Source organism: Sphingomonas sp. PL20 (assembly GCF_017875905.1).
GTDB lineage: Bacteria > Pseudomonadota > Alphaproteobacteria > Sphingomonadales > Sphingomonadaceae > Sphingomonas > Sphingomonas echinoides.
Genome location: NZ_JAGINH010000002.1, coordinates 574,837 through 631,320 on the forward strand (window position 1 = coordinate 574,837; position 56,484 = coordinate 631,320).

55 protein-coding genes (2 of these 55 cut by a window edge) are annotated in these 56,484 nt (G+C 65.9%); 21 read left to right on the forward strand and 34 right to left on the reverse strand.

What is annotated here, in order from left to right; genetic code table 11:
- Positions 1–639 carry the 3' portion of a DUF2332 domain-containing protein gene (locus H4W01_RS02850; RefSeq protein ID WP_209609823.1) on the forward strand. Its footprint begins 465 nt before the window's first position, so only the last 639 of its 1,104 coding nucleotides appear in the window; the start codon falls outside the window, past its left edge; it ends in the stop codon at positions 637–639.
- A gap of 21 nt (positions 640–660) precedes the next feature.
- Here the strand turns inward: H4W01_RS02850 and H4W01_RS02855 are convergent, their stop codons facing one another.
- The 5 genes from H4W01_RS02855 to H4W01_RS02875 form a co-directional block, all read right to left on the reverse strand.
- Positions 661–1,545 (reverse strand): alpha/beta fold hydrolase, encoded by an 885-nt coding sequence (locus H4W01_RS02855; protein WP_209609824.1) that lies wholly within the window; start codon positions 1,543–1,545, stop codon positions 661–663.
- 130 nt (positions 1,546–1,675) lie between these two features.
- Positions 1,676–2,578: a pirin family protein gene (locus H4W01_RS02860; protein WP_209609825.1), complete on the reverse strand. Its 903-nt coding sequence runs from the start codon at positions 2,576–2,578 to the stop codon at positions 1,676–1,678.
- Positions 2,575–3,018: an NUDIX hydrolase gene (locus H4W01_RS02865; RefSeq protein ID WP_209609826.1), complete on the reverse strand. Its 444-nt coding sequence runs from the start codon at positions 3,016–3,018 to the stop codon at positions 2,575–2,577. The genes H4W01_RS02860 and H4W01_RS02865 overlap by 4 nt, the downstream gene beginning before the upstream one ends.
- A complete protein-coding gene (locus H4W01_RS02870; RefSeq protein ID WP_209609827.1) occupies positions 3,015–3,725 on the reverse strand; it encodes a glutathione S-transferase in 711 nt (236 codons plus the stop codon). Before H4W01_RS02870 ends, H4W01_RS02865 begins: the two co-directional genes overlap by 4 nt.
- A gap of 3 nt (positions 3,726–3,728) precedes the next feature.
- On the reverse strand, positions 3,729–4,019 hold the full coding sequence (locus H4W01_RS02875; RefSeq protein WP_209609828.1) for a BolA family protein: 291 nt from the start codon (positions 4,017–4,019) through the stop codon (positions 3,729–3,731).
- Between the two features lie 39 nt (positions 4,020–4,058).
- On the opposite strand from H4W01_RS02875, the gene H4W01_RS02880 reads away from it, so the two are divergent.
- Positions 4,059–4,679 (forward strand): J domain-containing protein, encoded by a 621-nt coding sequence (locus H4W01_RS02880; protein WP_209609829.1) that lies wholly within the window; start codon positions 4,059–4,061, stop codon positions 4,677–4,679.
- Positions 4,680–4,842: 163 nt separating this feature from the next.
- On the opposite strand, the gene H4W01_RS02885 is transcribed toward H4W01_RS02880, so the two are convergent.
- From H4W01_RS02885 to H4W01_RS02910, 6 genes are read right to left on the reverse strand one after another with little or no spacing between them, the layout of a single operon-like run.
- A complete protein-coding gene (locus H4W01_RS02885) occupies positions 4,843–5,493 on the reverse strand; it encodes a glutathione S-transferase family protein (RefSeq protein ID WP_334685127.1) in 651 nt (216 codons plus the stop codon).
- Positions 5,490–6,152 (reverse strand): dihydrofolate reductase family protein, encoded by a 663-nt coding sequence (locus H4W01_RS02890; RefSeq protein ID WP_209609831.1) that lies wholly within the window; start codon positions 6,150–6,152, stop codon positions 5,490–5,492. Before H4W01_RS02890 ends, H4W01_RS02885 begins: the two co-directional genes overlap by 4 nt.
- Positions 6,145–6,939 carry a VOC family protein gene (locus H4W01_RS02895; RefSeq protein ID WP_209609832.1) on the reverse strand — a complete coding sequence of 265 codons (795 nt, stop codon included), beginning with the start codon at positions 6,937–6,939 and terminating at the stop codon, positions 6,145–6,147. The genes H4W01_RS02890 and H4W01_RS02895 overlap by 8 nt, the downstream gene beginning before the upstream one ends.
- 12 nt (positions 6,940–6,951) lie before the next feature.
- Positions 6,952–7,305, reverse strand: a complete 354-nt coding sequence (locus tag H4W01_RS02900; protein ID WP_209609833.1) for a DUF1428 domain-containing protein — start codon at positions 7,303–7,305, stop codon at positions 6,952–6,954.
- Positions 7,306–7,325: 20 nt separating this feature from the next.
- A complete protein-coding gene (locus H4W01_RS02905; RefSeq protein WP_209609834.1) occupies positions 7,326–7,976 on the reverse strand; it encodes a glutathione S-transferase family protein in 651 nt (216 codons plus the stop codon).
- Positions 7,977–7,993: 17 nt separating this feature from the next.
- Entirely contained in the window at positions 7,994–8,416 is a 423-nt protein-coding gene (locus H4W01_RS02910; protein WP_209609835.1) for a VOC family protein, read from the reverse strand.
- Positions 8,417–8,481: 65 nt separating this feature from the next.
- On the opposite strand from H4W01_RS02910, the gene H4W01_RS02915 reads away from it, so the two are divergent.
- From H4W01_RS02915 to H4W01_RS02980, 14 genes are all read left to right on the forward strand, one after another.
- Positions 8,482–9,174: a winged helix-turn-helix transcriptional regulator gene (locus H4W01_RS02915; RefSeq protein WP_209609836.1), complete on the forward strand. Its 693-nt coding sequence runs from the start codon at positions 8,482–8,484 to the stop codon at positions 9,172–9,174.
- A 70-nt stretch (positions 9,175–9,244) separates the two neighbouring features.
- Entirely contained in the window at positions 9,245–10,246 is a 1,002-nt protein-coding gene (cobS, locus tag H4W01_RS02920) for a cobaltochelatase subunit CobS (RefSeq protein WP_010407303.1), read from the forward strand.
- Positions 10,246–10,788 carry a hypothetical protein gene (locus H4W01_RS02925; protein WP_209609837.1) on the forward strand — a complete coding sequence of 181 codons (543 nt, stop codon included), beginning with the start codon at positions 10,246–10,248 and terminating at the stop codon, positions 10,786–10,788. The genes cobS and H4W01_RS02925 overlap by 1 nt, the downstream gene beginning before the upstream one ends.
- Before the next feature lie 31 nt (positions 10,789–10,819).
- On the forward strand, positions 10,820–11,251 hold the full coding sequence (mce, locus tag H4W01_RS02930) for a methylmalonyl-CoA epimerase (RefSeq protein ID WP_209609838.1): 432 nt from the start codon (positions 10,820–10,822) through the stop codon (positions 11,249–11,251).
- Between the two features lie 126 nt (positions 11,252–11,377).
- On the forward strand, positions 11,378–12,160 hold the full coding sequence (locus tag H4W01_RS02935) for an enoyl-CoA hydratase-related protein (protein ID WP_209609839.1): 783 nt from the start codon (positions 11,378–11,380) through the stop codon (positions 12,158–12,160).
- A 197-nt stretch (positions 12,161–12,357) separates the two neighbouring features.
- Entirely contained in the window at positions 12,358–14,499 is a 2,142-nt protein-coding gene (scpA, locus tag H4W01_RS02940; RefSeq protein ID WP_209609840.1) for a methylmalonyl-CoA mutase, read from the forward strand.
- Positions 14,496–15,605 carry a biotin synthase BioB gene (gene bioB / locus H4W01_RS02945; RefSeq protein WP_334685128.1) on the forward strand — a complete coding sequence of 370 codons (1,110 nt, stop codon included), beginning with the start codon at positions 14,496–14,498 and terminating at the stop codon, positions 15,603–15,605. Before scpA ends, bioB begins: the two co-directional genes overlap by 4 nt.
- Before the next feature lie 114 nt (positions 15,606–15,719).
- Positions 15,720–17,819, forward strand: coding sequence for an ATP-binding protein (locus H4W01_RS02950; RefSeq protein WP_209609841.1), 2,100 nt, complete (start codon positions 15,720–15,722; stop codon positions 17,817–17,819).
- A 77-nt stretch (positions 17,820–17,896) separates the two neighbouring features.
- Positions 17,897–19,366 carry an efflux transporter outer membrane subunit gene (locus H4W01_RS02955; RefSeq protein WP_209609842.1) on the forward strand — a complete coding sequence of 490 codons (1,470 nt, stop codon included), beginning with the start codon at positions 17,897–17,899 and terminating at the stop codon, positions 19,364–19,366.
- The gene (locus H4W01_RS02960) at positions 19,366–20,751 is read left to right on the forward strand and encodes an efflux RND transporter periplasmic adaptor subunit (RefSeq protein WP_209609843.1); all 1,386 of its coding nucleotides are present in this window, start codon (positions 19,366–19,368) and stop codon (positions 20,749–20,751) included. The genes H4W01_RS02955 and H4W01_RS02960 overlap by 1 nt, the downstream gene beginning before the upstream one ends.
- Entirely contained in the window at positions 20,726–21,514 is a 789-nt protein-coding gene (locus H4W01_RS02965) for an ABC transporter ATP-binding protein (RefSeq protein ID WP_010407325.1), read from the forward strand. The genes H4W01_RS02960 and H4W01_RS02965 overlap by 26 nt, the downstream gene beginning before the upstream one ends.
- Entirely contained in the window at positions 21,514–22,722 is a 1,209-nt protein-coding gene (locus H4W01_RS02970) for an ABC transporter permease (protein WP_209609844.1), read from the forward strand. Before H4W01_RS02965 ends, H4W01_RS02970 begins: the two co-directional genes overlap by 1 nt.
- Before the next feature lie 174 nt (positions 22,723–22,896).
- Positions 22,897–23,829: a 50S ribosomal protein L11 methyltransferase gene (locus H4W01_RS02975; RefSeq protein ID WP_209609845.1), complete on the forward strand. Its 933-nt coding sequence runs from the start codon at positions 22,897–22,899 to the stop codon at positions 23,827–23,829.
- An 82-nt stretch (positions 23,830–23,911) separates the two neighbouring features.
- Positions 23,912–24,910: an adenosine kinase gene (locus H4W01_RS02980; RefSeq protein WP_209609846.1), complete on the forward strand. Its 999-nt coding sequence runs from the start codon at positions 23,912–23,914 to the stop codon at positions 24,908–24,910.
- Between the two features lie 208 nt (positions 24,911–25,118).
- Here H4W01_RS02980 and H4W01_RS02985 read toward each other — a convergent pair whose 3' ends face one another.
- The 8 genes from H4W01_RS02985 to hisB all read right to left on the reverse strand — a co-directional run bounded on the left by H4W01_RS02985 (position 25,119) and on the right by hisB (position 30,920).
- On the reverse strand, positions 25,119–26,693 hold the full coding sequence (locus H4W01_RS02985) for an amino acid permease (RefSeq protein WP_334685129.1): 1,575 nt from the start codon (positions 26,691–26,693) through the stop codon (positions 25,119–25,121).
- Between the two features lie 89 nt (positions 26,694–26,782).
- Positions 26,783–27,160 (reverse strand): histidine triad nucleotide-binding protein, encoded by a 378-nt coding sequence (locus H4W01_RS02990; protein WP_209609847.1) that lies wholly within the window; start codon positions 27,158–27,160, stop codon positions 26,783–26,785.
- A 117-nt stretch (positions 27,161–27,277) separates the two neighbouring features.
- Positions 27,278–27,598, reverse strand: coding sequence for a phosphoribosyl-ATP diphosphatase (locus tag H4W01_RS02995; protein WP_209609848.1), 321 nt, complete (start codon positions 27,596–27,598; stop codon positions 27,278–27,280).
- A gap of 31 nt (positions 27,599–27,629) precedes the next feature.
- The gene (locus H4W01_RS03000) at positions 27,630–27,884 is read right to left on the reverse strand and encodes a hypothetical protein (protein ID WP_209613528.1); all 255 of its coding nucleotides are present in this window, start codon (positions 27,882–27,884) and stop codon (positions 27,630–27,632) included.
- Between the two features lie 74 nt (positions 27,885–27,958).
- The gene (gene hisF, locus H4W01_RS03005; RefSeq protein WP_209609849.1) at positions 27,959–28,726 is read right to left on the reverse strand and encodes an imidazole glycerol phosphate synthase subunit HisF; all 768 of its coding nucleotides are present in this window, start codon (positions 28,724–28,726) and stop codon (positions 27,959–27,961) included.
- 145 nt (positions 28,727–28,871) lie between these two features.
- Positions 28,872–29,606 carry a 1-(5-phosphoribosyl)-5-[(5-phosphoribosylamino)methylideneamino]imidazole-4-carboxamide isomerase gene (gene hisA / locus H4W01_RS03010; RefSeq protein WP_209609850.1) on the reverse strand — a complete coding sequence of 245 codons (735 nt, stop codon included), beginning with the start codon at positions 29,604–29,606 and terminating at the stop codon, positions 28,872–28,874.
- Positions 29,603–30,208, reverse strand: coding sequence for an imidazole glycerol phosphate synthase subunit HisH (gene hisH / locus H4W01_RS03015; protein WP_209609851.1), 606 nt, complete (start codon positions 30,206–30,208; stop codon positions 29,603–29,605). Before hisH ends, hisA begins: the two co-directional genes overlap by 4 nt.
- A 124-nt stretch (positions 30,209–30,332) precedes the next feature.
- Complete coding sequence (hisB, locus tag H4W01_RS03020) at positions 30,333–30,920, reverse strand: imidazoleglycerol-phosphate dehydratase HisB (protein WP_010407347.1); 588 nt, start codon at positions 30,918–30,920, stop codon at positions 30,333–30,335.
- A gap of 85 nt (positions 30,921–31,005) precedes the next feature.
- Between hisB and H4W01_RS03025 the strand changes: the two genes are divergently transcribed.
- From H4W01_RS03025 to gmk, 4 genes are all read left to right on the forward strand, one after another.
- Positions 31,006–31,488 carry an SspB family protein gene (locus H4W01_RS03025; RefSeq protein ID WP_209613222.1) on the forward strand — a complete coding sequence of 161 codons (483 nt, stop codon included), beginning with the start codon at positions 31,006–31,008 and terminating at the stop codon, positions 31,486–31,488.
- A gap of 144 nt (positions 31,489–31,632) precedes the next feature.
- Complete coding sequence (fumC, locus tag H4W01_RS03030) at positions 31,633–33,018, forward strand: class II fumarate hydratase (protein ID WP_209609852.1); 1,386 nt, start codon at positions 31,633–31,635, stop codon at positions 33,016–33,018.
- A 215-nt stretch (positions 33,019–33,233) separates the two neighbouring features.
- Positions 33,234–33,455, forward strand: coding sequence for a hypothetical protein (locus H4W01_RS03035; protein WP_010407351.1), 222 nt, complete (start codon positions 33,234–33,236; stop codon positions 33,453–33,455).
- 52 nt (positions 33,456–33,507) lie between these two features.
- Positions 33,508–34,164: a guanylate kinase gene (gene gmk / locus H4W01_RS03040; protein ID WP_209613223.1), complete on the forward strand. Its 657-nt coding sequence runs from the start codon at positions 33,508–33,510 to the stop codon at positions 34,162–34,164.
- Here the strand turns inward: gmk and H4W01_RS03045 are convergent.
- The 7 genes from H4W01_RS03045 to H4W01_RS03075 form a co-directional block, all read right to left on the reverse strand.
- Entirely contained in the window at positions 34,114–34,830 is a 717-nt protein-coding gene (locus H4W01_RS03045; RefSeq protein WP_209609853.1) for an ATP12 family protein, read from the reverse strand. The genes gmk and H4W01_RS03045 overlap by 51 nt on opposite strands.
- A 46-nt stretch (positions 34,831–34,876) precedes the next feature.
- Positions 34,877–35,098, reverse strand: coding sequence for a hypothetical protein (locus H4W01_RS03050; protein ID WP_010407354.1), 222 nt, complete (start codon positions 35,096–35,098; stop codon positions 34,877–34,879).
- Positions 35,095–35,766, reverse strand: coding sequence for an HAD-IA family hydrolase (locus tag H4W01_RS03055; protein ID WP_010407355.1), 672 nt, complete (start codon positions 35,764–35,766; stop codon positions 35,095–35,097). The genes H4W01_RS03050 and H4W01_RS03055 overlap by 4 nt, the downstream gene beginning before the upstream one ends.
- The gene (locus H4W01_RS03060; RefSeq protein WP_209609854.1) at positions 35,763–36,362 is read right to left on the reverse strand and encodes an FMN-binding negative transcriptional regulator; all 600 of its coding nucleotides are present in this window, start codon (positions 36,360–36,362) and stop codon (positions 35,763–35,765) included. Before H4W01_RS03060 ends, H4W01_RS03055 begins: the two co-directional genes overlap by 4 nt.
- 6 nt (positions 36,363–36,368) lie before the next feature.
- Complete coding sequence (locus H4W01_RS03065) at positions 36,369–37,478, reverse strand: RluA family pseudouridine synthase (protein WP_209609855.1); 1,110 nt, start codon at positions 37,476–37,478, stop codon at positions 36,369–36,371.
- The gene (gene crcB / locus H4W01_RS03070; protein ID WP_010407358.1) at positions 37,475–37,849 is read right to left on the reverse strand and encodes a fluoride efflux transporter CrcB; all 375 of its coding nucleotides are present in this window, start codon (positions 37,847–37,849) and stop codon (positions 37,475–37,477) included. The genes H4W01_RS03065 and crcB overlap by 4 nt, the downstream gene beginning before the upstream one ends.
- A 110-nt stretch (positions 37,850–37,959) precedes the next feature.
- On the reverse strand, positions 37,960–38,739 hold the full coding sequence (locus H4W01_RS03075) for a hypothetical protein (protein ID WP_209609856.1): 780 nt from the start codon (positions 38,737–38,739) through the stop codon (positions 37,960–37,962).
- A gap of 122 nt (positions 38,740–38,861) precedes the next feature.
- On the opposite strand from H4W01_RS03075, the gene H4W01_RS03080 reads away from it, so the two are divergent.
- Positions 38,862–39,092, forward strand: coding sequence for a hypothetical protein (locus H4W01_RS03080; RefSeq protein WP_010407361.1), 231 nt, complete (start codon positions 38,862–38,864; stop codon positions 39,090–39,092).
- A gap of 57 nt (positions 39,093–39,149) precedes the next feature.
- Here the strand turns inward: H4W01_RS03080 and H4W01_RS03085 are convergent, their stop codons facing one another.
- The 8 genes from H4W01_RS03085 to thyA all read right to left on the reverse strand — a co-directional run.
- Entirely contained in the window at positions 39,150–39,698 is a 549-nt protein-coding gene (locus H4W01_RS03085; RefSeq protein WP_209609857.1) for a glycine zipper 2TM domain-containing protein, read from the reverse strand.
- 133 nt (positions 39,699–39,831) lie between these two features.
- Entirely contained in the window at positions 39,832–40,260 is a 429-nt protein-coding gene (locus H4W01_RS03090; protein ID WP_010407365.1) for an OsmC family protein, read from the reverse strand.
- Positions 40,261–40,332: 72 nt separating this feature from the next.
- A complete protein-coding gene (locus H4W01_RS03095) occupies positions 40,333–40,650 on the reverse strand; it encodes a glycine zipper 2TM domain-containing protein (protein WP_033963191.1) in 318 nt (105 codons plus the stop codon).
- 667 nt (positions 40,651–41,317) lie between these two features.
- Complete coding sequence (locus H4W01_RS03100) at positions 41,318–42,253, reverse strand: bifunctional riboflavin kinase/FAD synthetase (protein ID WP_209613224.1); 936 nt, start codon at positions 42,251–42,253, stop codon at positions 41,318–41,320.
- 158 nt (positions 42,254–42,411) lie between these two features.
- The gene (locus tag H4W01_RS03105; protein WP_209609858.1) at positions 42,412–43,581 is read right to left on the reverse strand and encodes a dipeptidase; all 1,170 of its coding nucleotides are present in this window, start codon (positions 43,579–43,581) and stop codon (positions 42,412–42,414) included.
- A gap of 127 nt (positions 43,582–43,708) precedes the next feature.
- Positions 43,709–44,179 (reverse strand): dihydrofolate reductase, encoded by a 471-nt coding sequence (locus H4W01_RS03110; protein ID WP_209609859.1) that lies wholly within the window; start codon positions 44,177–44,179, stop codon positions 43,709–43,711.
- 76 nt (positions 44,180–44,255) lie between these two features.
- Positions 44,256–55,229, reverse strand: a complete 10,974-nt coding sequence (locus tag H4W01_RS03115) for an Ig-like domain-containing protein (RefSeq protein WP_209609860.1) — start codon at positions 55,227–55,229, stop codon at positions 44,256–44,258.
- Between the two features lie 1,115 nt (positions 55,230–56,344).
- Positions 56,345–56,484, reverse strand: the 3' end of a protein-coding gene (thyA, locus tag H4W01_RS03120) for a thymidylate synthase (protein ID WP_209613225.1). 757 nt of this gene lie beyond the right edge of the window; 140 of the gene's 897 nt are visible here — the last part of the coding sequence; its start codon lies off the right edge, out of view; the stop codon is at positions 56,345–56,347.

Here is a 56,484-nt window from a genome sequence, read left to right on the forward strand (position 1 = left end):
CTGATCGACCGCTATCGCTTCGATCTGGGCGGGAGTTTTTATGGGCCGGAGCATTCTCCGGTGACGATCACGCCGGTGTGGAGCGGGCCGCCCGCGCCGGTGGTGCCGCTGGAGATGGTGTCGGTGCGCGGGTGCGACGTGCAGCCGCTCGATGCGACGGATCCGGCAGTGGCGGCGCGACTGGCGGCCTATGTCTGGCCCGAGACTCCCGAGCGGCTGGTGCGGGTGCGCGCGGCGATCGCGATGCAGGTCGAACGCGGGGTCGATCTGGTGCGGGCCGATGCCGCCGACTGGGTCGAAGCGCGGCTGGCCGAGCCGCAGGAAGCGGGCGTGACGCGCGTGCTGATGCATTCGGTGGTGTGGCAATATCTCCCCGAGCCGGTGGCCGAGCGCATCCGCGCCGCGATGAAGGCGGCAGGCGCGCGGGCGAGCGCGGAGCGGCCGATCGGCTGGGTGATGATGGAGCCCGATCGGGCGCTGGGGCACCAAGTGGTGCGGGCGCGGTCGTGGCCGGGGGATGGCGCCTGGACCACGGTTGCGACGGCGCACGCGCATGGCACGTGGATCGATACGCGCGGGGAGACGGGCGATGCGTTGCCGTCGGTGGCGCTGCCCGAGGCGGCGCAAGTGCGCGTTTGATCCTCCCCGTGCCGGGGAGGATTAGGGCTCCCAATCCCGGATCGCCGCCACAATCGCGTCGGGGTTTTCCCAGGGGACGAAATGGCCGGCATCGACCTTGACCAGCGTCAGGTCGGGGACGAGCGCGTCGAGACCTTCGAGCTGGCTGGGCAGGAGGGCTGCGTCCTTGAGGCCCCATACCACCAGCGTCGGCTGTTGGATCGGCGGGAAGGGGGCGTCGAGAAACGCCGGGCGCTCGGGGGTTTCGTCGAGGTCGGGGACGAGGATCGGGCTGGCGCGATACCAGTTGAGCATCGCGGTGAGCGCGCCGGGCTGGCCCCATTGCTCGAGATAGACGGGTTTTTCCTCGGCGATCTTCGCCAGATCGGTGTGGCGCGCGAAGCTGCCGTCGAAGAAGGCGGACAGGCCGATGCTGGCAACGTGCTTTTCGAAATCGGGATTGCGGAACGCGCGGATATATTGGCTCGCGGCGCGCTGCGCCAAATCGTCGAACAGCGTGCGCTGGAAGACAAAGGGGTGCGGCGCGTTGACGATCACCAGCCGCGTGATGCGCGCCGGGTTTTGCAGCGCCGCCATCCACGCGATCGCCCCGCCCCAATCATGGCCGACCAGCGTGAAGGTGGTGAGGCCGAAATGATCGGCAAGCGCGAGCAGATCGGCGACCATCTTGTCGGGGGTATAATCGGACACCTGCGCTGGCTTGGACGAACGCGCGAAACCGCGCTGGTCGGGCGCGATGACGAAATGGTCGGTGCTGAGCTGCGGGATGACGTGCCGCCACGTGCGGTGCGATTCGGGGAAGCCGTGGAGCAGGAGGATCGGCGGATGCGCCGGGTCGCCCGCCGTCGCCACGTCGAGCGTGACGCCGGTCGGGAGGGGGATGGTGGTGAGTGAGAAGGTGGGCATCGTCATCTCCGTTTTGCCGCCCCTCCCTGGAAGGGAGGGGTTGGGGGTGGGTCGGTCTGAGGCTGGCGATTCGCCCTATTGCGGGCCGACCCACCCCTCGGTCCCCTCCCTTCCAGGGAGGGGAGGCACGTTACGGATAACTCACCGTCTTGGGCACGCCGGGGATGGGGATCCATTCCTTGTCGTCGCCCGGCACCTTGGGGAATTCGCCTGCGGTCCAGGCGCGCTTGGCTTCCTCGATTCGGTCGCGGTTGGACGAGACGAAATTCCACCAGACATGGCGCGGGGTGGTGAAGGCTTCTCCGCCGCACAGCATCGCGCGCGCACCGGTCGTCGAGCGCAGCGTCGCGGCAACGCCGGGTTTGAGCACATAGAGCGTCATCGGTTCCAGCGTCATGCCGTCGAGCGTCGCCTCACCCAGCGCGATGTAGATGGCGCGCTCGTCTGCCTCTGCGTCGATCGGCACCGCGCCACCCGCATCGAGCACGATGTCGGCGTAGATCGTGCTGGCATAAGTGGTGGTCGGCGCGCTCTGGCCCCACAGGCTGCCCATCACCACGCGCGCGCGAGCGTTAGTGGCATCGACCGTTGGCAGATCGGCCTTTGCGACATGTTCGAACGCCGGATCGCGCTCCTCATCCGCCTCGGGCAAGGCGAGCCAGGTCTGGATGCCCGACAATTCGGGGCCCGTCTCCCGCTCGGCGCTGGGCGAGCGTTCGGAATGGACGATGCCGTGCCCCGCCGTCATCAGATTGACCGCGCCGGGCTCGATCACGACATCGCTGCCGATCGAATCGCGGTGGCCGAGCGCACCCGCGAACAGATAGGTGACGGTGGCGAGATTGATGTGCGGGTGCGGGCGCACGTCGATGCCGGTGCCGACCTCCAGCCGTGCCGGGCCCATCTGGTCGAAGAAGATGAACGGCCCGACCATGGTGCGCGGCCGCGAGGGCAAGGTGCGATGCACCTTGAAACCGCCGAGATCGTGAGTCGAAGGGGTGATCGTCTGCAGGATCAGATCGTCATTGGTCATGGCTGTGCCTCCAGATCAGCGAGAATAGCGAGCAGGTCGCTCGGGAAATAGGGCTCGGTCGCTTCCGTCAGCTCGGCGCGGGTGAACCAGCGCCAGCGTGTCATCACGCGCTGTTCGAGCGCGGTGTGGCCGTGCGTTTCGATCCGGTCATGCGGCGCGCGCACCAGGAAATAGCGCTCGTCGGCGGTGACGGGCACGCCCTCGATCGTCAGAAAATCGACCACGCGGCGCAGGATTTCGGGGCCGGGATCGAGATCGAGCCCGGTTTCCTCGCGCAATTCGCGTCGGGCGGCGGCAGGGTAGCTTTCGCCCGGATCGAGCGCGCCGCCGGGGGTGCACCAGAAAGGCGGGCGGTCGTCGGGATCGAAGCGGAACAGGAGCACGCGCCCGGCCGGATCGAGCAGGACGATGCGGGCGGCGGGGCGGGGGGTGCGGGTCATGCGGCGTCGAGCTCGGGATAATGGCGGAAGATGCCGTTCTGCGAGAAGGGCAGGCGGCGCTCGCTTTTCAAATAGGCGCGGACGCCGGGCAGATCGGCGACGAGATCGTGGATGCGGATCAGGTCGGGATAAGCGGGCTCAAGCGCGGCCATCCGCTTGGGGAACATGTAGCGCAGCCCTTCGACGAGCTGGAACAGCGAGGTGTCGGCATAGGTCCAGTGATGGTCGATCAGCCATTCGCCCGGACCGCTCTTGGCCGCCTCGTCGAAATGCGTGAGGAATTTGGGCATGCGCTCTTCCCGGAACATCCTGGCGACGGCGAGTGCGGTGTCTTTCTGCTCCTCATAGGTCAGCGATCCGGCAACCGGGTGGTGGACGCTGTGGACCTCGGTGACCATGTCGGCGATCGTCAGTTGCAACTGGTTGAGCCATAGCCGATCGGCAATGCGCGACGCGCCGACCTGGTGATGATCGCCAAGGAACAGCAGGATGTTGGCGACCTGCGCAATCACCATGCCGTCGAGTTCGAGATAGGGCGGCGCGAAGGGGCCGCGCTTGGCGGCATGGTGGGCCATGTTGGCGACCAGCATGTCCTCCCCTTCGACGCGGCCGCAATCGACATAAGCGATGCCCGCCGCTTCAAGCGGAAGCCTTATAAATTCGCCACGGCCCTGGATTCCGGGCCAATACCACAGACCGTAGCGCATCGTTTATTCTCCGGGAGCCTGCGCGCGGATCGCGAGGGCGTGGATGCGGTCCCGCAACAGGTCCGCCAGCGCCTGATGGACCAGACGCTGCCGCCCAACGCGCGACAGGCCGACAAAGGCCCCGGATTCGACCGTGACCGTGAAGTGCGATTCGCCAGTGCCGTCGTCGCCCAGATGCCCGGCATGCTGGGCGCTGTCGTTGGAGATAGTGAGCGCCGTGGGGGAGAGCGCGGCTGTGAGGCGATCGCGAATCTCGTCGACGATCGGGCGGGAGGCGGTGGCAGGGTCTGTCATCGCGCCTATATAGACCGCTTTTGCATTTGAGGGAGCCGCGTGGCCCGCGACGACGACAAGAAAGATGCCGCGAGGGAGCGGCCCGCCCCGCGCTTCCACGGGCGCGTGGAGGGGACCGGGCGCGTGTGCGAGGAGCCGGGCTGCGATCAACCGGGCGAATTTCGCGCGCCGGCGGGCGATGGGCCGCGCTTCGGCGGGGACGGTCCGCGCGGTTATCGCTGGTTCTGCCTCGACCATATCCGCGCCTTCAACGCGCGCTACAATTTCTTCAACGGCATGAGCGCGGAGGAAATCCACGCGCAGCAGCGCCCGTTCGCCGGATGGGAGCGCGAGACGCGCGCGTTCGCGCATTCGGGCGGCGACGTGCCGCCGAAATGGTCCGACTTCAGCGACCCGCTCGATGCGATCGGCGCGCGCTTCCGCCGCAAGATGGAGCCCGAGCGCAAGGACGGGCGGCCTTTGTCGGAGGTCGACCGGAGATCGCTCAAGGTGTTGGGGCTCGCCCCCGATGTCGACCGGCGGGCTCTGCGCGAACGCTATGCCGAGCTGGTGCGCAAATATCACCCCGATCGCAATGGCGGCGACCGCAGTTTCGAGAGCAAGCTGCAGGACGTGATCGCCGCCTACACGCAATTGAAGAGCGCGGCGGCGTTCGCCTGAAGCGGTGGGCTGCGCGTCGCGCGATCCGCCGGGCGACCTCCTCCAATTGCGCCGCGACCGTGGCCCAGCCTTATTCGGCGCGCCAGACCGCTTCGCGCGGGGCATCGATCAAGCGGGTGATGCTGAGGTCGTGGGTGCTGTCCCGCATGTGGGGCTCCGGGGATCAATCGCGGTCGGGCGCGCCGAGCGGGAAATAATGGCGATAGGGCCGCGCCTCCTCGACGCAGCGCACCACCGCGGGGCGGGCGAGGGCGCGCGCGCGATAGGCCTTCAGCACCGCGAAGCGATCGTCGATCGGGTGGACCCAGTCGGCGTAGAAGAGCGCAGGCGCGGCGGCGCAATCGGCCAGCGTGAAGACATCGCCTGCGGCCCATGCGCGCCCCGCGAGCCGCGTGTCGAGCCAGCGATAGACTTGGTCGAGCGCGGCGGCGACGGTTGCGGCGATGTCGGGGTCGCGCCGCTCGGGTGGGCGCAGCGCGTCGACCACCGGACGCGTCATCACGTTCATCACGTGATTGTCGAACACGCGGTCGAGCATCCGCACTTCGAGCGCGGCGGCGGGATCGGCGGGAAGGAAGGTGGTCGCGCCCGGGTGGTGGGTCTGGAGATATTCGATGATCGTGCTGGTCTCGATCATGACGGTTTCGCCCTCGCGCAGCACCGGGAATTTGCCGAGCGGCCAGAGCGAGTCGAGCGTCGCCTTGTGCGCGGGGTCCTCGATCATGCGGAAGGTGAAGGGGGTCGCGTTCTCGTACAGCGCGATCAGCACTTTCCAGGTGTAGGACGAGAAGGGATGGCCGAAGATTTCGATCACCAACTGCCCTCCTTCATCCGCCGCTGACGTTCGTCCTCGGCGGCGCTCTCGACATGCCCGAACGCGCCGGTGGCGACTGGCCCGGCGGGCTCGTACGTCGCGATGATGGTGCCCCCCGGGGTGACCTCATGCGCGATCATTTTGAGCGTCAGCGACGAGGTGTCGGCACCGAACCAGCGCTTGCCGGTGCCGAGCACGACCGGGAGCGTGTAGAGCTTGAGCTGGTCGAGTAGCCCGGCGGCGAGCAGGGCGGGGTAGAGCGTGCTCGAGCCCTGGATGAGCAGATCGGGGCCGTCGCCTTGGCGAAGCGCGGCGACCGCATCGAGATCGCCGAGCCGGTGGCTGTTGGCCCATGTCAGCGGCTGCGCGCCGCGGGTGACGACATATTTGTTCGCCGCGGTGAAGGCGTCGCCCATCGCCGCCGCCTCGCCCGCGACATAGGGCCAATAGGCGGCGAAAATGTCATAGGTCCGCCGCCCGAGCAGCAAGTCATAGGGGCCGGCGAAGAAATCGCCGACCGCCGCGCCGACCGCTTCGTCGGAAACCGGGAACATCCAGCCGCCATGCGCGAAACCGTGGGTCGGATCCTCGGTCGGACCTCCCGGTGCCTGGATGACGCCGTCGAGCGACTGGAACAGGCCGCCGATGACCTTACGCATGCGCGGCCTCGCCCCCGCTTTGGCCCGGCCCGACCACGCCGAAGACGACGCCGTGCGGGTCGCTGGCGATGATGATGCGGTCGCCGCCGGGAACCTCCATCGGGCCCATCATCACGCTGCCGCCCGCTTCGGTCACCTTGGCGGCGGCCGCCTCGATATCGGGCGCGCGGAAGTAGAAGCGCCAGCTGGGGGGCGGCCCAGCACCGTCATGGGGTTGCGTCGCGCCGAAGGTCTGGTCGCCGACCGCGATGAAGCGATATTCGCCCCTCGGCCCCATCGACATCACATCGGGATAGTTCCAGCCGAACACGCTGCGGTAGAAGGCGTCGCCTGCGTCCTGATCGGGGGTGATCAGCTCGTTCCAGTTGCACTTGCCCATGCCGGTGCGGTCATACGCGGTGCTCGATGCGTCGCTGTCGCCGCGCATGATGTAGAAAGGGATGCCCTGCGGATCGGCGGCGAGGGCCATGCGGCCGACGCCCGGCATCGTCCATGGGCCCATATGCACCGCGCCGCCCGCGCTTTTGATCGCTTCGGCGGTGGCATCGACATCGCCGACGCCAAGGTAGAACAGCCAGCCGGGCCTGGCCCCGCCCGCCTGCATCTCGGGGGTGAGACGCATCACCCCGCCGACCGCACCGTCACCGGTTTCGATCATGCGGTAATCCATGTCCGGGTTGGGTTCGGCTATGCTCCATCCGATGACGTGATCGTAAAACGCCTTGGACGCGAGCGGATCGGCGCTTTGCAATTCGTACCAGATCGGGGTGCCGTGCGGGTTGGTCATCGCGGTGCTCCTTCAGGCCGTGAGGTCGAGGACGGGGGCGAACCCGCCGAAAATCATGCGCTTGCCATCGAACGGGATCGGCGTGTCCCGCATCCGCAGATCGTCGCGCATCGTGTCGAACGCCGCATCGCGTGTCCCCTTGTCGGGCCATTCGATCCACGAAAAGGCGACGGTCTCGTCCGGCGTCGCGGCAACCGCGCGGGCGAAATCGGTCAGCTTGCCGACGGGGACGTCATCGCCCCAGCACTCGACGATCCGCGTCGCACCGAGTTCAAGGAACATCGCATCGACGATGGTGGCGTGATCGATAAAGGCCTGTTTCTGGTCGGTCGGCACGGGAATGACGAAGCCATCGATATAGGGCATCGATCGTCTCCTTATGGGGGTCAGGCGGGCACGGTTTCCTCGGTGTAGAGCGCGAGCTGGTCGGCGAGCGCCTTGCGGAAGGCGGGGCGCGCGGTGCAGCGCTCGAGATAGGCGGCGAGCGTCGGGAGATCGTCGAGGATGTCCTTGGTCCGCCCGATGCGCAGCACCGAGGCCATCACCAGGTCGCCGACGGTAAAGCGCTCGCCGCCGAGATAGGGCTGGTCGCCCAGCGCCGCCGCCACCCCGCCGAGCCGGTCGCGCACCGCCGCGATCACGCTCGGGCGGCGCTGCGGCGACCAGGGCTTGTCCGCCTCGAACAGATCGCACCGCACCAGATCCATCACGAACGGTTCGACCGAGTTGAGCGCGGCGATCACCCATTGCTCGGCGATCGCTCGCCCGGCCGCGTCATCGGGTAAAAGCCCCGTGCCGCGCCGCGCGATATGCAGCACGATCGCGCCCGATTCGAACAAGGCGACATCCTCGTCGCGATAGCACGGCACCTGGCCGAACGGCTGGAAGCGGCGATGCTCGGGGGTCTTGGCATCGCGGATCAGATCGAGCGCGTACGGCGCGCCGATTTCCTCGAACGCCCAGCGCGCGCGCAGATCGCGAACCTGGCCGCGTGCGAAGGGTGGAACCCAGGCGAAGGTGGTGATGGTCGGGGTCATCGCAGGTCTCCCAAAGGTCAGAGCGCGGCTTCGGCTTCGCTGGGCATGGTATCGGTCGCCATCCAGAACGGCCCGAAGCCGTTGCCATCAGGATCCTCGACCCCGCGCGAATACATGAAGCCTTCGTCCTCGGCGCCGTGCACTTCGCGGCCACCGGCGGCGATCGCAGCGGCGGCGAAGGCGTCGACCGCCTCGCGTGTATCGAGCGCCAGCGCGAACAGGGCGGCGCTGGTTGCCCTGGCGTCGCCGGGCGGCTTGGGGGTGAGGCCGCGATAGACCTCATGGCTGAGCAGATTGAAGGTGACCGCATCGGACCACAGCATCGATGCGGCGGCCGCGTTGGAGAAGCGGGGGTCCCGTGTGCATCCGATCGCTTCGTAAAAAGCGGTCGCGGCGGCAATGTCGGCCACGGGCAGGCTGATGAAGATCCTCTTGGTCACGGCGCAACTCTCCGGTGCGATTCGCGGTTTGCATGGGATGCCGTGATTGGTTACAAAAAACAACTATGAAGGTAGAAAAAATAACTACGAAGGAGGCCCCCCCGGCGAAGCGTTGGTATAACGATGCGTGTGGAACCGCGCTGGCGCTGGAATTCGTCGGGGAGCGCTGGTCCCTGCTGATCATCCGCGAATTGCTGCTGGGGCCGCGGCGCTTCAGCGAAATTCGCGGCGGGCTGCCGGGGCTGAGCGCCAATGTGCTGACGCAGCGGCTGCAGGGGCTCGAGGCGGCGGGCATATTGGCGCGCGAGACGCTGCCGCCGCCTGCCAATGTCCAGGTCTATGCGCTGACGCCCTGGGGCTATGACGCCGAACCCGTGGTGATGGCGCTGGGGCGCTGGGCGCTGCGCTCGCCAGCGCACGACCCGTCGCTGCCCTTTTCGCGCATTGCGCTGATGCTGGCGCTGCGGATGATGTTTCATCCCGAGCGGGCGGGCGGCTTTGCGGGGGCGTTCGGTTTCGTGCTCGGCAAGGAGCATTATGGTGCCCGCATCGCCAATGGCCTGTTGACGGTCAGCCGCGGCGCGCTGGCCGATCCCGATGCGGTGTTCGCAGGCGAGCCCAATGCCTTTTTGCCCTCGCTGTTCGGCACGACGCCGCTGGCGGAGGTCGTGTCGTGGGGGCGGCTGGCGGTGCGCGGTGACGTGGCGCTCGCCGCGCGCTTCTGCACCCTGTTCGAACTGCCGCCCAAGATTGCATGAAACTCGCGTCTCGACTTCGCGCGATGCGAAGGGCTAGGGAGGGGCCAACCACCTTGCAGAGCATTCAGCAATGACCACGATTCCGAACACCCAGCCCGACAGCCGCGAGACCACGATCCTCGACGCGCCCGACCAGATGAAGAAGGTCCGCGACCTGTTCGGGATCGATTCGGACATGGAAGTCCCGGCGTTCAGCGAAGCCGATGAGCGCGTGCCCGATCTCGACCCGACCTATGTGTTCGATAAGGACACCACGCTCGCGATTTGCGCGGGCTTTGCGCACAACCGCCGCGTGATGGTGCAGGGCTATCACGGCACCGGCAAATCCACGCACATCGAGCAAGTCGCCGCGCGGCTGAACTGGCCGTGCATCCGCATCAACCTCGACGCGCATATCAGCCGCATCGACTTGATCGGGCGCGATGCGATCGTGCTGAAGGACGGCCAGCAGGTCACCGAATTCCGCGAGGGGCTGCTGCCCTGGGCGCTGCAGACGCCGACCGCCTTGGTGTTCGACGAATATGATGCGGGCCGCCCCGACGTGATGTTCGTGATCCAGCGCGTGCTGGAAACCGAGGGCAAGTTGACGCTGCTCGACCAGAACCGCGTGATCCGCCCCAACCCCTATTTCCGCTTGTTCGCCACCGCCAATACGGTGGGCCTGGGCGATACGTCGGGCCTGTACCACGGTACGCAGCAGATCAACCAGGGCCAGATGGACCGCTGGAACATCGTGGTGACGCTCAATTATCTGCCAGCGGCGGTCGAGGCGCGGATCGTGCTCGCCAAATCGGGCGAATATGATCACCCCGAGGGCAAGAAGCAGGTCGAGAATATGGTGCGCGTGGCGGACCTCACGCGGCGCGGCTTCATCAATGGCGACATTTCGACGGTGATGAGCCCGCGCACGGTGATCACCTGGGCGCAGAACACGCTGATCTTCGGCGATGTCGGCTTTGCCTTCCGCTTGTCGTTCCTCAACAAATGCGACGAGACCGAGCGCAGCCTGGTGGCGGAATATTATCAGCGGGTGTTCGGCAAGGATCTGCCCGAAAGCGTGGTGGCACAGTGATGCTCGCGCTGCTCCTGCTTCAGGCGGCAGCGCCCGCCCCCGCCGCAGCGCCTGCGCCTGCACCCTGGGCGGTGCAGACCCGCGCCAATGGCGCGAATGTGTCGACATCGAGTTCGGCCTGGTCGACCGACGCCAAGGCGCGCCTGGTCGTGCGTTGTGACGTGACCAACGAAAAGATCGTGTCGATCCAGTTCATCCCCAAGCCGGGCTTTGCAGCGGCGCTGCCGCGCCCGGTGTCGATCAATGTCGACGATGGCGGCTGGCTCGGCACCAACTGGCAATTTCCGGGCAGCGGGGCGTTCATCAGCAACGATGCGGTCGTCAGCAACCTGTCCGTCATGATCGCGCACGGCAAATCGATCCGCGTCCGCGTGATCGACCCCGAGGAAAAGGTGGTGGAGGCGCAGTTCGTCGGCCCGGGCGAAGCGCCGATCCGGCAAGTGCTGTCGGCCTGTGGCTATGAGTTCGGCAAGGCCCCGTCGCGCGGACCCGCCCCTCCTGCGGCCGGGCCAGCCACGCCCGAGGCGAGTGACGATCAATGACGGTGCCTGTGCCGGGAAAGGGGGATTGCCGATGAGCGACTTCACGCTGGGGCGGCTCAACCATGTCGGCATCGCCACGCCGTCGATCGAACGGTCGATCGCTTTGTACCGCGACGTGCTGGGCGCGACCCATATCGGCGAGCCGTTCGATTTGCCCGCGCAGGGCGTGAAAGTGTGCTTCATCGACACGCCCAACACCCAGATCGAACTGATCGAGCCGTATGACGACAGCTCGCCGATTGCGGGCTTCCTGCGCAAGAACCCGGCCGGGGGGCAGCATCATGTCTGTTTCGAAGTGCCCGAAATCCATGCCGCCGTCGCCGCGCTGAAGGCGAAGGGCGTGACGATCCTGGGCGAACCGCGCATCGGCGCGCATGGCACGCCGATCGTGTTCCTCCACCCTAAGGATATGGGGGGCGTGCTGGTCGAAGTGATGGAGACGCCCGCGCTGGCGCACGGCTGACGCGGGTCGCCCCGTGACATAGGCGAGTGGACGCAGGCCATGTTCGCTCTGTAGGGACGGATCGAAACGACGTTGCGTGGGTGCGGCTTTGCCCGGACAGCATGCGCGCGAAGATAGGGAGAGGCCATGACCGACACGATGATCCAGCAGGAACGGCGCGGCGACGTGCTGGTGCTGACGCTCAACCGGCCCGAGCGGCTGAACGCCGCGCCGCCCGAAATGTTCGTGGAATTGCGCGAGGCTTTGGGGGCGCTGGACGGTGCGCGCGCGGTGTTGATCGCGGCGAACGGGCGCGGCTTTTGTTCGGGCGCGGATGTTGGCGGCGGGGCGTTGGGCAGCCATGATCCGGGCAACACCACGTTCAAGGCGCTGACCGAGGCGTATAACCCGACGATCGCGGCGATTGCCGATCTTGGCGTGCCGGTGGTGAGTGCGGTGCGCGGGCCGGCGGCGGGGATCGGCTGCAGCCTGGCGCTGGCCGCCGATTTCTGTGTGGTGAGCGAGACGGCGTATTTCCTGCAGGCGTTCGTCAATATCGGGCTGGTGCCCGATGGCGGCGCAAGCTGGATGCTGCCGCGCCTGATCGGGCGGGCACGCGCGACCGAGATGATGCTGCTGGGCGAGCGCGTCGCGGCGGCCAAGGCGCTCGACTGGGGCATGATCCACAAGGTCGTCGCCGACGATGCGCTTGATGCCGAGGCGTTCGCTTTGGCCGAACGGCTGGCGGCGGGGCCGACGCTCGCGATTGGGCTGATGCGGCGGCAAATCCGCCATGCCTATGAAGTCGATTATGCCGCCGCGATGCTGCAAGAGGCCGAGAACCAGCGCACCGTGCGCGGCAGTGCGGATTCGATGGAGGGCGGCATCGCCTTCCTGCAAAAGCGCAAGCCGGTGTTCAAGGGGGCGTAAATTCCCCTCCCGCTTGCGAGTTGTGCAAATGGTGCAGGTAAATCGTGCCCCCGGCACGATTTAGGAATTGCTGGGAGCAATTCCGACCTGCACCAGTTGCACAACTGGGTTAGGGGAGGGCATGGACGACGCCCTATCCTGACATGCCCTCCCCCAGCCCCTCCCGCAGGCGGGAGGGGAGTGCTAGAGGCCCGCATATGACAGACAAACCCACCCTTGAAGACTGGCAGGCCCTCGCCGCGAAAGAGGTGAAGGGGCGTGATCTGACCTGGGCGACGCCCGAGGGGATCGACGTCAAGCCGCTCTACACCGCCGCCGATGTGGCAGGGATCGACCCCGGTCTGCCCGGCTTCGCGCCGTTCACGCGCGGGGTGCGCGCGAGCATGTATGCGGGGCGGCCGTGGACGATCCGGCAATATGCGGGGTTCTCGACCGCGGAAGCCTCCAACGCTTTCTACCGGCGCAATCTGGCGGCGGGGCAGAAGGGGCTGTCGGTCGCGTTCGATCTCGCGACGCATCGCGGCTATGATAGCGACCATCCGCGCGTGACCGGCGATGTCGGCAAAGCGGGCGTGGCGATCGACACGATCGACGACATGAAGATCCTGTTCGACGGCATCCCGCTCGACAAAATGTCGGTCTCGATGACGATGAACGGCGCGGTGATCCCGATCCTCGCTTTCTTCATCGTCGCGGGCGAGGAGCAGGGGGTGTCACAGGATCAGCTCGACGGCACGATCCAGAACGACATCCTCAAGGAGTTCATGGTCCGCAACACCTATATCTATCCGCCCGCCCCCAGCATGCGGATCATCTCGGACATCATCGCCTACACCTCGGCCAACATGCCCAAGTTCAATTCGATTTCGATTTCCGGCTATCACATGCAGGAAGCGGGCGCGACGCAGTTGCAGGAGCTGGCCTTCACCATCGCCGACGGGCGCGAATATGCCAAGGCGGCGATGGCGAGCGGGCTTGACCTTGATGCTTTTGCGGGGCGGCTGAGCTTCTTCTTCGCGATCGGCATGAACTTCTTCATGGAAGTCGCCAAATTGCGCGCCGCGCGCAAGCTGTGGCACCGCGTGATGACCGATCTTGGTGCCAAGGACGAACGCTCCAAGATGCTGCGCACGCATTGCCAGACGAGCGGCGTATCGCTGACCGAGCAGGACCCGTATAACAATGTGATCCGCACCACTGTGGAGGCGATGGCGGCGATGCTGGGGGGGACGCAGAGCCTCCACACCAATGCGCTGGACGAAGCGATCGCGCTGCCGACCGATTTCTCGGCGCGGATCGCGCGCAACACGCAGATCGTGCTGCAGGAAGAGACGGGGATGACCAAGGTCGTCGATCCCCTGGGCGGCAGCTATTATATCGAGAGCCTGACCGAGGAACTGGTCGACAAAGCGTGGGAGATTATCGAGCGCGTCGAGGCCGAGGGCGGCATGGCGCAAGCCGTCGCCAATGGCTGGCCCAAGGCGATGATCGAGGAAGCGTCGGCTGCGCGCGCGGCGCGGGTCGACAAGGGCGAGGACGTCATTGTCGGCGTCAACAAATATAAGCTGGCCGAGCAGGACCCGATCGACATTCTCGATGTCGACAACGTCGCGGTGCGCGAGGCGCAGATCGCGCGGATTGCACGGTCGAAGGCTGGGCGCGATGAGGCGAAGTGTCAGGTGGCGCTGGCGGCGTTGCGCGAGGGTGCGCGCGGTAGCGACAACCTCCTCGCGCTTGCGGTCGAATGCGCGCGGCAGCGGGCGACCTTGGGCGAGATTTCCTCGGCGATGGAGGATGTGTTCGGGCGCTATGACACCGTGCCGACGCCGGTGTCTGGCATTTATGGCGGCGCGCACCAATTTGATGCGGCGTGGCAGGGCTTGAAGGAGGGCGTGGTCTCGCTGGAGACGCGCAATGGCCGCAAGCCGCGGATGCTGGTCGCCAAAATGGGGCAGGACGGGCATGATCGTGGCGCGAACCTCGTGTCGTCGGCGTTCGGCGATCTCGGCTTCGAGGTGGTGCCGGGGCCGCTGTTCCAGACGCCCGCCGAAGCCGCCAAGCTGGCGATCGAGCGCGATGTCGATGTGGTCGGTGCCTCCAGCCTGGCGGCGGGGCACAAGACGCTGATCCCCGAACTGATCGGACATTTGCGGGGGGCCGGGCGCGGGGACATCAAGGTGATCGCGGGCGGGGTGATCCCGGCGCAGGATTACCAGTTCCTGCGCGATGCGGGCGTACAGGGGATTTTCGGGCCCGGCACCAATCTGGTCGAGGCGGCGGGCGAAGTGCTTAGATTGCTGGGGCATAATATGCCCCCGGTTGAGGAAGGTGTGGAATGAGTGACGTGATTGAATCCCCCTCCCGCTTGCGGGAGGGGCTAGGGGAGGGCCTTTCGACGAGCGTTGGTGCCATTGGCACTCCCCTCCCCCAACCCCTCCCTTCCAGGGAGGGGGGTGAGGTCCGGAACGACTGGACCCGCGCGGAAATCGCCGCGCTGTATGATCTGCCGTTCGACGAACTGATGTTCCGCGCGCAGACCGTCCACCGTGCGCATCATGCGGCGGGGCAGGTGCAATTGTGCACGCTGCTGTCGATCAAGACCGGCGGCTGCCCGGAGGATTGCGGCTATTGCAACCAGTCGGCCAGCGCCGATACCGAGCTCAAGGCCAGCAAGCTGATGGACGTGCGCGCGGTGCTGCAATCGGCGGCGCAGGCGCGCGATGCGGGGAGCCAGCGCTTCTGCATGGGGGCGGCGTGGCGCAACCCCAAGGACAAGGACATGCCGGCGATCATCGAGATGGTGCAGGGCGTGCGCCAGATGGGCATGGAAACCTGCATGACGCTGGGCATGTTGACGCCCGCCCAGGCGCAGCAGCTCGCCGAGGCGGGGCTCGATTATTACAACCACAATATCGACACTTCGCCGGAAAAGTATGCGGAGGTGATCACCACGCGCACCTTCCAGGACCGGCTCGACACGCTCGATCATGTCCGCGAAGCCGGCATCAACGTGTGCTGCGGCGGGATCGTCGGCATGGGCGAGACGCGCGGCGACCGGGTCGGCTTCATCCATGCGCTGGCCACCTTGCCGCGCCACCCGGAGAGCGTGCCGGTCAACGCGTTGGTGCCGGTCAAGGGCACCGTGCTCGGCAACATGCTGGCCGACACCCCGCTTGCCAAGATCGACGATATCGAGTTCGTCCGCACGGTGGCGGTGGCGCGCATCACCATGCCGATGAGCATGGTGCGGCTGTCGGCCGGGCGCGAGAGCATGTCCGAAGCGACGCAGGCCTTGTGCTTCATGGCGGGGGCGAACTCGATCTTCACCGGCGACAAATTGCTCACCACGGGCAATGCCGGGGACGACAAGGACGCCGCGCTGCTGGCGAAGCTCGGGCTGGTGCCGATGACGGGTGAAGAGCCGATGCGGGTGGCCGCAGCCTAATTCCCCTCCCGCTTGCGGGAGGGGCTAGGGGAGGGGTGTTCCTCCCCCCACACATCAACCCCTTGCGGACAGGCCCTCCCCCGGCCCCTCCCGCAAGCGGGAGGGGAGAGTAGAATGTTCAAGAAAATCCTGGTCGCCAATCGTGGTGAAATCGCCTGCCGCGTCATGCGCACCGCCAAGAAGATGGGGATCGCGACGGTCGCGGTCTATTCCGATGCCGATGCGCGCAGCCCGCATGTGCTGATGGCGGATGAGGCCGTGCGGCTCGGGCCGCCGCCTGCGGGGGAGAGCTATTTGCTCGCCGATCTGATCCTTGCTGCGGCGAAGCAGACCGGCGCGGACTGCATTCACCCCGGCTACGGCTTCCTGTCCGAGCGCGAGAGTTTCGCCAAGGCGTGTGCCGAGGCGGGGATCGCCTTTGTCGGCCCGCCGCCGAACGCCATTGCGGCGATGGGCGACAAGATCGAGTCGAAGAAGCTCGCGCGCGACGCGGGGGTCAATGTGGTCCCCGGTTTCCTCGGTGAGATCGACAGTACCGATCATGCGGTCGAGATCGCGTCCGGCATCGGCTATCCGGTCATGATGAAGGCAAGCGCGGGCGGCGGCGGCAAGGGGATGCGGCTGGCCTATTCCGAACAGGATGTGCGCGAGGGCTTTGAGGCGACCAAGCGCGAGGGGCTGGCATCGTTCGGCGACGACCGCGTGTTCATCGAGAAGTTCATCGAGTCCCCACGTCACATCGAAATCCAGGTGATGGGCGACCAGCACGGCAACATCGTTTATCTGGGCGAGCGCGAATGCTCGATCCAGCGGCGGCACCAGAAGGTGGTCGAGGAAGCACCGTCGCCCTTCGTGACGCCGAAGATGCGCAAGGCGATGGGCGAGCAAGCGGTCGCGCTGGCGCGCGCGGTTGGCTATTATTCGGCAGGCACGGTCGAGCTGATCGTGTCGGGCGCGGATACGACGGGCGAGGGCTTCTACTTCCTCGAAATGAACACCCGCCTGCAAGTCGAGCATCCCGTGACCGAGGCGGTGACCGGGCTCGATCTGGTCGAGCTGATGATCCGCGTCGCATATGGAGAGCCGCTTGGGTTCGGCCAGGATGACGTGCAGTTGAACGGCTGGGCGGTGGAAAATCGCGTCTATGCCGAGGACCCGTATCGCGGCTTCCTGCCGAGCATCGGGCGGCTGGTGCGGTATAATCCGCCTGAGAGCAAGAGCACGCCATATACATCCCCCTCCCCTTCAGGGGAGGGGCTAGGGGAGGGGCTATCCGCAGGGGCGGCGCTGGAGACTTCCCCTCCCCCAACCCCTCCCCTGAAGGGGAGGGGAGAAGCGTATGTCCGCGTCGATGATGGCGTGCGCGAGGGCGGCGAGGTCAGCATGTTCTATGACCCGATGATCGCCAAATTGATCACCTGGGCACCGACGCGCGAGGAAGCGATCGACGAACAGATCGCGGCGCTCGATGCGTTCGAGATTGAGGGGCCGGGCAACAACCTCGATTTCCTGTCGGCGCTGATGCAGCATCCGCGCTTCCGCAGCGGGACTATCACCACCGGTTTCATCGCCGAGGAATATCCGGACGGCTTCCACGGCGCGCCCGCCTCGCCCGAACTGTCCGAAGCGCTCGCCGCGATCGCGGCCTTTGCCGCCACCGCCGAGGCCGACCGCGCACGTCGCATTGACGGGCAACTCGGCAAAAGGCTGCGGCCGCCATCGGACTGGTCGGTCAAGATCGGCGAGACCGAGCATCTGGTCGCGATTTCGACCAGTGGTATCACGGTCGACGATGCCGATCTCGACATTGCGCTGGAATATACGCCGGGCGACCGCGTGGTCGAGGCGGAGCTGGATGACGCCCCGCTGACCGTGAAGATCGCGCGCACGCGCACCGGCTTCACGCTCACCACACGCGGGGCGAGCCATGTCGCGCGCGTGCTGCCCGCGCATGTCGCGCCGTATGCGCACCATCTGATCGAGAAGATCCCGCCCGATCTGTCCAAATTCCTGCTGTGTCCGATGCCGGGCCTGTTGATGCGGCTCGATGTCGCGGCGGGCGACAAGGTCGAGGTGGGGCAGCCGCTTGCCGTGGTCGAGGCGATGAAGATGGAGAACATCCTGCGCGCCGAAAAGGCGGGCACGGTCAAATCGATCAACGCCAAAACCGGGGACAGTCTTGCCGTCGATGCGGTCATTTTGGAAATGGAATAACGCAAGACGTAGTTTCCGCGACAGATTGTCACGAAATTTCGGTGGACCGCGCGTGGTGTATTAGTCAAATAGGGATCATGCGCTCCCCGATCGTCCTGCTGCTCGCCCTGTCATTGCCGATTGCGGGGTGCTCTGTCGGGCCCGTTTACCACCCGGCGACCCCGGCGGCGCTGGGCGTGCCCGATGGCTATTCGGTCGCCGCCGATACCCGGCCGCTGGCCGATATCAGGGCGTGGTGGACGCAGTTCGACGATCCGTTGCTGGTCAGCATCGTCGAGCGCGCGCGCGTCAACAATCTCGATATCGCGCAGGCCGTCGCGCGGTTGCGGCAGGCGCGCGAAGCGCTGATCCAGTCGCGCGCGCAACTGTTGCCGACGCTCAGCGGATCGGCAGGCTATACCCGCTCGCAAAGCATCGTCGGTGGCACCACCACCTTGCCGGGCGGGGCGACGATCATCACCGGGCGCGGGTCGGGCGATACGCTGTCGGTTGGGTTGAACGCATCGTATCAGGCGGGGCTGTTCGGCGAAATTCGCGGAGCGGTCGACGCCAGCCGGGCGCAATATCAGGCGTCGGGCTTCAATTACGCCACCGTCCTGCTGTCGACCGAGGCGGAAACCGCGCGCAATTACATGCTGGCGCGGCTGTATCAGGCGCAGCTCGCCAATGCGAAGGGCTCGCTGGCGCTGCAGGACGACAATCTGGAGATTGCGGGTTTCCGCGTGCAAGCGGGGCTGGTGTCGTCGCTCGATGCCGAACAGGCGCGCTCGCAGCGCGCCAGCACGGCGGCGACGATCCCGACGCTGGAGCAGAATTATAACGCCGCCGTCTCGCGGCTCGGCGTGCTGACGGGGCAGGCCCCGGGCGCGCTGAAGGCCGAGCTGGAAGCGGTCAAGCCGATCCCCGCCGGGCCGGATTCGGTCGCGGCGGGCATTCCGGTCGATACGCTGCGCCAGCGCCCCGATGTGCGCGCCGCCGAACGCACGCTGGCTGCTGCCACCGCGCAGATCGGCGTGGCCAAGGCGCAGCTCTATCCGGCGCTCGCGATCAGCGGCAGCTTTTCGACCGATGCGTCCAAGATCGGCAATCTGTTCCAGACGATTGCGGGGCAGGCCTTTGCCGGGCTGACCCAGGCGATCTTCAACGGCGGACGGCTGCGTTCGCAAGTGCGCGCCAATGAGGCCGCCGCCGACGGTGCGCTCGCCGCATATAAGGCGACCGTGCTGGCCGGGCTGGAAGATGTCGAAAATGCCGTGGTCGCGCTTGACAGTGCCAAGCGTCGCGCGGCGGAGTTCACGATCGCACTCGATGCCGCCAACAACACCGCGATCCTGTCGCGCAGCCAGTATCGCGCGGGCCTGACCGATTTCACCACGCTCAACACGGCCGAGAATAGCCTGTTGTCGGCGCGCAACGGCTTGTCGCAAGCGCAGTCCGATCGCGCCAACGCGCTGGTTCAGCTGTATCTGGCGCTCGGCGGCGGTTGGGACAGTGCCGCCGATCCGACGACGCTCCCGACTCCTTCTTCTCCCGCGCAGGTGCGATAATGGCCGATCCCGTCCCTTCCAACGCTCGTCCCGACCTGGACGCCTTCCTGGGGGCCAAGCCGGTCCCTGCATGGCGGCGCTGGGCCAAATGGGGGGCGGTCGCGCTTGGCGTGATCCTGCTGCTTTTGGCGCTGAGGAGCTGCTTTGCGGGAAGCGCTAAGCCCGAATACGCCACCGAAACCGTCGCCCGCGGCGCGCTCTCGGTCAGCGTTTCCGCGACGGGCAAGCTGGCCCCGACCAATCAGGTGCAGGTCGGTTCGGAATTGTCGGGGCTGGTCACTAAGGTGGTGGTCGACGTCAATGACCGGGTGACGCAGAACCAGCCGCTGGCGCTGGTCGATCCGTCGCGCTTCCAGGATGCCGTCAACCAGAGCCAGGCCGCGCTTAATGCCGCGCAGGCAACCGTCGCACAGAATCAGGCGACGCTGGCGCAGTCGGTCGCGCAATTGGCGCGGCTGCAGGAAGTCAGCCGCCTGTCGGGGGGGCGCGTGCCGGCCAAGACCGAGCTGGAACAGGGCATCGCCGACCGCGACCGCGCGATCGCCAATGTGAAGGCGGCCGAGGCCAACGTGGTGTCGGCGCGCGCGACGCTGTCGTCCAACGCCACGCAGTTGCTCAAGACCGTGATCCGCTCGCCCGTCAACGGCGTGGTGCTCGCGCGCCAGATCGAGCCGGGTCAGACCGTGGCCGCATCGTTCAGCACGCCGACCTTGTTTGTCATCGCGCAGGATCTGTCGGCGATGAAATTGCAGGTCGCGATCGACGAAGCCGATGTCGGATCGGTCAAGCAGGGCCAGAAGGCGACCTTCACCGTCGATGCATTCCCCGGCAAGACCTTTCCCGCCACGATCACACGCGTCGATCTCGGATCGAATTTGAGCGCGCAGACCACGACCACCACCACGACCACCACCACCGGGCAGGTCGTATCCTATAGCGCGACGCTGAGTGTCGGGAATGCCGACCTGCAATTGCGGCCGGGCATGACGGCGACTGCGGATATTGTCACCACGGCCAAGACCGACGTGTTGCTGGTGCCTAACGCCGCCTTGCGCTTCAAGCCTGCGACGACCGGAGCCAGCGCGAACAGCGGGATTGCCGGGGCGCTGATCCCGCGCGGGCCGCGGCGCGGCGGCGCTGGATCGGCCAAGGGCGAGACGGTCAAGCGCGGCGGATCGCAGACGGTGTATGTCGCCGACGCGACCGGCACGCCGCAACCGGTGCAAATCACCACGGGCGAAAGCAATGGCACGATGACCGAGGTGATCGGCGGCGACCTGAAGGTTGGCGACAAGGTCATCACCGGGCAATTGGCCGCCGGCGCTACCGCCGCCGCAGCAGCGACCAAGCGCAAGGGCAATGGCGGGCAGAGCGGTGGCCAGTAGCGCGCCCGCCGCGATCGAGCGCGGCGCGCGGATCGCGCCTGGCGCGGCGCTGCCGATCATCAGTCTGCGCGGCGTCACCAAGACCTATGGCGAGGGCGCGACCGCGTTCCTGGCGCTGAAGGGCATCGACCTCGATATCACGCAAGGCGATTTCGTCGCGGTGATGGGGGCGAGCGGATCGGGCAAGTCGACGACGATGAACATCCTCGGCTGCCTGGATGTGCCGAGCGCCGGGACGTTTCAGTTCAAGGGCGTGCATGTCGAGACGCTGGATCGTGACCAGCGCGCCTTGCTGCGCCGGAAATATCTCGGTTTCGTGTTTCAGGGCTTCAATCTGCTCGCACGCACCAGCGCGCTGGAGAATGTCGAATTGCCCTTGCTCTATCGCGGGGATGCCAAGAAGGCGCGGCGCGCGGCGGCGATGGCGGCGCTCGACAAGGTCGGGCTGGCGGAGTGGTGGGATCATACCCCGGCTGAGTTGTCCGGCGGGCAGCAGCAGCGCGTCGCCATTGCGCGCGCGATCGTCACCAGCCCGGCGGTGTTGCTGGCCGACGAACCGACCGGCAATCTCGATTCGGAGCGCTCGGTCGAAATCATGCAATTGCTCGCCGGGCTCAACCGCGACAGCGGCATCACCGTGATCATGGTCACGCACGAGCCCGACATGGCGGCGTTCGCGCGCACCATCGTGCATTTCAAGGATGGCCTGGTCGAGCGCGTCGATACGCAGCATTCCCCCGGCCAAGTTCCGGCGATCGACTGATGTTTGGCACCACCCTCATCCTCGCGCTGCGGTCGATCTCGCGGCACAAATTGCGCTCGTTTCTGACGACGCTCGGCATCATCATTGGCGTGGCGGCGGTGGTGACGATGGTGACGCTGGGCAATGCGACCACCGCGGCGGTGCAGAAATCGATCTCGTCGCTCGGCACCAATATCCTGCAAGTGCGTCCGGGCCAGGGCTTTGGCCGTGGCGGCGGCGGCCCGCGCCCGCCCGATTTCAAGCCGCAGGACGCGGTTGCGATCCGGGACCAGATTGCAGGCGTCACCGCAGTCGCGGCGCAAGCGGGTGCGTCGGCGACGGCGATTTATGAAGGGGCCAACTGGTCGACGACCGTCAACGGCACCACCAACGAATATTTCCTGGTGCAACCATGGCCGTTGGTCGATGGGCGCTATTTCTCGCCGATCGAGGAAGCGGCGGGCAAATCGGTGTGCATCATCGGCAATACCGTCAACGACAATCTCTATCGCGGCGGCTCCCCGCTCGGCACGCGGATGCGTATCGGCGGCATTTCGTGCGACGTGATCGGGCTGTTGTCCAAGCGCGGGCAGGCGGGCTTTGGCGGCGATCAGGACGATGTCGTGATCATGCCGCTCAAGACCGTGCAGCGTCGCTTTACCGGATCGACCGACTTGAAGCTGATGCTGGTCGGCGTCGACCAGTCCTATTCGAGTGCGGCGGTACAGGCGTCGATCGAAAATTTGCTGCGCGAACGGCGCAACATCAATGGCGGCAAGGATGATGATTTCAACATCTTCGACACCGCGCAGATTTCGGCGACGCTGACGCAATCGACCACCTTGCTCACCGGCATCGTCACCACGGTGGCGGCGATCAGCCTGATCGTGGGGGGCATCGGCATCATGAACATCATGCTGGTGTCGGTGACCGAGCGCACGCGCGAGATCGGCATCCGCCTCGCGATCGGCGCGGTGGCGAATGAGGTGCTGATGCAGTTCCTGGTCGAAGCGATCGCCTTGTCGATGCTGGGCGGGGTGATCGGGCTGATCGTTGCGCAGCTGGCGGTGCTGGGGCTGTCGGGCGTTATGAAGGTCGATTACCTGTTCGTGCCGCAAATCAACATCATCGCGTTTGGCATTTCGGCGCTGATCGGCGTGGTGTTCGGCTATTTCCCGGCGCGGCGCGCGGCCTCGCTCAACCCGATCGACGCCCTGCGCCACGAATAACGCGCAGCGCAAAAACTCTTCTCCCCTTCGCGCCTTCGCGTCTTCGCGTGAGATCCCGCTTTTCTTTCACGCGAAGACGCGAAGGCGCGAAGAGATGCGGTTCGGCGGCGGTCCTTTTTAATGAACGCATTTGGGCCGCTTGCGCGGGCGGGGCGGTGGGGGCAGGAGGCTGGCATGACCAGTTGGAAATTGAGCCTGCCCTGCACCCGCGCCGAAGCCGAGGCGATCGATGCCGCCGAGGATGTGGCCGAGGGCGTCGTGCTGATGACGACCGAAATCGAGGAAGATGACCGCGAGCATTGGCGGCTCGACGCCTATCTTGAGGCCGAACCCGCGCCGGAGACGATCGCCGCGATCTGCGCGTTGGTGCCGAGTGCCGCCGCCACTGCGCCCGTGATCGAGGTTCTCGCGGATGAGGACTGGGTGACGCTCAGCCAGCAGGGGCTGGAGCCGATCGCCGAGGGGCGCTTCGTCGTCCACACCAGCGCGCATCCGGTCGCGCCGCCGCCGGGCGGGCGGGCTTTCCTGATCGAGGCGGGGCAGGCGTTCGGGACGGGGCATCACGCGACCACCTCGGGGTGCCTGGCGATGCTCGATGGGATGGCGGACTGGGGTTTCGACAATATCATCGACGTCGGGACGGGGACGGGGCTTTTGGCGTTTGCTGCTCGTCATTTGTGGCCTTGGGCGACGATTACCGCGACTGATATCGACCCGCGCGCGATCGTGGTGACGCGCGAGAATGCGGAGCTGAACGCGATTCCTGCGATCGACCTGATCGTCGCCGACGGTGCGCTCGACGACAGCATTACCGCGCGGGCACCCTATGATCTGCTGATCGCCAACATCCTCGCCGGGCCTTTGGTATCGATGGCACCCGAGATCGCCGCCATCGCCGCTCCGCGCGCGACGATCGTGCTGGCGGGACTGCTGGAAACGCAGCGCGGCGATGTCGTCGCGGCGTTTGGCGAGTGCGGCTGTACGCTGGACGCGGTCGACCGGCGCGGGGACTGGTCGATCCTGCGACTGACGGCGGGGGCGGTGCGCTATGTGCCGACCAAGCCGATCGACCCCAAGGGTCGCGACGGCTGGGCGCTCGACCTCTGACCGGCAGGCGGGGAGCGGGGCGGTTGCCTAGTGCGCACGGCCCCGGTACGGCGCGACAACCTTTTTTGACCGGAGACCCTCTGTGACCGAGCCAACCTACGACGTCGTCGCGATCGGCAATGCCATCGTCGACGTGTTGTCGCAGTCCGACGACGCCTTCCTCGCCGAGGCGGCGATGACCAAGGGCTCGATGCAATTGATGTTCTCGCCCGAGGAAGCCGACGCGCTTTACGCCAAGATGGGTCCGGGGATCGAGGCGAGCGGCGGGTCTGCCGCCAACACCGTGGCCGGCATCGCGGCGATGGGCGGAAAATGCGGTTTCATTGGCCAGGTCGCCAACGATGAGCTGGGTGATATCTTCGCGCATGACATTCGCGCGGTCGGCATCGATTTCACCACCGCCGCGCGCGAAGGCGCACCGACCACGGCGCGCTGCCTGATCTTCGTCACGCCCGATGGGCAGCGCACGATGAACACCTTCCTCGGCGCCTCGCAATTCCTGCCCGAGGCCGCGCTCGACCGGGATCTGATCGCCAGCGCCGCGATCCTGTATCTCGAAGGCTATTTGTGGGACCCGGAAGAGCCGCGTCAGGCGATGCGCGCCGCGATCGAGGTTGCGCGCAAGGCGGGGCGCAAGGTCGCCTTCACGCTGAGCGACGTGTTCTGCATCTCGCGCCATGGCGGCGACTTCCGCAAGCTGATGGCCGATGGGCTGATCGACATCATGTTCGCCAATGCAGCCGAGATCACCGCCTTGATGAGCACCGAGGATTTCGACGCGGCGGTGGCGGCGGCTGCTGCCGAAGTGCCGATGCTGGTGGTGACGCGCAGCGAGCATGGCGCGATCGCGGTGTCAGGCGGCAAGACCGTCAGCGTCCCCGCCGAGCCGATCGAGCGCGTGGTCGACACCACCGGTGCGGGTGACCTGTTCGCCGCCGGTTTCCTGCGCGGCCAGGCGCAGGGCAAGAGCATCGAAGCGTCGCTCAAGATGGGCGCGATCTGCGCCGCCGAAATCATCTCGCATTACGGCGCGCGCGCGCAGGTCGATCTGAAGGCGTTGATCGAGTCCAAGCTCGGCTGAACAAGCGCCGCCACCCTCCCCTCCCTGGAAGGGAGGGGATTGAGGGGTGGGTTGGCCGATGGTGAGTGTTACGCCCGACTACGGGCCGACCCACCCCCGGCCCCTCCCTTGTCAGGGAGGGGAGCCGCAAGGGTCAACTTGCAAGAGGCACAAAAAAAGGCCGGGGAGCGCTCCCCGGCCTTCTTTTTGTGCGCCGTGGGCGGCTCTCTCAGGAGGTGTGCACCGGAGCGACATATTCGCCCATGTCCGGTGCCTCTTCTTCGTCGAGCCCCTTGGCCAGGCGGCTGTTGTGCATGCCATAGAGGAAATAGAGGATGATCGCCGCCAGCGTGTACCAGGCGAAAAACACCAGCACGCGCGTTTCGACCGTGAAGATCAGCGCGATGCAGGTCAAGATCCCCAACGCCGGAACGATCGGATAGACCGGCACGCGGAACCCGCGCGGGATCTCGGGGTGAGTCCGCCGCAGCCAAATCACCGACAGGCAGACGATGGCAAAGGCGGCGAGCGTGCCGACCGAGGTCATGTCGCCGAGCGTGTTGATATCGAAGAAGGCTGCCGCCACCCCCGTGATCAGCCCGACCAGCAGCGTGTTGACCCACGGTGTCTTGAACTTGGCGTGCACCGTCGCGAAGACGCGCGGCAACAAGCCATCGCGGGCCATCGTGTAGAAGATGCGGGTCTGGCCATACATCAGAACCAGCACCACCGAGGTCAGGCCGACGATCGCGCCAGCCTTCACCAGCTTGGCGAACCACGCCCATTGCGGTCCAAGCGCGTCGACCGCAACCGCAACGGGATCGGGCACGTCGAGCGTCTTGTAGTTGACGATCAGCGTCATCACGATCGAGACGAGGATGTAGATCGCGGTGCAGACGAACAGCGAACCGAGCAGGCCGATCGGCATGTCCTTCGCTGGGTTCTTGGCTTCCTGGCCCGCGGTCGAGACCGCTTCGAAGCCGATATAGGCAAAGAACACGATCGATGCGGCGCGCAGGATGCCGCCCCAGCCGAACTCACCCTTGTCGCCGCTCGCTGGCGGAATGAAGGGCGACCAATTGGCCTTGAGCGTACCGAAATGCGCGATCACAAAGGCACCGCAAATCACGATGAAGGCGATGATGACGGTCAGCTTGATCGCGACGATGATGTTGTTGACCTTCGCGCTTTCCGACACGCCCACGACCAGCAATGCCGTCATCGCCATACAGATCAGGAAAGCGGGGAGGTTGAAGAGATAGGTGATTGGCGCACCGTTGACGAGCACGGGAACGAGTTCCCCGCCGACGGCATGCTTGATGACATGGCCGGTCGGGCCGGTCAGCTCGACTGGAATGACCAGGCCGAAATCGCCAAGCAGGCTGACGACATAGCCCGCCCAGCCGACCGCGACGACCGACGCGGCAAGCCCATATTCGAGCAGCAGCAGCGCGCCCATGATCCAGGCCGCGAACTCACCAATCGTGGTGTAGCTATAGGTATAGGCCGACCCGGAAACGGGGAGAGTCGAGGACAATTCGGCGTAGCACAGCCCGGCGAGCGCACAGACAAAGCCCGCGATCAGAAACGAGATCAACACGGCCGGGCCGGCATGGAGCGCGGCGGCGTTGCCGGTGCGCACGAAAATGCCAGCCCCGATGATGCAGCCAATGCCTAGGAAAACGAGGTTCCAGGGACCAAGCGTCCGTTTGAGTTGGCTGGTCTGTGTCTCTCGCTGCACCTGCTCCACGGTCTTTCGGAGCAGCATACGGTTCAGGATACCCGTAGTGGGCTGTGTCGCCATTCGAAAAGTCCCCCATCGTCGGATCGTTGCCGACGAGAAAAGTTAGATTGCGGCGAAACCTAACCGCAAAACTGGCGCGCGCAATCCCCTTAGCGTGCGAGCAACGGCCCAAGCGCGCGTCCGGCGAAAATATGGACGTGAAGGTGCGGCACTTCCTGGTGCGAATCGGTGCCGGTATTGGCGAGCAACCGGTATCCGGGCGCGACCAGCCCGGCATCCCGCGCGACCTTGCCGACCGCGCGGACGAAGCCGGTGATTTCGGCATCGGACGCCTTTGCGCTGAAATCGTCCCACGAGACATAGGCACCCTTGGGGATCACCAGAATGTGCGTCGGGGATTGCGGGTTGATGTCGGGAAAGGCGAGCGCGTAGTCGTCCTCGTACAGCCGCGTCGCGGGGATCTCGCCGCGCAGGATCTTGGCGAAGACGTTCTGGTCGTCATAAGGCAAAGTGGCGTCGACGGGCATAGATTCCCCTCCCGCTTGCGGGAGGGGTTAGGGGAGGGGCTGTGTCCTCCCTGGGCTCCCGGCGGTGCTGGAGGTTCATGCCCTCCCCCAACCCCTCCCGCAAGCGGGAGGGGCGCATTAGGCCTTTCGCGCGGCCTTTTCGTCGATCCCCGACACGCCTTCGCGCCGCGCGATTTCGGCGCGGATGTCGTCGAGGGTGACGTCGCACTCGGCCAGCAGCACGAGCAGGTGGAAGACGAGGTCGGTCGCCTCTCCCACCAATGCCGCTTTGTCCTCGACCAGCGCGGCGATGACGGTTTCGACCGCTTCCTCGCCGACCTTCTGCGCGATTTTGCGGCGGCCGCGTGCGAACAGCTTGGCGGTGTAGGAGGTTGCGGGATCGGCACCCTTGCGGGCGTGGATCGTGCGCTCGAGCTGGTCGATCGGGTCTTGGGCCATGCGCCACGGCTGGCGCAAGTGCCGCCGCGCGTCAATCCTTGGGCGGGCGCTTCATAAAGCGTTTGCGCAAAGCGCGGCGCACCACGAACACGCCGATTGCAGCCACCACGAACAAGGCGATATCGGAGAGTTCGGGCCCGGTGCGGACCTTTGGCACACCGCTATGCGGCGCGGCGAGGGCGGGGGTTACGGCTTGAAGACCGAGGATCGCTGTTGAACAGGCCAGTTGAGCCCCAGCACCACCCCGGCGCACGCCGGGGCCCAGTCGCGACACTTCGGAAATCATGGTGCGGTCCCGGCTTGCCGACGCTGGCGCATCTGGGGCCCGGCGTTCGCCGGGGTGGTGGCGAATCGAGAACTTCACGCCACCGGCCGCCGCACCGCGATGCCCGCCGCTGCCAACGCGGCGTGGGCGTCGGCAATGCTCGCTTCGCCGAAATGGAAGATCGAGGCGGCGAGCACTGCGCTTGCGTGTCCCTCGCTGATCCCCGCGACAAGATCGGACAAGCCGCCGACCCCGCCCGAGGCGACCACCGGCACGCGGACCTGATCGGCGATGGTGCGGGTGAGCGCGAGGTCGAAGCCTTGCCGCGTGCCGTCGCGGTCCATCGAGGTGACGAGCAGTTCGCCCGCGCCGAGTTCGGCCAGGCGCAGCGCGTGCGCGACGGCATCGATGCCGGTCGCCCGCCTGCCGCCATGGGTGAACACTTCCCAGCCCCCCTCGACGCGCCGCGCATCGACCGAGGCGACGACGCATTGGCTGCCGAAGCGGTCGGCGAGATCGGCAACGAGTTCTGGACGCGCGACCGCCGCGCTGTTGATCGCGACCTTGTCCGCGCCTGCCAGCAAGAGCGCGCGGGCATCCTCGACCGAGCGCACCCCGCCGCCAACGGTCAGCGGCATGAAGCACACTTCGGCGGTGCGGCGCACGACATCGAGGATCGTGCCGCGCGCTTCGTGGCTGGCGGTGATGTCGAGGAAGCACAGTTCGTCCGCCCCCGCCGCATCGTAAGCGCGGGCTTGCTCGACCGGATCACCCGCGTCGCGCAGTTCGACGAAGTTGACGCCCTTGACGACGCGGCCATTGGCGACGTCGAGACACGGGATAACGCGGGCGCGTACGGTCATGGTCTCCCTCTCCCCGCTTGCGGGGAGAGGGCAAGCGAGCGAAGCGATGCGCGGGAGAGGGGCAGTTCAGCAGCGCCGCGCCCGATACTGCCCCTCTCCCCGACCCTCTCCCCGCAAGCGGGGAGAGGGAGATTTCGCCGCACCCTCACGCCGCCGCCGCCACAGCCAGCGCCGCCGCCAGATCGAGCCGCCCGTCATACAGCGCGCGGCCCGTAATCACGCCTTCCACGCCATCGCGATTATGCAGCGCCAGCACATGAATCTCGGCAATGCCCTTCACCCCGCCGCTGGCGATGACCGGGATGCGCACCGCGCGCGCCAGATCGACCGTGGCCTCGACATTGCAGCCTTTCAGCAGCCCGTCGCGTCCGACATCGGTGAAGAGCAGCGCGGCAACGCCCGCATCCTCGAACCGGCGTGCCATGTCGATCACTTCGACGGTCGAGACATCCGCCCAGCCCTTGGTCGCGACGAAGCCGTCGCGCGCATCGACCGCGACGACGATGCCACCGGGGAAATCGCGCGCCGCCGCCCGGACCAGCTCGGGATTTTCCAGCGCAGCGGTGCCGATCACCACGCGCGATACGCCGAGATCGAACCAGCGTTCGATCCCGGCGCGATCGCGGATGCCGCCGCCCAATTGCACATGGCCGGGGAAGCGCTCGACGATCGCGCGCACTGCTTCGCCATTGATCGATTCGCCTGCGAACGCGCCGTCGAGATCGACGACGTGGAGATGCTCCGCGCCCGCTTCCGCAAACAGCATCGCCTGCGCCGCGGGGTCGTCACCATAGACGGTCGCGCGGTCCATATCGCCTTCGGCAAGGCGGACGACCTGGCCGCCCTTCAGATCGATCGCGGGAAAAACGATAAGGCTCATGGTTTCCAGCTCAAGAATCGCGTGAGAAGATCGAGCCCGTAACGCTGGCTCTTTTCGGGGTGAAATTGCACGCCCAGCATGTTGTCGCGCCCGATCGCGGCGGTGACCGGGCCGGCATGGTTGGTGCCGGCGATCACATCGTCGCCCTCAAAGGCGTAGGAATGCAGGAAATAGGCCTCGCCCGGCACGATCAGCGGATGCGCCACGCTGGGGACGACATCGTTCCAGCCCATATGCGGCACTTTGGCGGACGTGTCGGCGGGGGTCAGATGGCGGACGGTGCCGCGCATCCAGCCGAGCCCGGCATGCGTACCCAGTTCCTCGCCCGTCTCCGCCATCAACTGCATGCCGACGCAAATGCCGAGAAAGGGGACGCCCTCCCGCCGTACGCGCTGCTCGAGCGCCTCGACCATGCCCGGCACCGCGCGCAAAGCCGCCGCGCAGGCGCCGAACGCGCCGACGCCGGGCAGGACGATACGGTCGGCGGTCGCCACGGCGGCGGCATCGGCGGTGATCAGCACGTCGCTGGCACCCGCCGCCTTCAGCGCATTGGCGACCGAATGCAGGTTACCCGCGCCATAATCGATCAGCGCGAGGGTCATGCGGCTCCCCTCCCTGGCAGGGAGGGGCTGGGGGTGGGTCGGTCTAATGTGGGCGATAGGTCACCACTCGGGCCGACCCACCCCCGACCCCTCCCTTCCAGGGAGGGGAGGAATGTTTCGCGGCTCACAACGTCCCCTTGGTGCTGGGGATCACCCCCGCCTTGCGCGGGTCGAGTTCGACCGCTTCGCGCAACGCCCGCGCCACGCCCTTGAACGCGGCTTCGGCGATGTGGTGGTTGTTGGTGCCGTACAGCGTCTCGATGTGCAGCGTGATCCCAGCGGTCTGCGCGAAGGAATGGAAGAAATGCTCGAACATTTCGGTGTCCATCTCGCCCAGCTTCTTCTGCGAAAATGCGGTCTTCCACACCAGATAGGGCCGCCCCGAAATATCGATCGCGACGCGGGTGAGCGTTTCGTCCATCGGCGACAGCGCATCGGCATAGCGGCGGATGCCGCGCTTCTCGCCCAGCGCCTTCAGCACCGCTTCGCCAATCGCGAGGCCGGTATCCTCGACCGTGTGATGCTGGTCGATGTGCAGATCGCCCACCGTCTTGATATGCATGTCGATCAGCGAGTGGCGGCTGAGCTGTTCGAGCATATGATCGAAAAAGCCGATGCCGGTGGAGACGGTGTACGCCCCCGTGCCGTCGAGGTTGACGGTGACGTCGATCGACGTCTCGCTGGTGTGGCGGCTGATCGTGGCGGTACGCATGCTTTCCCCATAACGCGCTGGCGAACGCATGCAATCGTGCCTTCCCAATCTTGACGGCGACGCAAAGCCCGCTACCCAAGGGCGCATGAGCGATGGCCTTCCCGATAGTCTGATTCCGTATGACGAGATCGTCCAGGAGGCGCTGCGTGCCGTGGTCGGCCGCGTGCTCGGCTCAGTCGCGACCAATGGCGGCCTGCCGGGGGAGCACCACTTCTACATCACCTTCAAGACGCAGGCCCCGGGCGTCGATATCCCGCAGCGCCTGATCGAGCGTTTTCCCGACGAAATGACGATCGTGATGCAGAACCGCTATTGGGACCTGCTGGTCGACGACACCAAATTCTCGGTCGGGCTGAGCTTCAACCAGGTGCCCTCCAAGCTGGTCATTCCCTATTCGGCGATCACGGGCTTTCATGATCCCGCGGTCAATTTCGAATTGCGCTTCCAGGCAGCGGAAGGCCCCGAAGGCCCCGAGCCGCATGACGAAGCGGAGAATGACGGCCCGACGATCAAGCCGGTCGAGGATGGATCGAACGTCGTCGCGGTGGATTTCAAGCGGAAGAAGTAACACTCCCTCTCCCAGCGGGAGAGGGAAGGGGCCCGCGCCGCAGGCGTGGGAAGGGTGAGGGCGATCTCCTGTGGTCACCCTCACCCTTCCGCCGCGTTGCGGCTCCCTCCCTCTCCCGCTGGGAGAGGGATATAGGAGGCTGATGTGACCGATACCCGCACCGAAACCGATTCGCTCGGGGCCATCCAGGTCCCGGCCAGCGCGTATTGGGGCGCGCAGACGCAGCGATCGATCGAGAATTTCCCCTTCCCCGCGACTGAGCGGATGCCGATCGCGATCATCCACGCGCTCGCCATCGTCAAACAGGCGGCTGCGCGGGTGAACCGCCAGCATGGCCTGGCGGGCGAGATTGCCGATGCGATCGAGACGGCGGCGGCGGAAGTGGTGGCGGGCAAATTCGACGATCAGTTCCCGCTGGTCATCTGGCAGACCGGCAGCGGCACCCAGTCCAACATGAACGTCAATGAAGTGATTGCCGGGCGCGCCAATGAGCTGCTGACCGGCACGCGCGGCGGCAAGAGCCCGGTCCACCCCAACGATCATGTCAACAAAAGCCAGTCGTCGAACGACAGCTTCCCGACCGCGCTGCACATTGCGGCGGCGATCGCGGCGACGCAGCGCCTATTGCCCGCGCTCGACCGGCTCAACCGCGCGGTTAAGGCCAAATCCGAGGCGTGGCACGACATCGTCAAGATCGGCCGCACGCATTTGCAGGACGCGACGCCGCTGACGCTGGGGCAGGAATTCTCGGGCTATGCGGTGCAATTGTACCGCTGCTACCACCGCATCGAACCGGCGATCACCCACAATATGCTGTTGCTCGCGCAAGGCGGCACGGCGGTGGGCACCGGGCTCAATGCCCCGGCGGGCTTCGCCGAGGCGTTTGCGGCAGAGGTGGCGGCGATTACGGGCCTTGCCTTTGAAACCATGCCCAACAAGTTCGAGGCGCTCGCCTCGAACGATCCGATCGTGCATGTGTCGGGCACGCTCAACACGCTCGCTGTGGCGCTGACCAAGATCGCCAACGACATTCGCTTGCTGGGCTCGGGCCCGCGTTCGGGGCTGGGTGAACTGCATTTGCCGGAGAATGAGCCGGGCAGCTCGATCATGCCGGGCAAGGTCAACCCGACGCAGTGCGAGATGCTGACGATGGTGGCGGCACAAGTGATCGGCAATCATCAGGCGATCACGATCGGGGGGCTGCAAGGGCATCTCGAACTCAATGTGTTCAAGCCGATGCTGGGCGCGGCGCTGCTGCGCTCGATCGATCTGCTGAGCGTCGGCATGGCGAGCTTCGCCGAGCGTTGCGTCGAGGGCATCGAACCGAATCGCGCGCGGATCGCCGAACTGGTCGAGCGCTCGCTGATGCTGGTGACCGCGCTTGCGCCCGAAATCGGCTATGACAATGCCGCCAAGATCGCCAAGCACGCGCACCACGAAGGCCTGACGCTGAAGGAGGCCGGGCTCGCCCTGGGACTGGTCGACTCCGCGACATTCGATCGCCTCGTCCGCCCCGAAACGATGGTCTAAAGCGCCGCAGGCTTTCTCTCCTTCTTCTTCTTCGCGCCTTCGCGTCTTCGCGTGAAAAAAAGAAGAGGATTCACGCGAAGACGCGAAGGCGCGAAGAGGGCTCGCAGAGGGGGCGGGTGCCCGCCTTTTAGGGATGGATCGTTTCCGCTTCGCGGGATTTGGGGCAGGAACCATATCGCCGGTCGCGCGCTCAAGCGGCGAATGGGAGACGACAGATGAGTTTCACGACCCTGATTGGTGCGGCGATCGGCAGTGCGATTGATGGCGCGAGCGGTGATGACAGCAGCATCGATGGCGCGATCGAAGGCGCGATTGCCGCCAATGTCGTAAAGGCGGTGATTCCGCTGGCTTTGACCTTCGCGACCGGCTGGCTGGTGCTGCGCGGGATCGGCAAAGTGAAGGATCAGGTGTTCGGAACCAGCACCGCCGAGCGTTGATAAGGCGACTCCATGCCTTGACGGGACGGCCATGCCCGCGCCAAAGGCGCGCATGGTCGACCATCGCGCTTCTCAACCCAAGAACTTCAAACGCCGCGGGCTGATGTTCGTTTTGTCCTCTCCCTCGGGGGCGGGCAAGTCGACAATCGCCAACCGGCTGCTGAAGGAAGAGCGCAACAAGCTCAAAATGTCGGTGTCCTACACCACCCGAGCGCCGCGCAAGGGCGAGGTCGAGGGCAAGGACTATCACTTCGTCGACAAGGAAACCTTCCGCGCGATGGCGGAGGACGACCAGTTCCTCGAATGGGCGCGCGTGTTCGATGAACGCTACGGCACGCCGCGCGACACCGTGTTCAAGGATCTGGAGCACGGCCAGGACATTCTGTTCGATATCGATTGGCAGGGCGCGCAGCAGTTGTTCCAGCTTGCCGGCGGTGACGTCGTGCGCGTGTTCATCCTGCCGCCCGGCCTCAAAACGCTGCGCGAGCGCCTCGAAAAGCGCGCGACCGACACGCAGGAGGTGATCGACCGGCGGATGGACCGCGCGCTGGCCGAGGTGAGCCATTGGGACGGCTATGACTATGTGCTGGTCAATGACGATCTCGACGATTGCTATGACTGCGTGCAGACCATCCTGACCGCCGAGCGGCTCAAGCGCTCACGCCAGCGTGGCATGATCGGCTTCATCCGCCGCTTGCCCGAGAAATAGGAAGCGCACACCGGCGTCGAAATCGCGACGCCGCGCTGCGATTCCGGCAGCCGCAAGCGGATCGCGGCCCCAGCGTTCGGCCTGATAGTCCTCGTCGAGCGTGACCGCGTCCCAGATTTGTTCGGCGCTCGCCGCGCCTTCGGCCAGCGCCAAAGCCGCGATCAGCGAGCCGCCAATGGTCACGATCGGCGAGAGCGCCGCGAGCGCGAAGGCGTTGCGCGCCGCGATTGCGGCACCGAGCCGGGTGAGCGTGGCGACGGGTTGCGCGCGGTGGAGGATGCCGGTGGCGACCTCAATCTGCACGTCATAGCGCGCCCGTGCCCAATCGAGCAGCGGGTCCCACGCTGCCGCCTGACGCTCGACCAGATCCTCGGGCGCGTCCGCACGGTAACAAAGCAAGTCGCTCTCGGCATAAGTGGCGAGCCCGCGCGCGAACAGCGCCGGATCGGGTGAGACACGGTCGATCGCGGCATTGGCAAGGCCGGTCAGCGGCATGGCGAGCGGGTTGATCTCGCCTTCGACCGCGCGCCATTCCTCGGCCACCGCCTCCGCCAGGGCAGCGGTCGGCAGCGCGAGCGGCACGCGGCCGGGGGTGCGCACGGGCTTGCCGTCAAGCTGGACGGCGCGACTGTCATCGAGGGTAACGTGGGTCCAGAAGCGTTTCATGCTGGTCTCCATAGCGCGGCGGTGCGCCATGTCGAACAGGCGTAGGCTATTCCGCCGGCGGCGTGCGCCAGCGTTGCGCGAGCGCGCGCGGGACGATCGCGATCATCAGCAGGGCGGAGAGCACCAGCGCCGTGCCGATGACCTTTGGGATCGGCGCATCGGCGCGCGCGATCAGCACCAGACCGAGCAAGGCCCCGGCCGCCCCGGCGAGCCGCGTCGCGGTGATCGCAAGATAGCGATTGCGAATGGTCGCATCGGGATCGGTCACCGCGGTGTCTCCTGAAACGTGACTAGCTGGGGCAGCGCCGCCACCGTCGATGCGATGGCATGCGCGCCCGCAGCCGTCAGCTCGTCCACGGGGTGATAGCCCCAGGCGACGCCAAGCGCGCGTGCCCCCGCCGCGCGTGCCATCAGCATGTCATAGCTGGTATCGCCGATCATCACCGTTGTTGCGGGGGATGCGCCCGAATCGGCCATGGCTGTCTCAATCATGGACGGGTGCGGCTTGGAGGGGTGGCGGTCGGCGGTCTGGAGCGTGATGAAGCGGTCGGCAATGCCGTGATGCGCCAGGATATGGGCAAGCCCGCGATCGGATTTGCCGGTGGCGACGCCGAGGTGCCAGCCGTCGGCCCGCAACAGATCGAGCACGTCCACGATCCCGGCGTAAAGCGGCTCCTCGGCCATCGCTCCCGCTGTGCGCATCTTGAAGAAGGCGGCCTTATAGTCGGCGGCCAGACTCTGGTGCAGCGCATCCTCGCCCTCGGGCAGCAACTGCTGCATCGCCTCGACCAGGCTCAACCCGACGATTCGCCGAATCGCGGACCGGTCCGGCGGGGTGAGGTTCGCTCCTGCGAAAGCGTGCTCGACCGACCGACAGATATTGTCCTGACTGTCGACCAGCGTGCCGTCGCAATCGAAGAGCGCGAGACGGTTCATCGCATCATTGCTTCCGCGAGCGCCGGATTGCCACTTCGCCGCAGGCCTGCGAGGACACCGACATTGTCTTCGTTCGATTTGTGCTGGCTGAGCTTGGTCGTGCCACGCACCGTTTCCACCGCAACCTCAACGCCGATGATGCTGTTGAGCAATGTATCGAAATATTCCGGATCGGTTTTTCCACGCGTCCATGGCAGCTCGGGCGAAACACGCGGCTCGTTCAGCGCGGCGAGGGTATCGAGCTGTGCGGTCAGTTCCCTCTCATCAAGCAACCGCGCCGTCCCGACCATCTCGACCGCGACATAATTCCATGTCGGCACATGCTTTGGTCCCTGCGGGTCGGCGTACCAGCTCGGGCTGATATAGCCGTCGGTCGCGCTGATGCTGAGCAGCAGCGTCGCGCCGTCCAGGTGCCGCGCGATCCGATTGCCGCGCGCGACATGGAAGCGGAAGGCTCCGTCAAAGGGCGTGACCGGGGCATGCGCCACCATCGGCCCCTCGGGCGTGCTCGCGAAGATGTGCGCAAAGGCTCGCTTGGTCGCGAAATCGAGCATCGAGGCATCATCGGCAAAGCGGAAGGCGCGGTTCGGATGCATCGCCGACTAGTCCGACGCGCCCCGACGCCGCCGTTCGCCCTTGCGGTCCTTGCGGACGGTCTTGGCGTGCTGGCGCGCCTGCTGCTTCTTCACCGCGCGGCTTGGCGGGGGCGGCGATTCGAGCGGCATCGTGTTGCCCAGCATTTCGTCGAAACCGAGCTGCTTCAGGCTCTCGGCGAAGTGCGTCGGCAATTCGGCCTGCACGTCGATCGCGCCGCCATCGGGATGGTCGATGCGAATGCGCCGGGAATGCAGGTGCATTTTCCGCGAGATATTGCCGGTCAGGAACGCCGCTTGCCCGCCATATTTGCCGTCGCCGACGATCGGGTGGCCGATCGCCGCGAGATGCACGCGGAGCTGGTGGGTGCGCCCGGTATAGGGGATCAGCTCCAGCCACGCCGTGGTGGTGCCCGCCATCTCGATCACGCGGTAGCGCGTGCGCGCCGGGCTGCCTTCTTTCTCATCGACATGCATCTTCTCGCCGCCGGTGCCGGGCTGCTTGGCGATCGGCAGTTCGATCATCCCGTCCTCGATCGACGGCACGCCGACGACCAGCGCCCAATAGGTTTTCCGCGCGGTGCGTGAGGAGAAGGATTTGGAGAAATAGGCAGCGGCGCGCGCGGTGCGCGCGATCAGCAGGGCTCCGCTCGTGTCCTTGTCGAGCCGGTGGACCAGCTTGGGGCGGCCCTCCAGATCGTCCTGCAAGGCATCGAGCAAGCCGTCGACATGTTCGATCGTCTTGGTGCCGCCTTGCGTGGCGAGGCCGGGCGGCTTGTTGAGCACGATCGCCTGCGCATCGCGGTGAATGACCATTTCGCGTGCAAAGGTGATTTCATCGTCGCTGAGCGGCGGCCGCTCGCGCTTGACCGGGGCATCGACCCGGACTGGCTCGGCGGGGGGCACGCGGATCGACTGGCCCGCGACGACATGGTCGCCGGGCTTGGCGCGCGCGCCATCGATGCGCAATTGCCCGGTGCGCGCCCATTTCGCGACGGTGGTGTAGCTGGTGTCGGGCAAGTGCCGCTTGAACCAGCGATCGAGCCGGATGCCGTCGTCATCCACGCCGACATTGAACTGGCGGACATCGGAGGTTGCCTTGGTGGGGCCGTCGCTCATGCTGCCACCCGCACGCTGGTAAGGCCGACGAACACGGCAAGGATCGACCCGATCACCGACACCAGCACATAGCCGAGTGCCGTGCCGAGGCTACCGCGCTCGATCAGCGCGATCGTGTCGAGCGAGAAGGATGAGAAGGTGGTGAACCCGCCCAGCACGCCGACGCCGAGCAGCAAACGCCACGCCTCGCCATTGGCGTGGCGCGCGAGGAAGCCGGCAAGCACCCCCATCGCCAGCCCGCCGACGAGATTGACCGTCAGCGTGCCATAAGGAAAATTGGGGCCGAACCCGGCGAGCGTGGCGCGCCCGACGAGAAAGCGCGCGGCAGACCCGAGCGCGCCGCCCGCCATGACGAGGATAAGTTGGTACATGAGGGTGCGTTAGCGCGGATTGACACAAAAATGAACCTTTTCCCCAGCGAAGGCGCGCGAGGGATGGTTTTCACGCGGTCGGACGCCGTCTTGCGCCCGGAAAAACCCGCTTATTTGCCGTTATTGGCGATCAGATCGACATCGGTGCCGCCATCGCGGCGCGGGCTGAGGAACAGCACATAGGCACCGCCATCCCGGTCGCGCGTGCCGCCCAGCGTATGCTGGGTGCCGTCCGACTGATGCTCGGCGGTGAAGCCGGTGTTGGTGACGCGGGTGTAATACCAGTCGACCACGGTTTGCAGCCGCGCATTGGTCGAAAAGCTGACCGCGCGCAACGCGCACGCATTGGTGTTCGCGCCCGCTGCCTCGGTCACGCGCGCGGCGGGGTACAGCGGCACATCGGCCGGGAGGCGATCGGCCCAGCTCGCCGAATAGCGCATCGCACCCGCACAGGCGCTGGTGCGGCGGTCCTTTTGGCGCGAGGCGAGCGCCCCCAACGTCAGCGATTCGCGCGCGGCGGTGCAGCCGGGGCAATTCTTGCTCGGGGCGCGTGCGGCTTTGATGGTTTCGCTGGTGGAGGCACCGGCGGTGCCGGGCGTGCTGCCCGAAGATTGCGCGATGCCGGTTGGCGGTACCCCGCCCGAATACGGCTGCGTCGGCGGGCGGACGCTGTCGGCATTGGCATGTTGGGTGAGCGCGGGATCGACCATGATCTGGTCGTGCAGCGCGGCGGTCATCGCCGGATCGCTGACATTGGCGTTGCCCGAACCGGCCTCGACAAGTTCGTTATCCAGCGAATCGAGATTGCGATCGTCATCGCGCTTTGCGCATGCCAGCAGAGCGAGCGGCAAAGCCACGGCGCTCAAAATGCGAAGGCGGTTGCGGACCATTGACGGAAAGCTCCAATATCAGCCTCCGTTCTTGCACCGGGTTCGGTTAAAAAAGCGTTGGCCATAGCGACGGCGCGCCATCGCCGGTTGCGCGCCGCGATGGCGGGCGGCATGGTTGGCGCATGGGCTTTGTCGTCAACCTCTTCTCGATTCTGGTGGGCCTGGTGGCGTTGCCGGTGGCGCTGGTTGGCCTGGTGCCGTTTTTCGGGATCGCCAATTATTTGGCGCTGCCGATCGCCGTGGTCGGCGCGGCCATCGGCATTTTGTCGGGGCATAAGACCGGTCGTAATTTCAATATCTTCGTCATGGTCGTCGCGGTGGTTCGGCTGATCCTGGGCGGCGGCCTGCTGTAACGGCAAACGGCCCGACGCTTGCGCGCCGGGCCATTCGTTTCGCCATCAGATTGGCGTTTAGCGGCAGATGACCTTGCCGCGATCGATCGACTGACCGAGCAGCGCGCCCGCACCGCCGCCGAGCAGCGTGCCGAGCGTGCGCGAACCGCCGCCCGCCAGCGTATTGCCGAGCAAGCCGCCGGTCAGGCCGCCGATGATGAGGCCCGTCGTGCCGTCACTGCGGCGGCAATAATAGCGGTTGTCGCTGCCGCGATAGATGCGGTCGTTACGGCCGAGACGGCGCGGCTGGTAATAGCGCCCATCGCGATAATAACGGTCGGCATAATAGGTACGCTGGCCCGGCTCGTAGCGATTATAATCGTAGCTACGATACTGCTGCCAATTGGCCCGACGGTCGTCGCGGCGGTGGTCGCCGCGGTCGCGGCCGTCATCGCGATGGTCCCGGCCGTCGTCGCGGTGGTCGCGACCGTCATTACGCGGGTCGCCGCGCGGATCGGGTCGATCGCCGCGCTGGTCCTGGCGATCGCCGCGATAATCCTGCGCGGTGGCGGGAAGCGCGGACAGGGCGGTCGCGGCCATGGCGGCAGCGAGAAAAAACGTGCGCATAAAAATGCTCCTTGCGGTAATCCGTGTTGGATCAAGGACAGAACACACCGGCGCGCACGAGGTTGCGTGAACGCAAAACTACAGTGCGTTCACGCCCCCGCAAGGACACAGCGTCGTCGAATTTCTTGTGTAATTACGCGTTGAGCGAGTGGGTTAGCGTGATTTCGGCATTGAGAACTTTCGACACCGGGCAATTCGCCTTGGCACCGGCCGCAATCGTTTCGAACTGCTCGGGCGAAATGTCGGCGATGGTGGCCTTCAGGTCGAGCGCGGATTTGGTGATCGAGAATCCATCGCCATCCTTGTCCAGCGTCACCTTCGCGGTCGTCTCCAGCTTGCCAGCGGTGAAGCCCGCGCCGGCCAGCGCGAAGCTGAGCGCCATGGTGAAGCAGCTTGCGTGCGCGGCGGCGATCAATTCCTCGGGGTTGGTGCCGATGCCGTCCTCGAAACGGCTGCCGAAGCCATATTGCGTGTCCGACAGGACACCTGACTGCGTGGAGACATGGCCTTTGCCATCCTTGCCAAAACCGTCATAGCTGGCCGATCCGCTGCGTGTCGTCATGCTCATTCTCCGAAAAAAAGGCACGGACCGTTGCTGGTCCGCGCCCTATATAGCCTCACCGTGTGACGGTGCTTAGTTGCAGCGACGATCTGCCGTGCTGGCACGGTCAATCGCGCGTCCGCCAAAGGCACCGGCGACACCGCCGAGCACGGTGCCCAATGTCTTGTCGCCATGGCCCGCGACCGAATTGCCCAGCAACGCACCGCCGACGCCGCCGACGATCAGGCCGGTCGTGCCATCCGAATGGCGGCAATAGCGACGCCCGTCGCGACCCTGATATTCGCGCGGCTGATAATGGTGGCGGCGCGCCTCGGCCTGTGTGGTCGGGACGACCATGGTGGCGGGGATGGCGACGGCGGCAGCGCTGAGCGCGAGGATGAAGGTACGCATATGATTTCTCCCTTGAAGGTGCGACTTGCTTTGAATCAGTCTCGCTTACGTAACGACCTCGCTTGTCGTTAAGTTTCATGAACCTGAAATAACCGTGCGTTCAGGAAAGGGCAGGGCGAAGGCCGCTTGCTTTACGCGCGCGATATTATCCCCGTTATCCACAGTATTCACAGGGTCGCTCGGTGATTTCAGGGCTTGGCGCGACTCGCGGGCCATGACAGCATCTGGAGTGTAAGCAGCGGATGAAGACGCGGGAAACCGAAGAAACATCAGCTACTTATGCTGCAAATGGCGGTATGGTGCCTCACGGAAACCTGCGGTCGTTGGCGGCGGAGGGACGGGAAGAAATCGCGACCTTAGCTTTGCGCAAGCACGGCGTTTCGTCGGCGGTGACAAGACGGCCTTCCAAATATGTCCTGGCCGGGTCGTTCCGCGACGAAAGGACAGGATGTAGGTGACAGGCGGCCTGCGCACCCCTTCTTTCACGGGGGGCGGGTGCGAGGGCCGAGTGATCGCCGAAACGCTTCGGCCGATGTCCTTCGGGCGCGGTCGGGGCGAGCCGCCAGGGCTGAACGGCGCGGGTGCTTCCCTTCGGGGCAGTGTCCAGTGCGTTTGGATGAGGCGACAGGGGGTCGGCAGCAATGCCGGCCCCTTTTGCGATGAGCGGTTAGCGAGGTTCCGCCGCCAGCAGGACCTTGGCCCGCGCGCAATCCTGTTCCATCTGCGCGGTGAGCGCGTCGAGCGAGTCGAATTTTGCCTCGGGACGCAGATACTCGATCAACGCGACCTCGATCGTCTGGCCATAGAGATTTTCCGAAAAATCGAAAAAGAACGGCTCCAGCAATTCCTTGGGCGGGTCGAAGCTCGGGCGGATGCCGAGATTGGCCGCGCCATCGAGCACGCGGCCGTCGGGCAAGTGCCCGCGCACCGCGTAAATGCCATAGGCCGGGCGCAAATAGCTGCCCATGTCGAGATTGGCGGTCGGATAGCCGATCGTGCGGCCGAGCTTGTCGCCATGCTGCACCGTGCCCGCCACCGCGAACGGGCGCGTCAACAACCGCGCCGCGCCGCGCGGGTCGCCCGCCTCGAGCAGCGCGCGGATCCGGCTTGACGAAACCGGCTCGCCGTCGCGCAGCACCGGGCCGACGGTGTCGACCGAAAAGCCGTTCTTGCGACCGAGATCGGCCAGTACCGCGACCGTGCCGCTCTTGGCCTTGCCAAAGGTGAAGTCCTCGCCGGTTACGACGCCGCCAATGCCGATCTTGTCGAGCAACCGATCGCCGACGAACTCGACCGCACTCAGCGCGGCCAGGGCCGTATCGAACTGGAAGACGATCATCGCATCGGCCCCCGCTTCGGCGAACAGCCGCTCACGCTGGTCGAGCGTGGTCAGGCGGAAGGGGGCGGTGTCGGGGCGGAAATGGCGTACGGGATGCGGATCGAAGGTGGCAACCAGTGCCGGGCGGCCCTCGGCGCGTGCGCGTTCGACTGCGCGACCCACCACCGCCTGGTGGCCAAGGTGAAATCCATCGAAATTGCCAAGCGCGACGATCCCGCCGCGCAAGGTCGCGGGAACCACCGAGCCGCCGTCGAGCCGCTGCATGCGCGCGCTATACGGCGCGGTTTGCGGCGGCGCTAGAGCAGGATGACGTTGCATGGACCCGTTCGTTTCGAGCGAAGTCGAGAAACCGCAAAACACCCTGTGCCCTGTTCCTCGACTACGCTCGAAACGAACGGACGGGGAGATGATGCGATCAAGGGTTATCGTGCGCCAGGGGCGATCCCGGCCTTCAGCACGCGCAGGACATTGCCGCCCATCACCTTAGCGATGTCGCCGTCGCTGAAGCCGCGATCGATCAGCGCTTGCGTCACCGCGGCCAACTGGCTCGCATCGAAACCGGTCATCACCGCGCCATCGAAATCCGATCCCAGCCCGACATGGTCGATCCCCGCCACGTCGCGCACATGCGCAATCGCGGCAGCGGCGGCGGCGGGCTGTGTCGAGCAAATCGCCGCATCCCAATAACCGATGCCGACCACGCCGCCGGTGCGCGCGATGCCGCGAATCTCGTCATCGGTCAGGTTGCGATTGACCTTGCAGGTCGCCTGCACGCCGCCATGGCTGGCGACGACCGGGCGCTGCGCCATCGCCAGCACCTCGGCAATCGTCGCGTGGCTGGAATGCGCGACATCGACGACCATGCCGAGCGCTTCCATCCGCCGCACGACTTGCCGACCGAGCGGGGTGAGCCCGCCTTTGGCCTCGCCGTGCATCGACCCCGCCACCTCATTGTCGAAGAAGTGCGCGAGCCCCGCCATGCGGAACCCCGCGCGATACAGGACATCGAGATTGGCAAGTTTGCCCTCAAGGTCCTGCAGGCCCTCGATCGACAGCATCCCGCCGACCACCTTTTTCCCGCCCGCGCGATCCGCCAGCAGCCGGTCGAGATCGGCGGGGGAGTGGATCACCCGCAATTGGCCGTTTGACGCAGCGGCGTAGCGATCGAGCTTCTGCGCGTGCCATAGCGAGCGTTGCAGCAACGATCCCCAGGTGCGCGGCGGCTGCAGATCGGCGATGGTGAGCGCGGTGATATTGTCGGTATCGGACGGGTTCGCGTCGTAATTCTGGCCCTTGGGCGTCTTGGTCACCGAGGAGAAGACTTGCAGCGCATAATTGCCGGCCAGCAGCCGCGGCAGATCGATTTGCCCCCGGTCAGACCGGTCCAGCAGGCTGCGCTGCCACAGCAAGGTATCGGCGTGCATGTCGGCGATTTGCAGCGTCGCGTGCAACGCACGGGCGCGCGGCGTGATCTTGAGCGGGATCGCGACCACCTGGTTCATCGAGCGTTCGACGATACCGGGCGCGAGCGCGAAGAAGGCGAGGGCGGCGAGGAGAAACAGGCCCAGCACTGCCGCCACGATCTTACGCATTGTGTAGCCTTCCGCTGCCGACCGCGTTGGTATGCGATGTAGCGGGCGGCGCGACAAGGGCAGCGATCGGAAGCGCAGCAGCTCCTCCCGCCTTCTTCCCCGGCGGAGGCCGGGGATGCGCTGGCGATCAGGACCGCGCCAGCGTCACGAAGCTATAGGCGGGGCGGGTGCCCTCGGCGGGATGGTCCTCGCGCGCGGTTTCGCGCCAGCCCGCGAAAGCGGGAACGACGGCATCGCCTGCGGGCGTCAGGTGAACCTCGGTCAGCTCGACCCGGTCCGCCAGCGGCGCGAACAGCGCGAAGATCTCGGCCCCGCCGATTACCGCGACGTCCCTGTCGCCCGCCAAAGCCAGCGCGGCGTCGACCGAATGCACCACCTCGGCACCCGGTGCCGACCACTCGCGATCGCGCGTCAGCACGATATGGCGACGGCCGGGCAGGGGGGCGGGAAAGCTCTCAAAGGTCTTGCGCCCCATCACCATCGGCTTGCCCATCGTCAGCGCCTTGAAGCGTTTAAGATCGGCCGGGAGGTGCCAGGGCAAGGCACCCTTGGCACCGATGACGCCATTGTCGGCGCGCGCGAGATAGAGCGTGATCATCCGCGCCTCATGCCGCGCCGCGCCGACAATGGCGAGCGGAAGATACGCCGCGCGTTGGCGCGGCGCGGGCGGCGGCTTAGAACTTCTTTGTCGCCGATACGCGCAGCGTCATCGATCGCGAGCCGGGCCCACCCCTTCCGCCCAGGTCGATCCCGGTCGTCCAGCCGTCTCCGGGGTTGAGCCCCAGGCCGATTTCGAACTGGAGTTCATCGCGCAACCAGTCGTTCGTGGTGATGCTGTACTGCGATGGGCCGCCGAGATCGGCATAATCCAGCAACTGCGGACTGGCCTGGTTGAACTCATGGCGCCATTCGAACCGCGCGCGGGGTGCAAAGGCACCAAGGTGCAGGGTCGCCCGACCACCGGCCACGCTGGTCAACGATTCCAGGGTGCGCGGATCGAAGGTCAGGCTGTAGACCCCGGCTCCGGTCTCGGCATAGGCCCTGAGCTTGGCGTTGAGATATTCGGCGCGGCCGTAGAGCGAATAGCTGAGCCGCCCGGTGCTCTGGTCGATTCCCGCGCTCAACGATCCGAACAGCATCGATCCGTTGCGGTGACCGACCGCCAGCGACCCGCCAAGCGTCGCGCGCCGCGTGTTGAACGAGAGGTTCCCATATCCCAGCACCCCGTCGATAAACGCACCCGGCGTAGGCCTGAAGCTGCCATAAGCGGCCCCGATCCAGGTGTCGGCGGTCAGATGGCCGGCATCGGCAGTGCCGACCCGCGTGCGCTCCTCGCCGACGCCCCCGCCCGCGCCGACGGTGAGATCGTCCGACAGCTTCACATCGGCACCCGCGCTCAAGCCCGAGCTTGAGATCGACAGCTTGGTGCGGCGCGTCGTCGCGTCGCGCGTGCCGATGCTGATCGCGCCGCCGCTCCAGATCGCGACCGACCCGATCTTGCGCGGTCCGGTGTCGCCAGTCTCGTCGGCCACCGCTCCGACAGCAGCGGCGGTTCTGGCGGACGTCGCAGCGCCGGTCGCTGTGCCATTGCGGGCACCGGCGGGGGTCCGCAGTCCCATCGCGCCCGGCATGCCCATTGGCGCGCCACCCGGCTGCAGCGTTCCGGTCGAGGAAACGCGCAGGCCTTCTGCACCCATCACTTCATTGGCATGCTCCATCTTAAGCGCGGTTTCGGGGGCGATTCCGTCGAACCGGCCGGGGCGACGGAAGCTGCCGCCATCATTGCTGCCGAGCGTGATCCCGATCGGGTTGTTGCCGGTGCTGCCGCCGCCGCCATGGAGCTGTTCGTTGCGGCGCCCAAAGTTCTCGATCTGGGCACGGGCGAAATCGCGGGTCGCGGTGTCTTGGGCGTCGATCAATCCGCGCACGACCGGGTCGGCCGAGGGGTCGGGCCGCGCCTTCACGGTGACGGTGATGGTCGCGGCCGGCGACATGCCGAAGGTGTTGCCGATCGTGTAGGTCACCACCGTGGTGCCACTGAAGCGTGGGCTGGGCTGGATCTGCAAGCGATAGGTCCGCGCGGCTGCCGTGCCGTCCGCGACGAGGGTCGCGGTCGCGGAGTTGGCCGGCGACACACTGACGATGGCCGCTTGCGTGAACGGCCCGCCGACAGCACCGCTCGAGATATCGACCGTGACCGGCTGATTCTGGTCGGTCGTGGTGACCAGATTGGCGGCGACCGGGGGCGTCCCCTTCACCGTGATGTCCACCGTCGCGAAGGTCGAGCTGCCGCCAGGCCCGACGGCGGTGAAGGTGAAGCGGTCGGGTCCCTGGTAACCGGGGGTCGGCGTGTAGACCGCGACAAAGCGGGGGGCTGCAACGGTCGCGCCGAGGGGCACGGTCGGGGCGGCAACGGCAGCGCTCCGCTCGAGCCCGACCGCGCCTGGTTGCAGCGGGTTGGCGATCGACACGCCGGTGAAGCTTGCACCGCTCCGCTGGATCACGACCGTCCCGTGTTGCGGGGGCGTAGCGATCGTCACGTCGGTGACGTTGCCCGAGATCAAAGTGCTGAGGTCGATCGAGGCTGGCTGATTGTTGGTGACGGTCTGCGTAACGGCGACCGAGGTGTCGTGGACGACGGGCGGCGCAGGCAACGCGATCTGCACGCTGAAGGTCTGGCTGACCCGGCTCGGCCCGTCGCCGGTTGAGCTGTCCGAAGCGGTGATCGTGACGCTGAACGTTCCGTTTGCCGTGGGCGTCCCGGCGAGCGTTCCGTTCGCTGCGAGCGCAAGGCCAGACGGCAACGCGCCGCCCGTCACCGCAAAGGTATAGGGTGCCGTTCCGCCGGACGCCGTCAACGCTACGCTATACGCGACGTCCTGCTGGCCCGCCGGCAAGCTGGTCTGCGTGATCACAAGCGCCGGTGTGGCGACGGTGAGCGTGACGGTGGCCGCACTCGAGGTGCCGCCAGGCCCGGTGGCGGTGTAGGCGAAGCTGTCGCTGCCATAATAACCGGTGGTGGGCGTATAAGTGATGACATCGCCCGCAATGCTGGTGGTGCCATGCGCGGGCGCGGTGCTGACGGTGAGGCTACCATGCACGCCGCTGACCGAAGCGGAGAGGTCGATCGGTGTCGCGGTGTTGTAGGCGATGCTGGCGCTCTTGGCGGCCACAGTCGGCGCAGCGGGCGTGGCGACGGTGAGCGTGACGGTCGCCGCACCTGAGGTTCCGCCGGGCCCGGTGGCGGTATAGCCGAAGCTGTCGCTGCCATAATAGCCGGTGGTGGGGGTGTAGGTGATGACATCGCCCGCAATGCTGGTGGTGCCATGCGCAGGCGCGGTGCTGACGGTGAGGCTGCTATGCACACCGCTGACCGAGGCGGAGAGGTCGATCGGGGTCGCGGTGTTGTAGGCAATGCTGGCGCTCTTGGCGGCAACGCTGGGGGCAGCGGGCGTCGCGACGGTGAGCGTGACGGTGGCCGCACTCGAGGTGCCGCCCGGCCCGGTGGCGGTATAGCCGAAGCTGTCGCTGCCATAATAGCCGCTGGTGGGGGTGTAGGTGATGACATCGCCCGCAATGCTGGTGGTGCCATGCGCAGGCGCGGTGCTGACGGTGAGGCTGCTATGCACACCGCTGACCGAGGCGGAGAGGTCGATCGGGGTCGCGGTGTTGTAGGCAATGCTGGCGCTCTTGGCGGCAACGCTGGGGGCAGCGGGCGTCGCGACGGTGAGCGTGACGGTGGCCGCACTCGAGGTGCCGCCCGGCCCGGTGGCGGTATAGCCGAAGCTGTCGCTGCCATAATAGCCGCTGGTGGGGGTGTAGGTGATGACATCGCCCGCAATGCTGGTGGTGCCATGCGCAGGCGCGGTGCTGACGGTGAGGCTTGCGTGCACGCCGCTGACCGAGGCGGTCAGGTCGATCGGTGTCGCGGTGTTGTACGCAACGCTGGCGCTCTTGGCGGCGACGGTCGGGGCAGCGGGCGTGGCGACGGTGAGCGTGACGGTGGCCGCACTCGAGGTGCCGCCAGGCCCGGTGGCGGTATAGCCAAAGCTATCGCTGCCGTAATAGCCGGTGGTCGGCGTATAGGTGATGACATCTCCCGCAATGCTGGTGGTGCCATGCGTGGGCGCGGTGCTGACGCTGAGGCTTGAGTGCACACCGCTGACCGAGGCGGTCAGATCGATCGGTGTCGCGGTGTTGTACGCAACGCTCGCGCTCTTGGCGGCCACGGTCGGGGCGGCAGGCGTGGCGACGGTCAGCGTGACGGTGGCCGCACTCGAGGTTCCGCCAGGCCCGGTGGCGGTATAGCCAAAGCTGTCGCTGCCATAATAGCCGGTGGTCGGGGTATAGGTGATGACATCACCCGCAATGCTGGTGGTGCCATGCGCAGGCGCGGTGCTGACGGTGAGGCTTGCGTGCACGCCGCTGACCGAGGCGGTCAGATCGATCGGCGTCGCGGTGTTATAGGCAACGCTGGCGCTCTTGGCGGCCACGGTTGGCGCAGCGGGCGTGGCGACGGTCAGCGTAACGGTGGCGGCCGCCGAGGTTCCGCCCGGGCCGGTCGCGGTATAGCCGAAGCTATCGCTGCCATAATAGCCGGTGGTCGGGGTGTAGGTGATGACATCGCCCGCAATGCTGGTGGTGCCATGCGCAGGCGCGGTGCTGACGGTGAGGCTGCCATGCACGCCGCTAACCGAAGCGGTCAGATCGATCGGTGTCGCGGTGTTGTACGCAACGCTGGCGCTCTTGGCGGCAACGCTGGGGGCGGCCGGTGTCGCGACGGTGAGCGTGACGGTGGCCGCACTCGAGGTTCCGCCAGGCCCGGTGGCGGTATAGCCAAAGCTGTCGCTGCCATAATAGCCGGTGGTCGGGGTGTAGGTGATGACATCGCCCGCAATGCTGGTGGTGCCATGCGCAGGGGCGGTGCTGACGGTGAGGCTGCCATGCACGCCGCTAACCGAAGCGGTCAGATCGATCGGTGTCGCGGTGTTGTACGCAACGCTGGCGCTCTTGGCTGCAACGGTCGGGGCGGCAGGCGTCGCGACGGTGAGTGTGACGGTCGCCGCACCTGAGGTTCCGCCCGGACCGGTGGCGGTATAGCCAAAGCTGTCGCTGCCATAATAGCCGGTCGTGGGGGTGTAGGTGATGACATCGCCCGCAATGCTGGTGGTACCGTGCGCAGGCGCGGTGCTGACCGTAAGGCTGCCATGCACGCCGCTGACCGAGGCGGTCAGATCGATTGGGGTGGCGGTGTCATAGGCGATGCTGGCGCTCTTGGCGGCCACGGTCGGGGCGGCAGGCGTCGCGACGGTGAGCGTGACGGTGGCCGCACTCGAGGTTCCGCCAGGCCCGGTGGCGGTATAGCCAAAGCTGTCGCTGCCATAATAGCCGGTGGTCGGGGTATAGGTGATGACATCACCCGCAATGCTGGTGGTGCCATGCGCAGGCGCGGTGCTGACGGTGAGGCTGCTATGCACGCCGCTGACCGAAGCGGTCAGGTCGATCGGCGTCGCGGTGTTGTAGGCAATGCTGGCGCTCTTGGCTGCAACGGTCGGGGCGGCAGGCGTCGCGACGGTGAGTGTGACGGTCGCCGCACCTGAGGTTCCGCCCGGACCGGTGGCGGTATAGCCAAAGCTGTCGCTGCCATAATAGCCGGTGGTCGGCGTGTAGGTGATGACATCGCCCGCAATGCTGGTGGTACCGTGCGCAGGCGCGGTGCTGACCGTAAGGCTGCCATGCACGCCGCTGACCGAAGCGGTCAGATCGATCGGGGTCGCGGTGTTATAGGCGACGCTGGCGCTCTTGGCGGCCACGGTTGGGGCAGCGGGCGTCGCGACGGTGAGCGTGACGGTCGCCGCACTCGAGGTGCCGCCAGGCCCGGTCGCGGTATAGCCGAAGCTGTCGCTGCCATAATAGCCGGTGGTGGGCGTGTAGGTGATGACATCGCCCGCAATGCTGGTGGTGCCATGCGCGGGCGCGGTGCTGACCGTGAGGCTTGAGTGCACACCGCTGACCGAAGCGGTCAGATCGATTGGTGTCGCGGTGTTGTAGGCAATGCTGGCGCTCTTGGCGGCAACGCTGGGCGCGGCCGGTGTCGCGACGGTGAGCGTGACGGTGGCCGCACCTGAGGTGCCGCCCGGCCCGGTGGCGGTATAGCCAAAGCTGTCGCTGCCAAAATAACCGGTGGTGGGCGTATAGGTGATGACATCGCCAGCGATGCTGGTGGTGCCATGCGCAGGGGCGGTGCTGACGCTGAGGCTGCTGTGCACGCCGCTGACCGAAGCGGTCAGATCGATCGGGGTTGCGGTGTTGTAGGCGATGCTGGCGCTCTTGGCGGCCACGGTCGGGGCAGCAGGCGTGGCGACGGTGAGCGTGACGGTGGCGGCACTCGAGGTTCCGCCCGGGCCGGTGGCGGTATAGCCGAAGCTGTCGCTGCCATAATAGCCGGTGGTGGGCGTATAGGTGATAACGTCACCCGCAATACTGGTGGTGCCATGTGCAGGCGCGGTGCTGACGGTGAGGCTGCTATGCACACCGCTGACCGAAGCGGTCAGATCGATCGGGGTTGCGGTATTGTAGGCGATGCTTGCACTCTTGGCGGCAACGGTCGGGGCAGCGGGCGTGGCGACGGTGAGCGTGACGGTCGCCGCACCTGAGGTGCCGCCAGGCCCGGTGGCGGTGTAAGCGAAGCTGTCGCTGCCATAATAGCCGGTCGTGGGCGTATAGGTGATGACATCGCCCGCAATGCTGGTGGTACCGTGCGCAGGCGCGGTGCTGACCGTAAGGCTGCCATGCACGCCGCTGACCGAGGCGGTCAGATCGATTGGGGTGGCGGTGTCATAGGCGATGCTGGCGCTCTTGGCGGCCACGGTCGGGGCGGCAGGCGTCGCGACGGTGAGCGTGACGGTGGCCGCACTCGAGGTTCCGCCAGGCCCGGTGGCGGTATAGCCAAAGCTGTCGCTGCCATAATAGCCGGTGGTCGGGGTATAGGTGATGACATCACCCGCAATGCTGGTGGTGCCATGCGCAGGCGCGGTGCTGACGGTGAGGCTGCTATGCACGCCGCTGACCGAAGCGGTCAGGTCGATCGGCGTCGCGGTGTTGTAGGCAATGCTGGCGCTCTTGGCTGCAACGGTCGGGGCGGCAGGCGTCGCGACGGTGAGTGTGACGGTCGCCGCACCTGAGGTTCCGCCCGGACCGGTGGCGGTATAGCCAAAGCTGTCGCTGCCATAATAGCCGGTGGTCGGCGTGTAGGTGATGACATCGCCCGCAATGCTGGTGGTACCGTGCGCAGGCGCGGTGCTGACCGTAAGGCTGCCATGCACGCCGCTGACCGAAGCGGTCAGATCGATCGGGGTCGCGGTGTTATAGGCGACGCTGGCGCTCTTGGCGGCCACGGTTGGGGCAGCGGGCGTCGCGACGGTGAGCGTGACGGTCGCCGCACTCGAGGTGCCGCCAGGCCCGGTCGCGGTATAGCCGAAGCTGTCGCTGCCATAATAGCCGGTGGTGGGCGTGTAGGTGATGACATCGCCCGCAATGCTGGTGGTGCCATGCGCGGGCGCGGTGCTGACCGTGAGGCTTGAGTGCACACCGCTGACCGAAGCGGTCAGATCGATTGGTGTCGCGGTGTTGTAGGCAATGCTGGCGCTCTTGGCGGCAACGCTGGGCGCGGCCGGTGTCGCGACGGTGAGCGTGACGGTGGCCGCACCTGAGGTGCCGCCCGGCCCGGTGGCGGTATAGCCAAAGCTGTCGCTGCCAAAATAACCGGTGGTGGGCGTATAGGTGATGACATCGCCAGCGATGCTGGTGGTGCCATGCGCAGGGGCGGTGCTGACGCTGAGGCTTGCGTGCACGCCGCTGACCGAAGCGGAGAGGTCGATCGGGGTCGCGGTGTTGTAGGCAACGCTGGCGCTCTTGGCGGCGACCGTGGGGGCCGCAGGCGTGGCGACGGTGAGTGTGACGGTGGCGGCACTCGAGGTGCCGCCTGGACCAGTGGCGGTATAGCCGAAGCTGTCGCTGCCATAATAGCCGGTGGTCGGGGTATAGGTGATGACATCACCCGCAATGCTGGTGGTGCCATGCGCAGGCGCGGTGCTGACGGTGAGGCTGCTATGCACGCCGCTGACCGAAGCGGTCAGGTCGATCGGCGTCGCGGTGTTGTAGGCAATGCTGGCGCTCTTGGCTGCAACGGTCGGGGCGGCAGGCGTCGCGACGGTGAGTGTGACGGTCGCCGCACCTGAGGTTCCGCCCGGACCGGTGGCGGTATAGCCAAAGCTGTCGCTGCCATAATAGCCGGTGGTCGGCGTGTAGGTGATGACATCGCCCGCAATGCTGGTGGTACCGTGCGCAGGCGCGGTGCTGACCGTAAGGCTGCCATGCACGCCGCTGACCGAAGCGGTCAGATCGATCGGGGTCGCGGTGTTGTACGCAACGCTGGCGCTCTTGGCGGCGACCGTGGGGGCCGCAGGCGTGGCGACGGTCAGCGTGACGGTGGCCGCAGTCGAGGTGCCGCCAGGCCCGGTGGCGGTATAGCCAAAGCTGTCGCTGCCATAATAACCAGTGGTGGGGGTGTAGGTGATGACGTCACCCGCAATGCTGGTGGTGCCATGTGCAGGCGCGGTGCTGACCGTGAGGCTTGAGTGCACGCCGCTAACCGAAGCAGTCAAGTCGATCGGTGTCGCGGTATCATAGGCGATGCTGGCGCTCTTGGCGGCCACGGTCGGCGCAGCGGGCGTGGCGACGGTCAGCGTAACGGTGGCGGCCGCCGAGGTTCCGCCCGGGCCGGTCGCGGTATAGCCGAAGCTGTCGCTGCCATAATAGCCGGTGGTGGGCGTATAGGTGATAACGTCACCCGCAATGCTGGTGGTGCCATGTGCAGGCGCGGTGCTGACGGTGAGGCTGCTATGCACACCGCTGACCGAAGCGGTCAGATCGATCGGGGTTGCGGTATTGTAGGCGATGCTTGCACTCTTGGCGGCAACGGTCGGGGCAGCGGGCGTGGCGACGGTGAGCGTGACGGTCGCCGCACCTGAGGTGCCGCCAGGCCCGGTGGCGGTGTAAGCGAAGCTGTCGCTGCCATAATAGCCGGTCGTGGGCGTATAGGTGATGACATCGCCCGCAATGCTGGTGGTGCCATGCGCAGGGGCGGTGCTGACGGTGAGGCTTGAGTGCACACCGCTGACCGAGGCGGTCAGGTCGATTGGTGTCGCGGTGTCATAGGCAATGCTGGCGCTCTTTGCGGCAACGGTGGGGGCGGCAGGCGTGGCAACGGTCAGCGTAACGGTGGCGGCCGCCGAGGTTCCGCCCGGGCCGGTCGCGGTATAGCCGAAGCTGTCGCTGCCATAATAGCCGGTGGTGGGCGTGTAGGTGATGACGTCGCCCGCAATGCTGGTGGTGCCATGCGCGGGCGCGGTGCTGACCGTGAGGCTGCTATGCACACCGCTGACCGAGGCGGTGAGGTCGATCGGTGTCGCGGTGTTGTAGGCGATGCTGGCGCTCTTGGCGGCCACGGTTGGGGCAGCGGGCGTCGCGACGGTCAGCGTGACGGTCGCCGCACCTGAGGTGCCGCCGGGGCCAGTCGCGGTATAAGCGAAGCTGTCGCTGCCATAATAGCCGGTGGTCGGGGTATAGGTGATGACATCCCCCGCAATACTGGTGGTGCCATGCGCAGGCGCGGTGCTGACGGTGAGGCTGCCATGCACGCCGCTGACCGAAGCGGTCAGATCGATCGGGGTTGCGGTGTCATAGGCAATGCTGGCGCTCTTGGCGGCAACGGTCGGGGCAGCGGGCGTCGCGACGGTGAGCGTGACGGTCGCCGCACCTGAGGTGCCGCCCGGGCCAGCGGCGGTATAAGCGAAGCTGTCGCTGCCATAATAGCCGGTGGTGGGGGTGTAGGTGATGACATCGCCCGCAATGCTGGTGGTGCCATGTGCAGGGGCGGTGCTGACGCTGAGGCTGCTATGCACGCCGCTAACCGAGGCGGAGAGGTCGATCGGTGTCGCGGTGTTGTAGGCAACGCTCGCACTCTTGGCGGCAACGGTGGGGGCGGCGGCGGTATTGGTCAGACTGAAGTTTTGCGAAACCGACCCTGCGGTCGCACTGACCGTATAAGGGCCGCCTGCGGTCGCATTGGCGGTGAACGTGCCCGATGTGGCGATCCCTGAGGCGTTGGTGTTGGCCGAGATGCTATTGGTGCCGCTGCCGCTGAACGTGCCGCTTGCTCCGCTTCCAGGTGCCGTGAAGGTCACCGGGCTGGACGGGATCACTACGCTTGCCGCGTCCAGCACGCGGACTTGCAAAGCCGAAGCAAAGGCGGTCGAGACCCCCGCGCTCTGGCTATTGCCGCTGGTGATGGCCATCGAGGCCGGGGTCTGCACCACGGTCGCCGAATCGGTAGCATTGGCGCTTGCGGCGGCCCCGCCACCCGACAATGTGCCGCTGAACGACAGGGATACCGATGCCGACGCGCCGATCGCGACGTTGAGCGTGAGGGGATTGCCATTGCTCCCGGCGGTGATCACGCTCGCGCTGGTGCAGCTAACCGTGGAGGTTCCACTGCAGCTCCACCCCGTGCCGCTCGAACTGGAGAGGCTCGTATTGGCGGGCAACGTGATCGCAAAGGTCAACGTGCCGGAGGTGTTGGCGACGGTTGCGCTCGGCGTGACGGTCAGCGTGCCGGTCTGGCCCTGAGTCAGCGTCCCATTGCTGATGGCGAGGCCAAGCGTCGGTGCGGCGGCGACCGTCAGCCCGGTCGGCGTGGTCGCAGTCGACCCCGTAAGCGTGATCGGGCCGCTCGCGGAAACCGTTCCGCTGGTGTAATTATAGGTCGCCGCATTGGTCGAGGAAACGGTCAACGTCACGGTGCAGCTTGCGCTCGCGCTGAGCGCGCCGCCGGACAGACTGAGCGCGTTGCCGGACAGCGTCGCTGTCCCGCCGCACGTCGTGGCGGCACCGGATCCGGTAAGATTGGTCGGCAGCGTCGCCGAACCGACCGCGATTCCGCTGAGGGCAGTTCCGGTGTTCGGGTTGGTGACCGTCAGGGTAAGCGTGGCGTTCCCCCCGGAGGACACCGATGTCGGGCTGAACGCAGCGCTGATCGTCGGCACGGCGAGATAGGTGAGCGTGCCGTTCGTTGTCGACGAAACCGATCCGGTGGTAGCCACCACGCTGGCCGCACCGGCAGCCTTCGCCCCCGCCGTCGCGGTGCACGTCGTCGAAGAGGTGCAACTGCCCCCGACCGACGTTCCCCCGACGGAAAAGCTGGTATTGCCGATGACGAAATTGGTGCCGGTAATCGTAATCGCGCCGCCGCTCAGCGGGACATTGGCCGGCGAGACGCCAGTCACGGTCGGCGCGTTGTAGGTGAATTGATCGGCCGATGATGTCGCGCTGGTGTTGCCGCCAGCGGTTACCGTGACATCGACAGCACCCGCCGCAGTGGCGGCCGGCGCGGCGGCGGTGATCGAAGTGGCGCTGTTGACAGTGAAGCTGGCCGCATTGACGCTGCCGAACTTCACGGCGGTCACGCTGCTGAAGCCGGTGCCGGTGATCGCCACCGAGGTGGCACCGCCAGCGGGACCGCTGGTTGGGCTAACGGCGGTTACGGTTGGTGCGGAGCCGCCCCCGGCGGGGGTGCACGACAGAGTCAAAAATACGCTCGAGTTTGAATGGGCTGCACTCTGGTCGGAATTTGGATTTCCGCTGGCATCAAACGTAGTGTTTGAGAATACATAGTAATAGTACAAATATTTATTATTTGAATTTACCGTAAAACTAACCAAATTCCCGGTGTTGTTTCTGGAATTTCGGACGTAAGTATAGGAATTATCTCCTTCAAATACGGAAAAATATCCAGATCCTGTACGAGATGATAATGTAAAATTAACGACGTCTCCATTATTAAAATAATAATCTGACTCTAAACCTGTCGGTAAGGTGTATGCATCTGTCTGATAGTCTTGTCGTGTTGCTGTTCCATCGTATGGCGGCACAGAAAACGTTTGGTTATACTTTCCAGTATTGATATCAGCGCAGCCCTTCGACGTCGCGGCCATGGCAAGCGCGGGCATCATGGCAAACAGAAGCGTGAAAAGGACGATGAGGGGGCGCGTTGTGCGCCAAACGGACGTTTGCCTGCCGTGAGCGCGCGGACGATCGCTATCAGCAAAACCGCCCACTGTAGATTTTATACATTCGGCAAAGGCATGAAAAGGCCCCCGTCCAATCCGAAAAAACCCCATTACTACCCCCGCCCCACGACTCGCTTATTTGTCAACGAACATAGCTGTTTTTTAAAATATGTAAGGGAAAAGAAATTGCTTTAAGACAAATACTTGTCTGCTCCAGAGGCAGAGTACATTTTGTATCACTCGGTTTCGGATGCGAAACCTTTTCTGTATATCGAGCAATAGCGGTACCGTAGGCCGAAGGCGGTAATCGGTTTCCGCTCATGGTAATTGCCAGATTCATGCCGCGAGAATCACCCAAAGCGGCAAGCCTAGTATGTATATTATTGCACATGCCGGCACTTGGCCGTGACGGTGCTGTCCCGCAGAGCACATGCGGGCGCTCTGCAGCCAATGGCAAAATATTAGGGAAGACCTATGCTTACGCTCGACACTGCGTCATGGCGGGGCAGCGCGTTGAGCAACCGAATGACGACGGTCTTCGGCGAAACGCGTAAATTCAGGATCAATCGTGCCGTGAAAAGAACCGGCTGGTATCCTGCGCCGCTATGGATGACTCCATCGACGGCGGGGCTGCATCACACCGCGACGTCGGCCTTGATCGCGTCGTGCGGCGCATAGCCCTCGACCTGAAAATCCTCGATCCGGTAGCCATCAATATTAGCGGGCTTGCGCAGGAGTCGCATCGTCGGGAACGGGCGCGGCGTGCGCGAGATTT

What these genes read in the sequence shown, in the direction of transcription:
- H4W01_RS02855 (WP_209609824.1), bottom strand. Translation starts at nt 1,545, where the DNA reads ATGCCCACCTTCTCACTCACCACCATCCCCCTCCCGACCGGCGTCACG.
- H4W01_RS02860 (WP_209609825.1), bottom strand. Translation starts at nt 2,578, where the DNA reads ATGACCAATGACGATCTGATCCTGCAGACGATCACCCCTTCGACTCAC.
- H4W01_RS02865 (WP_209609826.1), bottom strand. Translation starts at nt 3,018, where the DNA reads ATGACCCGCACCCCCCGCCCCGCCGCCCGCATCGTCCTGCTCGATCCG.
- H4W01_RS02870 (WP_209609827.1), bottom strand. Translation starts at nt 3,725, where the DNA reads ATGCGCTACGGTCTGTGGTATTGGCCCGGAATCCAGGGCCGTGGCGAA.
- H4W01_RS02875 (WP_209609828.1), bottom strand. Translation starts at nt 4,019, where the DNA reads ATGACAGACCCTGCCACCGCCTCCCGCCCGATCGTCGACGAGATTCGC.
- H4W01_RS02890 (WP_209609831.1), bottom strand. Translation starts at nt 6,152, where the DNA reads ATGCGTAAGGTCATCGGCGGCCTGTTCCAGTCGCTCGACGGCGTCATC.
- H4W01_RS02895 (WP_209609832.1), bottom strand. Translation starts at nt 6,939, where the DNA reads ATGACCAACCCGCACGGCACCCCGATCTGGTACGAATTGCAAAGCGCC.
- H4W01_RS02900 (WP_209609833.1), bottom strand. Translation starts at nt 7,305, where the DNA reads ATGCCCTATATCGATGGCTTCGTCATTCCCGTGCCGACCGACCAGAAA.
- H4W01_RS02905 (WP_209609834.1), bottom strand. Translation starts at nt 7,976, where the DNA reads ATGACCCCGACCATCACCACCTTCGCCTGGGTTCCACCCTTCGCACGC.
- H4W01_RS02915 (WP_209609836.1), top strand. Translation starts at nt 8,482, where the DNA reads ATGAAGGTAGAAAAAATAACTACGAAGGAGGCCCCCCCGGCGAAGCGT.
- cobS (WP_010407303.1), top strand. Translation starts at nt 9,245, where the DNA reads ATGACCACGATTCCGAACACCCAGCCCGACAGCCGCGAGACCACGATC.
- H4W01_RS02925 (WP_209609837.1), top strand. Translation starts at nt 10,246, where the DNA reads ATGCTCGCGCTGCTCCTGCTTCAGGCGGCAGCGCCCGCCCCCGCCGCA.
- mce (WP_209609838.1), top strand. Translation starts at nt 10,820, where the DNA reads ATGAGCGACTTCACGCTGGGGCGGCTCAACCATGTCGGCATCGCCACG.
- H4W01_RS02935 (WP_209609839.1), top strand. Translation starts at nt 11,378, where the DNA reads ATGACCGACACGATGATCCAGCAGGAACGGCGCGGCGACGTGCTGGTG.
- scpA (WP_209609840.1), top strand. Translation starts at nt 12,358, where the DNA reads ATGACAGACAAACCCACCCTTGAAGACTGGCAGGCCCTCGCCGCGAAA.
- bioB (WP_334685128.1), top strand. Translation starts at nt 14,496, where the DNA reads ATGAGTGACGTGATTGAATCCCCCTCCCGCTTGCGGGAGGGGCTAGGG.
- H4W01_RS02950 (WP_209609841.1), top strand. Translation starts at nt 15,720, where the DNA reads ATGTTCAAGAAAATCCTGGTCGCCAATCGTGGTGAAATCGCCTGCCGC.
- H4W01_RS02955 (WP_209609842.1), top strand. Translation starts at nt 17,897, where the DNA reads ATGCGCTCCCCGATCGTCCTGCTGCTCGCCCTGTCATTGCCGATTGCG.
- H4W01_RS02960 (WP_209609843.1), top strand. Translation starts at nt 19,366, where the DNA reads ATGGCCGATCCCGTCCCTTCCAACGCTCGTCCCGACCTGGACGCCTTC.
- H4W01_RS02965 (WP_010407325.1), top strand. Translation starts at nt 20,726, where the DNA reads ATGGCGGGCAGAGCGGTGGCCAGTAGCGCGCCCGCCGCGATCGAGCGC.
- H4W01_RS02970 (WP_209609844.1), top strand. Translation starts at nt 21,514, where the DNA reads ATGTTTGGCACCACCCTCATCCTCGCGCTGCGGTCGATCTCGCGGCAC.
- H4W01_RS02975 (WP_209609845.1), top strand. Translation starts at nt 22,897, where the DNA reads ATGACCAGTTGGAAATTGAGCCTGCCCTGCACCCGCGCCGAAGCCGAG.
- H4W01_RS02985 (WP_334685129.1), bottom strand. Translation starts at nt 26,693, where the DNA reads ATGGCGACACAGCCCACTACGGGTATCCTGAACCGTATGCTGCTCCGA.
- H4W01_RS02990 (WP_209609847.1), bottom strand. Translation starts at nt 27,160, where the DNA reads ATGCCCGTCGACGCCACTTTGCCTTATGACGACCAGAACGTCTTCGCC.
- H4W01_RS02995 (WP_209609848.1), bottom strand. Translation starts at nt 27,598, where the DNA reads ATGGCCCAAGACCCGATCGACCAGCTCGAGCGCACGATCCACGCCCGC.
- H4W01_RS03000 (WP_209613528.1), bottom strand. Translation starts at nt 27,884, where the DNA reads ATGATTTCCGAAGTGTCGCGACTGGGCCCCGGCGTGCGCCGGGGTGGT.
- hisF (WP_209609849.1), bottom strand. Translation starts at nt 28,726, where the DNA reads ATGACCGTACGCGCCCGCGTTATCCCGTGTCTCGACGTCGCCAATGGC.
- hisA (WP_209609850.1), bottom strand. Translation starts at nt 29,606, where the DNA reads ATGAGCCTTATCGTTTTTCCCGCGATCGATCTGAAGGGCGGCCAGGTC.
- hisH (WP_209609851.1), bottom strand. Translation starts at nt 30,208, where the DNA reads ATGACCCTCGCGCTGATCGATTATGGCGCGGGTAACCTGCATTCGGTC.
- hisB (WP_010407347.1), bottom strand. Translation starts at nt 30,920, where the DNA reads ATGCGTACCGCCACGATCAGCCGCCACACCAGCGAGACGTCGATCGAC.
- H4W01_RS03025 (WP_209613222.1), top strand. Translation starts at nt 31,006, where the DNA reads ATGAGCGATGGCCTTCCCGATAGTCTGATTCCGTATGACGAGATCGTC.
- H4W01_RS03035 (WP_010407351.1), top strand. Translation starts at nt 33,234, where the DNA reads ATGAGTTTCACGACCCTGATTGGTGCGGCGATCGGCAGTGCGATTGAT.
- gmk (WP_209613223.1), top strand. Translation starts at nt 33,508, where the DNA reads ATGGTCGACCATCGCGCTTCTCAACCCAAGAACTTCAAACGCCGCGGG.
- H4W01_RS03045 (WP_209609853.1), bottom strand. Translation starts at nt 34,830, where the DNA reads ATGAAACGCTTCTGGACCCACGTTACCCTCGATGACAGTCGCGCCGTC.
- H4W01_RS03055 (WP_010407355.1), bottom strand. Translation starts at nt 35,766, where the DNA reads ATGAACCGTCTCGCGCTCTTCGATTGCGACGGCACGCTGGTCGACAGT.
- H4W01_RS03060 (WP_209609854.1), bottom strand. Translation starts at nt 36,362, where the DNA reads ATGCATCCGAACCGCGCCTTCCGCTTTGCCGATGATGCCTCGATGCTC.
- H4W01_RS03065 (WP_209609855.1), bottom strand. Translation starts at nt 37,478, where the DNA reads ATGAGCGACGGCCCCACCAAGGCAACCTCCGATGTCCGCCAGTTCAAT.
- crcB (WP_010407358.1), bottom strand. Translation starts at nt 37,849, where the DNA reads ATGTACCAACTTATCCTCGTCATGGCGGGCGGCGCGCTCGGGTCTGCC.
- H4W01_RS03075 (WP_209609856.1), bottom strand. Translation starts at nt 38,739, where the DNA reads ATGGTCCGCAACCGCCTTCGCATTTTGAGCGCCGTGGCTTTGCCGCTC.
- H4W01_RS03080 (WP_010407361.1), top strand. Translation starts at nt 38,862, where the DNA reads ATGGGCTTTGTCGTCAACCTCTTCTCGATTCTGGTGGGCCTGGTGGCG.
- H4W01_RS03085 (WP_209609857.1), bottom strand. Translation starts at nt 39,698, where the DNA reads ATGCGCACGTTTTTTCTCGCTGCCGCCATGGCCGCGACCGCCCTGTCC.
- H4W01_RS03090 (WP_010407365.1), bottom strand. Translation starts at nt 40,260, where the DNA reads ATGACGACACGCAGCGGATCGGCCAGCTATGACGGTTTTGGCAAGGAT.
- H4W01_RS03095 (WP_033963191.1), bottom strand. Translation starts at nt 40,650, where the DNA reads ATGCGTACCTTCATCCTCGCGCTCAGCGCTGCCGCCGTCGCCATCCCC.
- H4W01_RS03100 (WP_209613224.1), bottom strand. Translation starts at nt 42,253, where the DNA reads ATGCAGCGGCTCGACGGCGGCTCGGTGGTTCCCGCGACCTTGCGCGGC.
- H4W01_RS03105 (WP_209609858.1), bottom strand. Translation starts at nt 43,581, where the DNA reads ATGCGTAAGATCGTGGCGGCAGTGCTGGGCCTGTTTCTCCTCGCCGCC.
- H4W01_RS03110 (WP_209609859.1), bottom strand. Translation starts at nt 44,179, where the DNA reads ATGATCACGCTCTATCTCGCGCGCGCCGACAATGGCGTCATCGGTGCC.